Here is a 47,824-nt window from a genome sequence, read left to right on the forward strand (position 1 = left end):
CGAACAGATAAGAGTTCGACTGGAATTGCTTCATCATTTTACGCTCACCTTTCTTCGAGTTTCTCGAGGAAGTGCGGGTTACGAAACCTTCCGCGCCACGGCCTGACCGTTTAGCGGATTGCGCGAATCAAGTCTGCTTGGAAGGACCTAAAAAGCGACAGCTAATCCGAGAAGCATAGCACAGAACGAATAGTCATATGACGTATCGCCGCATGTGCCCTCGCCTCGTCGTCGCCTCGCCATCCTTTACGCAACAAGGATGTGCGGGCGTTTCTGAGATAAGCAAGGGTGCGTTGCGAGGCATCGAAGAATGACAAAAGCCGCCCGAAGGCGGCCTTTGTTCCGACGTTGCTCACAGATGCATGCGCAGCTTATTCGGCGTTGGCTTCGCGGCTTGCGCGGCGACGCTCGTGTTCCTTCAGATGACGCTTGCGCAGACGAATCGACTGCGGCGTGACTTCGACGAGCTCGTCGTCGTCGATGAACTCGACCGCGTATTCGAGCGAAAGCTGGATCGGCGGAACAAGACGCACGGCTTCGTCAGTGCCCGATGCGCGCACGTTCGTCAGCTGCTTGCCTTTGATCGGATTCACGACCAGGTCGTTGTCGCGGCTGTGAATGCCGATGATCATGCCTTCATAGAGCGCATCGCCCGGCGACACGAACATGCGGCCGCGATCCTGCAGCTTCCACAGCGCATAGGCGACAGCAGCGCCATCGTCCTGCGAGATCAGCACGCCGTTACGGCGCTCGCCGACCGAACCTTCCTTCACCGGCGCGTACGAATCGAAGGTGTGGCTCATCAGGCCCGTGCCGCGCGTGAGCGTCAGGAACTCGCTCTGGAAGCCGATCAGCCCGCGCGCCGAAATCTTGTACTCGAGACGCGTGCGGCCACGGCCATCCGAGGTCATGTCGAGCATTTCCCCCTTGCGGCGGCCGAGCTCTTCCATCACGCCGCCCTGATGCTGGTCTTCGATATCGACCGTCAGGTTTTCATACGGCTCGCACTTCACGCCGTCGATTTCCTGCAGCACCACGCGCGGACGCGACACGGCCAACTCGTAACCTTCACGGCGCATGTTCTCGACGAGAATCGTCAGATGCAGTTCGCCGCGGCCCGACACTTCGAACGTCGTTTCGTCGCCGGTGTCTTTCACGCGCAGCGCGACGTTGTGATTCAGTTCCTTCGTCAGACGATCGCGGATCTGGCGGCTCGTCACGAACTTGCCTTCCTTGCCTGCGAGCGGCGACGAGTTCACGAGGAAGTTCATCGTGAGCGTCGGCTCGTCAACGGTGATCATCGGCAGCGCTTCGGGATTGTCCGGCGAGCAGATGGTCACGCCGATGCCGATTTCCTCGATACCGTTGATGAGCACGATATCGCCGGCCTGCGCCTCTTCCACCTGCACGCGCTCGAGGCCGTGGAACGACAGCACCTGATTGATCTTGCGATTCAGGATCGCGCCGTCCGGACCCGAGCGCACGGCGACCTGCATGCCCGGGCGGATACGGCCACGCGCGACACGGCCCACGCCGATACGGCCGACGTACGAGTTGTAGTCGAGCGACGTGATCTGAAGCTGCAAAGGACCGTCCGGATCGGCCGGACGCACGGGAACGTGTTCGAGAATGGCTTCGAACAGCGGGCGCATCGTGCCTTCGCGGACATCGGGTTCGAGGCCGGCGAAGCCGTTGAGACCCGACGCGTAGACGATCGGGAAGTCGAGCTGCTCTTCGGTCGCGCCGAGCTTGTCGAACAGATCGAAGGTCTGGTTGATCACCCAGTCGATACGCGCGCCCGGGCGGTCCACCTTGTTGACGACGACGATCGGCTTCAGGCCGAGCGCGAGCGCCTTCTTCGTGACGAAGCGCGTTTGCGGCATCGGGCCTTCGACGGCGTCGACGAGCAGCAGCACGGAGTCGACCATCGACAGCACGCGCTCCACTTCACCGCCGAAGTCCGCGTGTCCCGGCGTATCGACGATGTTGATGTGCGTGCCTTCGTATTCGACGGCGCAGTTCTTCGCCAGGATCGTGATGCCACGTTCCTTTTCGATGTCGTTCGAGTCCATGACCCGCTCGGCGACCTGTTGGTTTTCCCGGAAGGTGCCCGACTGGCGGAGCAACTGGTCGACGAGCGTGGTCTTGCCGTGGTCGACGTGGGCAATGATGGCGATATTGCGGAGGGCGCGAGTCATAGAAAGTGTCTTGGTTGTGCGCCGTAAGAGCGAGTCCCTTCTGTTGCGAGACTCCGTGGCTCGGCAAGCCCCCTCTGGAAAGCGTCATGCAAGCATGACTACGCGGGCCCGGCGCGGTGAGAACCGAAGAGTATAGCACGCACGGATGTCTAAACCTGGCAATAGGACTCAACCCGTAAATCGGGCCAGCAACCGCCGCATGTCCGCGGCGTCGGGTCGCGACGAACCGCAGGCCGGGCGCGGGCGGATTGTTAAGCATATTCAGAAAAGATCCTTGCACGCCGCGAAACGCCTCCCTATAATCCTGCCTAGTCAACTATTGCAATCGCACAAATATTCTTATGAGCGACGCTCCGAAATCCGCGGCGATCGGCGACTACGTGCTCGCCGAGAGCGTCGGCTATCTGATCAGCCGGGTCCGCTCGACCATGTGGAACATGGTCACGCAACACACGACGTCCGAACTGGGCATCACGAGCACGCAGGCAAGCATCCTGTTCATGCTGGCGGTCGGCAAATGCCTGACGGCGGCGGATATTGCCCGCGAATACGGCATCGATGCGAGCGCGGTCACGCGTCTCATCGACAGACTGGAAAAGCGCGGCCTGCTTTCGCGCGTGCGCAGCGAGGAAGACCGGCGCGTCGTGCGCCTCGCGCTGACGGACGAAGGTCACGCGACGGCCGAAAAGATTCCTGCCATCTTCACGCGCGTACTGGACAACCTGCTCGCCGGTTTCACGCCGGAGGAAGTCGGCTTCCTCAAAAGCATGCTGCGGCGGATTCTCGCGAACTCGTGCGATCCATCCGTCGCGCCACTGCTGGGCGGCAACGATAAGCCTGGTACGTCATTGCGATGACAAGCAAATTCGTCATCGCAACCCTACAAAAAGATTGCAACGTCCACCTTTAATTTGCATCTCGAGAGACGAGATATGAACCAGCACTTCCTGTCCGCTATGCGCGGCGAAAGCCGTGCGAAGCGCGCCGTCGCCGCCGCGGTGGCCGCGCTTGCGCTCGCCGGCTGCGCGAACTATTCGGGCATTTCGAGCGACAAGCAGATCGCCGCGCCGGAAAACTTCGAGGCCACGCAAAGCGTGCCGGGCCAAGGCGGCCAATGGCCCACGCTCGACTGGGCGAAGCAGTTCGGCGATCCGCAACTGCCGCAACTGATCGACGAAGCGCTCGCCGACAATCCGAGCATCGCGCAGGCGCAAGCGCGCATCGCGAAGGCGTCGTCGTATATCGAGACGTCGCGCTCGGCGCTTTATCCGAAGGTCACCGGCTCGTATTCGTGGACGCGCGAACTCTATTCCGCCAACGCCCTCTTCCCGCCGCCTTATGGCGGGACGTGGTTCAGCGAGAACAACGTGCTCGCGAGCGCGTCGTGGGAACTGGATCTGTGGGGCAAGAACCGCTCGCGCCTCAACATGGCGGTATCGCAGCAGAAAGCCGCCGAAGCCGACATGCAGCAGGCGCGCGTGACGCTTGCGGCGTCGGTCGCGCGCACGTACAACCAGCTCGCGCTGCTCTACGCGCTGCGTGACGTCGCGCAACGCGAAATCGCGAACCGTCAGGACGTCGGACGCATCACGAACGGGCGCGTCGCGGCCGGGCTCGACACCAACGTCGAGCGCCGAACGGCGGAAGGCAACGTCGCGACCAGCCAGACGAACTCGACGGAACTCGACGGCCAGATCGAAACCGTCCGCTATCAGCTCGCGGCGCTGCTCGGCAAAGGCCCGGATCGCGGCCTCAAGATCGCGAAACCCGTGATCGACCCGAACGTCAACGTGACGCTGCCCGACAACGTGCCCGCCGATCTCGTCGCGCGCCGCCCGGATATCGTCGCCGCGCGCTGGCAGGTCGAAGCCGCGACCCACAACATCAAGGAAGCGAAGGCCGAGTTCTTCCCGGACATCAACCTCGCGGCGGCCTTCGGTTTCGACGCGTTCGGCTGGAGCCGCTTCCTGCAGGCGAGCAGCCGCCAGATCCAGGCCGGTCCGGCGATCCATCTGCCGATCTTCGACGCCGGCGCCTTGCGCGCGCAGTTGAAAGGCCGTTACGCGGACTTCGAAGGCGACGTCGCGAACTACAACCAGACGCTCATCAACGCGATGAACGATGTCGCGACCAACATCTCCGCAATCCGCTCGCTCGACAAGCAAATGGCCGACGCCCAGCGCGCGCTCGCGGCGGCGTCGAGCGCGTATCAGCTCGCCGTGATCCGCTACAAGGCCGGCCTGTCGCCGCAATTGCAGGTGCTCAACGCCGACGAAAACCGCCTCGCCAACGAGCAGACCGTGACGAATCTGCGCCTGAAGCGCACCGATCTGCAGATCGCGCTGATCAAGTCGCTCGGCGGCGGATTCGACGCGACGAGCAGCAATCTCGCGATCGGCGGCAGCGGACAAAGTCAGACGACGACGCAGGCGGCCAATCAGGCCACGCCGTCGAACTAAGCGCCCACAAGAACACGCATCGGACCAAAAACGGAATTTTCGGAGTCTTTCATGAGCGACCCTCAACAAAACGCAGCCGCGGCCGCCGCGCCCGCGCCGAAACAGAGCAACGGCAAACGCCGAGCGCTGATGACGCTGATCGTGCTCGTCATCATCATCGCGGCTATCGCGTACGGGCTGTACTACTTCCTCGTCGCGCGCTTCCACGAAGCCACCGACGACGCCTACGTGAATGGCAACGTCGTGCAGATCACGCCGCAGGTCGTGGGCACGGTGATCTCGGTGAACGCCGACGACACGCAGACCGTGAAGATAGGCGATCCGCTCGTCGCGCTCGATCCGGCCGACTCCAAGGTCGCGCTCGATCAGGCCGAGGCAAATCTCGCGCAGACTGTGCGCCAGGTACGCACGTTCTTCGTCAACAACAACCAGTACGAAGCGCAGATCGCGTTGCGCCGGTCCGATCTGTCGCGCGCGCAGGACGATTTGAAGCGCCGCATGCAGGTCGCGCAGACGGGTGCGGTCTCGCAGGAAGAAATCTCGCACGCCCGCGACGCGGTGCGCAGCGCGCAGGCCGCGCTCGACGCCGCCGAGCAGGAGCTCGCGTCGAACCGTTCGCTCACGGCCAACACGACGATCGCCGATCACCCGAACGTGCTCGCCGCCGCCGCGAAGGTCCGCGATTCCTACATCAACTACGCGCGCAACACGCTGCCCGCGCCGGTCACGGGCTATGTCGCCAAGCGCTCGGTGCAAGTCGGCCAGCGCGTGTCGCCGGGCAATCCGCTGATGGCGATCGTGCCGCTCAACGCCGTGTGGGTCGATGCGAACTTCAAGGAAGTGCAGCTCAAGCACATGCGGATCGGCCAGCCGGTCGAGCTGACGGCCGATCTGTACGGTTCGGGCGTCGTGTATCACGGCAAGGTGGTCGGTTTCTCGGCCGGCACGGGCTCGGCTTTCTCGCTGCTGCCCGCGCAGAACGCGACCGGCAACTGGATCAAGGTCGTGCAGCGCCTGCCGGTGCGCATCCAGCTCGATCCGAAGGAACTGGAAGCGCATCCGCTGCGTATCGGCCTGTCGATGAACGTCGACGTCACCATCAAGGACGAGCAAGGCGGCCAGCTCGGCAACGCGCAGAACACGGTCTACCAGACGAATGTGTTCGACAACTACGGCGCGCAGGCCGATCAGGAAATCGCGCGCATCATCCAGCAGAACGCGGGTACGGGTGCGGGCGCAGGGTCGTCGGCGCAGAGCGCGTCGCCGGCGCACGGGCGCGCGACGAAGTCCGCGTCGGCCGCCAAGCTGATGTAAGCGGACTCGCCACATGTCTTCGCAAAACGTCGTACATCCGCCGCTGTCGGGCGGAAAGCTCGTCATCGGGACGATCGCCGTATCGCTCGCGGTGTTCATGAACGTGCTCGACACGTCGATCGCGAACGTCTCGATTCCGTCGATCTCCGGCGATCTCGGCGTGTCGTCGGATCAGGGCACGTGGGTCATTACGTCGTTCGCGGTCGCCAACGCGATCTCGGTGCCGTTGACCGGCTGGCTCACGCAGCGTCTCGGGCAGGTGCGGCTCTTTCTCGGCTCGATCATCCTGTTCGTGATCGCGTCGTGGCTCTGCGGTCTCGCGCCGACGCTCCCCTTCCTGCTCGCCGCGCGCGTATTCCAGGGCGCCGTCGCCGGCCCGATGATCCCGCTGTCGCAAACGCTGCTGCTCGCGAGCTATCCGCGCGAAAAAGCGCCGATGGCGCTATCGATGTGGTCGATGACCACGCTGATCGCGCCGGTCGCGGGGCCGGTCCTCGGCGGATGGATCTCGGACAACATCTCGTGGCCGTGGATCTTCTACGTGAACATTCCGGTCGGCATCGCGGCGGCGCTCGCTACGTTCGCGATCTTCCGCGACCGCGATTCCGCGATCCGCAAGGCGCCGATCGACACGGTCGGGCTCGGGCTGCTCGTCGTCTGGGTCGGCTCGCTGCAGATCATGCTCGACAAAGGCAAGGATCTCGACTGGTTCAACTCGACGACGATCGTCGTGCTCGCGCTCATCGCCGTGATCGCGTTCGCGTTCTTCATCGTGTGGGAGCTGACGGCGGAGCATCCGGTCGTGGATTTGTCGCTCTTCGAGCTGCGCAACTTCACCGGCGGAACGATCGCGCTGTCGATCGGATACGGGCTCTACTTCGGCAATCTCGTTCTGCTCCCGCTGTGGCTGCAGACGGATATCGGCTACACGGCGACGAACGCCGGTCTCGTGATGGCGCCCGTCGGCGTGTTCGCGATCCTGCTTTCTCCGATCACCGGCAAATTCCTGCCGCGCACCGATCCGCGTTACATCGCGACCGCCGCGTTCCTCGTCTTCGCGCTGTGTTTCTGGATGCGTTCACGCTACACGACCGGCGTCGACACTTGGGCGCTCACGATACCGACGCTGATTCAGGGCATCGGCATGGCGGGCTTCTTCATTCCGCTCGTGTCGATCACGCTGTCGGGCTTGCCGGGACATCGAATTCCGGCGGCGTCGGGGCTGTCGAACTTCGTGCGGATCATGTGCGGCGGCATCGGCACGTCGATCTTCTCGACGGCGTGGGAGCATCGTTCGATCGTGCATCACGCGCAACTCGTCGAAAGCGCCAATTCGTACAACCCGGTGTTCGCGAATTCGATGCAGCAGATGGGCGCGCTCGGCCTGACGCACGAGCAGACCGTCGGCCTCTATAACAGCATGGCGACGCAGCAGGCCGCGCAGCTCGGCGTGAACGACATGTTCTATATTTCGGCGGGGATTTTCGTCGCGCTGATCGTGCTGATCTGGATCACGCGGCCCGAGCGTTCGGGCGGTGGAGATTCGGCGGCGGCGGCATCGGCGGCGCACTGATCGCCTGACTGCTTCCAAAAGAACAGAGCCCGGTCGACATCGACCGGGCTCTTTTTCATTGCGCCGTGACGATGAGCCGTTCCGGCGCGAGCACACCCTCGCCCGCGCGCGCCACGCCCAGCAGACGGCCGCCTTCTTGCGCATAAACGCGCACGCGGCCTGCTTCGAGACGCGTTTTCACGACGTCCGCGAGCTTCAGACGTTGACCGTGCAGGAAGCGCTGCGTCGCTTCGTCGTTCAACTGAACCGCGGGAAACGTGGATAGCAGTGCATCGACGGGCTGAAGCCGCTCGTCGCGCTCCGCTTCGCTCAGGCTCGCGAGGTGATCGAGCGTGACCGCGTGTTCGAGCGTCAGCGCGCCAACACCGGTGCGCCGCAACGCCGTCAGATGCGCGCCGCAGCCGAGCGCTTCGCCGATGTCCTCGGCCAGCGTCCGTACGTAAGTGCCCTTGCTGCACGTCACGCGAAACGTCACGAGAGGCAGCGCGCACGCGATCAACTGCAGCGCGTGAATCGTCACTTGCCTGCCCTCACGCTCGACCGTCTGACCGGCGCGCGCGTATTCGTAGAGCGGCTTGCCGTCGCGCTTGAGCGCCGAGTACATCGGCGGGACTTGCACGATTTCGCCGATGAACCGCGTCATCGCTTCGACGACGGCAGCTTCGTCGCACGTCACGTCGCGGGTATCCACCGCCTCGCCTTCGGCATCGCCGGTCGTCGTGCGGATACCGAGGCGCATCGTCGCTTCGTAGGTCTTGTCGGCATCGAGCAGGTCTTGCGAGAACTTCGTCGCTTCGCCGAAGCACAACGGCAGCAGACCGGTTGCGAGCGGATCGAGCGTACCCGTGTGGCCCGCCTTCTTCGCCAGATAAATCCGCTTTGCCTTGATGAGCGCATCGTTGCTCGACAGCCCGAGCGGCTTGTCCAGCAAGAGCACGCCATCGAGCGCGCGACGGGGAATCTTCGGACCGCCCTTCACTCACGCACCTTCTTCGTCATCTTTTGCGCGCGTCGCGTTTGCCTCGTCGATCAGGCGCGACATCTCGACGGCCTTCTCGATCGTCTGGTCATAGTGGAAATGCAGCGTCGGCACCGTGTGGATGTGCAGGCGCTTGAACAGCATATTGTGCAGATGTCCCGCCGCATGATTGAGCCCTTCCTGCGTCTGCTTCGGATCGCCCGTCAGCGTCGTGAAGTAGACCTTCGCGTGCGCGTAGTCAGGCGTGAGCTCGACGCTCTGAATCGTCACGAGTCCGACGCGCGGGTCTTTCACCTCGCGCATCAGTTCCGAAAGATCGCGCTGGATCTGATCCGCAATCTGCACGTTGCGGTTCGCGGATGTCCGTTTTTTAGCCATGATTTCGTTTCCGTATTCTTGTCGCGCCGCCTGAAGCAAAAAGGGCGGAGCGAGCCGCAAGGCTCACCCCGCCCTTTTTTCAGCGGCTAGCGCATTACAGCGTGCGAGCCACTTCCGTCACTTCGAAGACTTCGAACTGATCGCCTTCGACGATATCGCTGAAGTTCTTGATCGACATACCGCACTCGAAGCCCTGACGCACTTCCTTGACGTCGTCCTTGAAGCGCTTGAGCGAATCGAGCTCGCCGGTGTGAATCACGACGTTGTTGCGGATCACGCGCACCGACGAGGAACGCTTGACCACGCCGTCCGTGACCATACAACCCGCGATCAGGCCGACCTTCGGCACGCGGATGACCTGGCGCACCTCGACCATGCCCGTCACCGTTTCGCGCTTCTCCGGCGCGAGCATGCCGGACATCGCCGCCTTCACCTCATCCACTGCGTCATAGATGATGTTGTAGTAGCGGATGTCGATGCCGTTCGCCTCGGCCACCTTGCGCGCCTGAGCATCCGCACGCGTGTTGAAGCCGATGATGACCGCCTTCGATGCCGTCGCCAGGTTGACGTCCGATTCGCTGATCGCGCCGACCGCGCTGTGCACGATCTGCACGCGCACCTCGTTGGTCGACAGCTTCTGCAGCGACTGGACCAGCGCTTCCTGTGAGCCCTGCACGTCGGCCTTGACGATGAGCGGCAGGTTCTGCACTTCGCCTTCGCCCATCTGCTCGAGCATGTTCTCGAGCTTGGCGGCCTGTTGCTTCGCAAGCTTGACGTCGCGGAACTTGCCCTGACGGAACAGCGCGATTTCGCGCGCCTTGCGCTCGTCCGGCAGCACGATGACTTCCTCGCCCGCCGCCGGCACTTCCGACAGACCCTGGATTTCCACCGGGATCGACGGACCCGCCGTCTTCGTCGGCTTGCCGGTTTCGTCGAGCATGGCTCGCACGCGACCGTAGGCGCTGCCCGCGAGAACCACGTCGCCGCGGTTCAGCGTGCCCGACTGCACCAGAATGGTCGCGACCGGGCCCTTGCCCTTGTCCAGCTTCGCTTCGATGACGAGACCCTTCGCAGCGGCTTCCACCGGCGCGGTGAGTTCCAGCACTTCGGCTTGCAGCGACACGTTTTCGAGCAGATCGTCGATGCCCCGGCCGGTCTTCGCCGACACTTCGATGAACGGCGAATCGCCGCCGTACTCTTCCGGCACCACGCCTTCCGCGACGAGTTCCTGCTTCACGCGGTCGGGGTTCGCTTCCGGCTTGTCGATCTTGTTGATCGCAACGACGATCGGCACGCCGCCCGCCTTCGCGTGAGCGATCGCTTCCTTCGTCTGCGGCATCACGCCGTCGTCGGCTGCGACCACCAGAATGACGATGTCGGTCGCTTTCGCGCCGCGCGCACGCATGGCCGTGAAGGCCTCGTGACCCGGCGTGTCGAGGAAGGTGATGACGCCGCGCGGCGTATCGACGTGATATGCGCCGATATGCTGCGTGATGCCGCCCGCTTCGCCCGCCGCCACTTTCGCGCGACGGATGTAGTCCAGCAGCGAGGTCTTGCCGTGGTCGACGTGACCCATGACGGTGACAACCGGCGGACGCGGCAGCTTCTCTGCCGTTTCCTCGGTGGTTTCGCCTTCGATCAACAACGCTTCCGGGTCGTCCAGCTTCGCCGCGACCGCGCGATGGCCCAGTTCCTCGACGACGATCATCGCCGTTTCCTGGTCCAGCACCTGGTTGATCGTGACCATCTGGCCGAGCTTCATCATCACCTTGATGACTTCCGAAGCCTTCACCGACATCTTGTGCGCGAGGTCCGCGACGGAAATGGTTTCCGGCACGTGCACTTCACGGACGATCGGCTCGGTCGGCGCCTGGAATGACGTCTGTTCCTGATGCTTGCCGCGACCCTTCGGACCGCCGCGCCAGCCGCGATCGACACCACCGCTCGAATCGCCACGCGTCTTCATGCCGCGACGCTTCGATGCGTCGTCTTGCTGCCAGCCGCCCTTGCCAGCCTTCTTCTTGTCGCCGGCGCCTGCGGGAGCCGTCGATGCGGGTGCCGGCGCGCCTGCAGCCGGCTTCTTCGCCGCTGCGGGACGTGCCGCCTGCGCGCCTTCCGGCTTCGCGGGCTTGTGCAGCGTGCCCTTCGCTTCGGCGGCCTTCGCCGCTTCGGCGGGCTTCGGTGCAGGCGCGGGTTCCGGCGCCTTTACTTGCGCCTTGCGCGGGGTGTTCATCATTTCGCGGATCGCGCGGGCTTCGGCTTCCGCCGCCGCACGGCGCTTCGCGATGGCTTCCTGCTCGAGGCGAGCCTTTTCGGCCTTCGCCTTCGCGTCTTCTTCCGCCTTCTTCGCGGCTTCACGCTGCGCGGCACGCTCGCTCGCAGCCTTCTCTTCCGCTGCCTTTTCGGCGGCTTCGCGCTGCGCGGTGTCGTCCTGCTTCGGTTCCGGCTTCGCTTCGACGGCCGGTTGCGTGCGCGCTTCCTGACGCGCAGCCTGCGCCGCACGCGAGATTTCGGCAGCCTGAGCCGCAGCCGCCGCGCGGCGCGCCGCTTCCTCTTCCTGCTTCTTGCGCTCGGCTTCCGCCGCTTCCTCGCGAGCGCGGCGCTCGGCTTCTTCGCGCTCCAGCTTCGCCTGCTGTTCCTTCAGCTCGCGCTCTTCGCGCTCGAGCTGCTCGGCGGCACGGCGCGCTTCTTCCTCGCGACGCTGCAGTTCGGCTTCGTCGACTTCCGGCTCTTCGACGTGATTCGGCGCGGCCTCGGCCTGCTCCACACCGGTTTCGTCGCGTTTCACGAAAACACGCTTCTTGCGCACCTCGACCTGAATGGTGCGAGCTTTACCCGTTGCGTCGGATTGCTTGATTTCCGACGTATGCCGGCGGGTCAAAGTGATCTTGCGCTTGTCGGCGTCGGCGGAACCGTGCGACTTGCGCAAATGATCGAGCAGACGCGCCTTGTCCGTCTCGGACAGATCGTCGTTCGCGCTCGCTTTCTGGACGCCAGCCGCCTGCAACTGCTCGAGCAGGACGCCCGCAGGCATTTTGAGTTCCGCGGCAAATTGGGCTACGTTGTTACTCGCCATTCATTCCTCTTGATGCAAGGACCAATCCTTGCGGTTAGATCGGGGTCACGCGGCCAGACAGGCCGCCAAATATCAGTGCGCCATGGTCATTTCTCACTGGAACCAGTGTTCACGTGCTTTCATGATCAACGCCTTAGCGGCATCCTCTTGCATTCCGGTCATTTCGACCAGTTCATCTACTGCCAGCTCCGCGAGATCGTCGCGGGTCTGAATCTGGTGCTCGGCGAGCTTTGCGAGAAGCTCGTTGTCCATGCCGTCGAGGCTCTTCAAATCGAGGGCGACACCTTCCACCTTCTCTTCGTTGGCGATCGCCATCGTGAGGAGCGCGTCGCGCGAGCGATTGCGCAGCTCGTGCACGGTGTCTTCGTCGAACGCTTCGATTTCGAGCATTTCGTTGAGCGGCACGTAGGCGATTTCTTCGAGACTCGTGAAGCCTTCGTCGATCAGGATGTCGGCGACTTCCTCGTCCACATCCAGACGCGCCATGAAGAGGTCGCGCAACTTGCCACGCTCTTCGTTCTGCTTCAGCGCGGACTCGTCCGGCGTCATGATATTGATTTGCCAGCCGGTGAGTTCGCTTGCGAGCCTCACGTTCTGGCCGGCGCGGCCGATGGCGACGGCGAGCTCGTTTTCGTCCACGACGACGTCCATCGAATGCTTTTCTTCATCGACGACGATCGACTGGACGGCTGCCGGCGCGAGAGCGCCGATCACGAACTGCGCGGGATCTTCCGACCATAGCACGATGTCGACGTTCTCGCCACCGAGCTCGTTACGCACGGCCTGCACGCGAGAACCGCGGATGCCGACGCAAGTGCCGATAGGATCGATCCGCTTGTCGTAGGCGATCACGCCGATTTTCGCACGCACGCCGGGATCGCGCGCGGCGGCCTTGATTTCCAGCAGACCTTGCTCGATTTCCGGCACTTCGAGTTCGAACAGCTTCATCAGGAACTCGGGCGCGGTGCGCGAGAGTTCGATCTGCGGGCCGCGCGCGGTGCGATCGACCTTCGCGATGTACGCGCGCACGCGGTCGCCCACGCGCAGGTTTTCCTTCGGAATCAGCTGGTCGCGGCGCAGCAGCGCTTCGACACGGCCCGACTCGACAATGAAATTACCCTTGTCCAGGCGCTTCACCGAGCCGGTCATGATCTTTTCGCCGCGCTCGAGGAAGTCGTTCAGAATCTGTTCGCGCTCGGCGTCGCGCACCTTCTGCAGGATCACCTGCTTGGCGGCCTGCGCGCCGATACGGCCGAATTCGATCGACGGAATCGGCTCCTCGATGAATTCGTCAACCTGCGCGTCGGGCTTTTGCTCCTTCGCTTCGAACAGCAGGATTTCCTGATCCGGCTCTTGCAGGCCGGCCTCGTCCGGCACGACGCGCCAGCGGCGGAAAGTCTCGTGTTCGCCGCTCTCACGGTCGATGGCGACACGAATATCCACGTCTTCCTCGAAGAGCTTCTTCGTTGCCGAAGCAAGCGCAGCTTCCAGCGCTGCGTACACGACGTCCTTGTTGACGTTCTTTTCGCGTGCCAGCGCATCCGCCAGCATCAATACTTCGCGACTCATTGTTTGCGGCTCCTAAAGTCAACCTTGGGGACGAGACGTGCCTTATCGAGGTCCGCGAGCGTGAAACCGAGCATCGCAGCGCCGTCCTTCCCTTCAAATTCCAATCCGATCGTTTCGCCGTCAGGGGCGTGCAGGATGCCGCGGAACGACTTGCGCCCGTCCAGCGGCTTCTTCAATGTAATGGCGACTTCGCTCCCCGCGAAGCGCTCGAAATCCGCCAGTTTCTTGAGCGGGCGGTCGAGCCCCGGCGACGATACTTCGAGCCGGTCGTAGTCGATGTTCTCGACTTCAAACAAATATTGGAGCTGACGGGTGACCTTCTCGCAGTCTTCGATCGCGATACCAGCCGGCTGGTCGATGTAGACACGCAGCATGCCGCCTCCCGAACGCTCGAGATCGACAAGCTCGTAGCCAAGGCTCGAGACCGTGGTTTCAATCAATTCCGTCAGTTGCACAGTAACTCCAAGGTGTTCGCGCGCTCCACGCCGAAACACCTGCGGGCGAGCGCCTTCATGCGGGCGCGCACCCCTGCTCCCGAGATGCCGAACCGAATAGCCAAAAAAAAATGGGCGCAACGCCCACATTTTTCAACCGAGGTCGCACTCAGGGCAGCGAAAGAAAACTACGTGCCCAGCGACTTCATGATTTTAGCCATTTTTCAGGATAAACGCAAACGTAACGCGCACTTTCGCCCCTGTTGGACCCGGTTTCACGCCGGTTTGTCCTAACGATCAGAAAGAGCGAAACGCGAGATTTTCATCGCCGGGGGCGGACCGATGCTTCGCATCCCGCTTTTGGACTTCCCCCGGCGACGTCTTTGCGATTTTTTACGTATCGCGCTCAGCGGCCGCGCGAGCGATTACGCGCGCCCCGGCCCGCGCCGCCGGCTTTGTTCTGGCCAGCGCCCTGCTGTCCGCCGCCCTGGCGATTGCCCCGCGGTGCGTTGCCACCGGCGGCACGCTTGCCGGCGCCGCCCGCGCCCTGCGGACCGCCGCCTTGCGGACGCGCGCCGCGCGGACCCGGCCGTGCGCCGTTAGCGCGATTGCCGTTGGGCTCGTTGCCGATGCGGTTGCCGTTCGGCTCCCGGCCGCCGCGACGGCCCATGCCGCCCCCGTTGCCTGCATTGCCCGTGTTGCCGCCGAATCCGCCCATGCCGCCGAGCCCGAAGCTGCCCGGCACACCGCCCGGCTGGCCGCGCCGGCCGCCGCGTCCCGGCGTCTGCTGCTGCGTCATGCGCGAGTGCGAGCTCAGCACCGGCTCGCGCGTGATGAAGCCCATCGACGTCTGCATCGGATCGGGTTGCACACGCGGCGCGGCGCTGCGTCCGCCCTTCTCGGCCGTCGGCAATTTCAGCCCGACCGACGCCATCAGGCTGCGCACCTGATTGTCCTCGAGCTCTTCCCAGCGGCCGCGCTTCAGGCCGCGCGGCAGCGCGATCGGACCATGACGCGTGCGGATCAGGCGGCTCACCATCAGGCCGGCCGCCTCGAACATACGGCGCACTTCGCGATTCCGGCCTTCCGCCAGCGCGACGTGATACCAGTGATTCGTGCCTTCGCCGCCGCCGTCCTGGATGCGCAAGAAGTTGGCGGGACCGTCGTCGAGCTCGACGCCTTTCAGCAGCTTCTGCTTCATCGCCTCGGACAGTTGTCCGACCACGCGCACCGCGTACTCACGCTCGACGCTGTAGCGCGGATGCATGAAGCGGTTCGCCAGATCGCCGGACGTCGTGAGCAACAGCAGGCCTTCCGTATTGAAGTCGAGACGCCCGACCGCGAGCCATTTGGCGGTTTTCATCGACGGCAGCTTGTCGAACACGGACGGACGCCCTTCCGGGTCGGCATGGCTGACGATCTCGCCCGTCGGCTTGTGATACAGCAGGATGCGCGGCGGCTTGCTCGCGAGCTTGCGCTTGAGCGGCTTGCCGTTGATGCGCACCTGATCGGTCGGCATGATGCGCTGGCCGATATGCGCCGGCTCGCCGTTCACCGATACGCGCCCGGCGATGATCAACTCTTCCATGTCGCGCCGCGAACCCATGCCCGCATCCGCGAGCACCTTGTGCAGCTTCGGCGCGTCTTCGTCCGGTTCCAGCACGCGCTTTTGCGGTGCATTGCGGCCGCGTCGCAGCATCGGGGCGCGCACGCCGGCCGAACCGTTGTCGGCGTCGAAGGCCGGCGAGGTCACGTAGGCGAACACGTCGTCGACGGCTGCAGCAGCCGCGCTCTCGACGGTCGCCGGTCCCGCGTCGCTGCGCTTGCCGCGCTTTTGCTGCGGCGGATTCTTGCGCCGGCCGCCTTCGCGCGGCGCGGGCGCGGCGGCCTGTACGCCGGCCTCGTCCGCTGCTTCGACGCCGGTTTCGCCCGCTTCCGCGCGCGCGCTCTTGCGGCCGCGCGGACTCGCCCCTTCGCCCTTGCGCGGCTTCGCGCCCGGATCCTTGCGCGGGGTACGCACTTGTGCCGCCACGACGCCGTCGGGCGGCGTCTCGTTGACGGCGCCCGGCGCGCCTGGCGCAGCGTCCGCGCCCTTGGTCTTCGCGACAGCGCGACGCCGTGCGATCAGGCTACGCGGCCCGCGGCGCAATCCGCGGCGCGGACGGTCATCGCCCTCGCCGCCTTCATCGGCGCGGTCGGTGCGCGTGCTGTCGCCGGCATCGGCCGACTCAGGTGCGTCCGCGGCGTGCACGGGGCGCGCGGATTCAGGCGAATCGCTGTCGTGGGAGTGTGTCAAAACAACCTCAAATGTCGAATCGCGCGCCCGTCGCGGGCGCGTCAAAAAATCCGCTGACCGGTCCGGCTGGTCGTCTCGAAATAATCTTTATGGAGAGCCGGATTGCCAGATCAGGGGCCATGCAAATTGCGTCAGGCGCGGCGCGCCTTCGGTTCTTCGGAGTCGTCGTCCAGTTCGGCTTCGTTCGATGGACTCGCATCTCTTTCGTCTTCACGCGGCATCGGAACGGGCGCATCGTGCGCGGTGCCCAAAGGCTGTGCGTGAATCCCGGCTGTCGACGCGGCGCGCTCGTCCAGCGCATCCGCACGTTCCGTTCCGAGTCTTTCCTGCTGTTCTTCGGTCTGTTCTTGCTCCGCCGGCCCGGCGGCCGCGCGCTCATCGGCGGAGGCGTCGGGTTCGGCGGATTCCGCCGATTCCAGCGCTTCAACGGCGAAGACCTGCGCCGGGGCGTCAGGTTCCCCGTCATTCGACGCTTGTGGCGTGGCCGGCGGCTCGATGCCCGCCGGCGGCGCATTCCCGGCGATGCTGTCGGGAAATTCGATCGAATGCTGCGCGAGCAGCGATGCTTCGAGCTGCGCCGACGGATTGTCCAGCGCGGGCAACTCGTCGAGCGCGGTCAGTCCGAGATCGTCGAGAAACTGCTTGGTCGTCGCGTACAGCGCCGGGCGGCCCGGCACGTCGCGATGACCGATCACCTCGATCCAGCCACGGTCCTCCAGTTGCTTCACGACCTGCGTGTTCACCGTCACGCCGCGGATCTCTTCGATATCGCCCCGCGTCACTGGTTGCCGATAGGCAATGATCGCCAGCGTTTCGAGCACGGCCCGCGAATACTTGGGCGGCTTTTCCGGGTGCAGCCTGTCGAGATAGGCCCGCATCGCGGGCTTGCTCTGAAAACGCCAGCCCGAGGCAAGCGCGACCAGTTCCACGCCGCGTCCCGACCAGTCGGCCTTGAGCGCTTCGAGCAACGTGCGAACGGTATCCGCCGAAATGTCGTCGGCGAACAGCTTGCGCAATTCATTCAGCCTCAGCGGTTCCTGCGCGCAAATCAAAGCAGTCTCGAGGACGATCTTCGCCTCTTGGGTATTCATGCAGCTTGGGTCAACCCTATATGGTCAATGATTCAATTCAAATCGAGCTTGCGCAGGACCGAACGCCACCAAAATGGTGCGAACGATAAAGCTGGACGCGGAGTTTCAAGACGCGCTCGCCCGATTGTAATCGGTCATATTGATTGGGAGCACGCACCGGGGAGAGGCGTAAAGGGCGATCGGTGAGCGAACGCCGGGCCATCCAGCCGGACGAGGTGGCGCTTTCCTAGGCGAAAGCGCGTGACTGAGCGCCATATTACGCAAAAACAACCGGGGCGTAAAGGTGATCGATTGATCGGCGCCCGGACTCACTCGACGCCGGTCGTGCGCGGCCGACGTCGATCGGCACGGCTCAGGCGACGCCGCGCGCCGTCAGGAATCGCTGCAGGCGTTCGACGCCCGTGTCCAGCCGTGCGGGATCGCACGCGTAGCACCAGCGCACGAAGCCTTCGCCTTCCGGGCCGAACGCGCTGCCCGGCGCAAGTCCGAGACGGGCTTCGCGCACCAGCGATTTGCACAGTTCGAGGCTGTTTTGCGCGCCCGGTAGCGAGAAAAACAGGTACATCGCGCCGTCGGGCGTGCGCACGTCGACGCCGTCGATCGCCTGAAGCGCCCGCACGAGATGATCGCGGCTTGCACGCAGATCCGCGACGAGCGCCTGAGTAAAGCGCTCGCCCTCTTCCACCGCGACGACGCCCGCCTGCTGCACGAACGACGGCGCGCACGACGTGTTGTACTCGACCAGCTTGCCGAGATCGTCCATCAGTTGCGTCGGGGCGACGAGCCAGCCGAGGCGCCAGCCGGTCATCAGCCACGCCTTCGAAAACGAATTCACCGCGATCACGCGCTCGTCGCGCGCGGCGAGATCGAGAAAGGACGGCGCGACGCGAGCGTCATCGCCGTAGTACAGGCGTTCGTAGACTTCGTCCGCGACGATCCAGATTCCGTGACGGCGGCAATGCGCGAGCACGGCGCGCTGCTGATCGCGCGTCATCGTCCAGCCGGTCGGGTTGTTCGGCGAGTTGATCATCAGCATGCGCGTGCTGGGCGTGAGCGCCGCGAGCAGGCGGTCGAGATCGAGCGTCCAGCCACGCGGGCCGTAAGTCAGCGAAACGGTATCGACGCTCGCGCCGAGGATTTTCGGAATCTCGACGAGATTCGGCCATAGCGGCGTCACGGCGACGACGCGATCGCCCGCACCGACCACGAGTTGCGCCGCGAGCATCAGCGCGTTCACGCCGGCGCTCGTCACGGCGATGTGCGCCGGCGTCGTCGCGCCGTGCAGCGCGCTCACGTAGCGGCTCAGCGATTCGCGCAGCGGGGCGATGCCGAGATTGTGCGTGTAGAACGTGGCGCCATCGGCAAGCGCGCGGCTTGCGGCATCGCGGATGAATTGCGGCGTCACGCGATCCGATTCGCCGAACCAGAACGGCAGCACATCGGCGACGCCGAAACCCGCGTTTGCGACCTCGCGGATCTGCGACGGCCTCAACGCCCGCACGGCGTCGCGCGCATTCGGCCCACCCGATGCGTGCGCGCCCGCCAATTGACTCAGTTCGCTGACCACCGCGCCTTCCGATTCACTCATCGCTCGCCCCGTCGTCTTGTCTTAAAAAAGAAGTCTAACGCGCGCGCCGTGATTTTCGCGATGAAGGGAGGCTTATCCGAGGTCTTCCGCACGCGGCGGCAGCGAGGCGATCAGCGACCACACCGATTCCGCCGCGGGCGACAGCGAGCGATCGCGCCGCCGCACGAGCTCCACGGTCCGTTCGGCGCGCGGTTCGAGCGGCAACGCGACCAGCGACGAATCCGCCGGCAGCGGCAGCGCGAGCCACGGCAGCACGCTCACGCCGACGCCCGCTTCCACGAGCCCGAACACCGTCGCCGAGTGTCCGAGTTCCTGCACCACTTGCGCCTCGACGCCGTGCTCCTGCATGACGGCATCGATGATCGGCCGGCTGCCCGACGCGTAGTCGAGCATCACGAGCCGCTCGCCCGCGAGCGCTTCCCACGGCACCGCCGTCTCGCGCCCGAGCGGATGATCGCGCCGCGCGACGAGACAGAACGAATCGGTCATCACGGGTTCGCCGTGGAGTTCGTCGGAGGAAAACGGGCCGATCACGACGCCGAAATCGACCTCGCCCGACTTCACCTTGCGCAGGACATCTGACTGGACGTCGTCGCGCAGACTCAGCGTGATGAGCGGAAACTGCCGCAAGCACGACGCGATCACGCGCGGCATCAGCCGGCAGGCGACCGTCGGACTCGCCGCGACGATCACGCGTCCGCGGCGCTGCTGGCCGAGATCGCGCACCTCGCGCAGCGCTTCGTCCAGGTCGGCCAGCAGGCGCGACACCGTGCCGACGAGATTCACGCCGACATCGGTCAGCTGAACTTCGCGCGTCGTCCGGTCGATCAGCTTGAGACCAATTTCTCCTTCCAGCTCGCGCACGCACCGGCTGACCGCCGACTGCGTGAGGCCGATTTCATCGCCTGCGCGGCTGAAGCTGCGCAGCCTCGATACTTCGATGAAGACGCGCAGTTGCCGCAACGTCACGTTCAATGGCGCGTTCATTCAGAATGCTCATCAATATCCACAATTCATGCACGGATTATAGCGAGCATTGGTCTGAACTCATGCCCGAACGCGCGTTTCGCTGCGGTGCAGCAAATCCTCACGACGCACGCTGGATGGGCCTATTGCACTTGATTGGTGATTGTCCCGATTTCTTAATCAGTGTGTTTCGGGTCTGATACGGGCCATGCTGGCATCGCGTCAGCCTACTGCCATGCGGGTTTCCCGGATTTAGCAACAAGCATGGCACGGTTCTCGCATTTCATTGCGCACAGAGGTTGGAGCCATTCGCGGTTACATCGAACATCGTCCGCCGCAATCGCTCTGGCCTTCCCAGGTATTCGTTCATCGGATTCCGACCAGAGTGCGCGGCGCGGGGCAGCGCACCGGGGTTAGCTTCGCTGAGGTGAGATATGGTGCTGTTCGACGATTTGAGAGATAACGAGTGGGCGCTGGTTGAGGCGTTGTTCTGTTCGGAGCCGGCGCGCAGCGAACGGCGCGGCCGTCCGCGCGTCGAAGCGCGGGCCGTGGTCAACGCGGTTTTGTGGGTGCTGTCGACGGGCGAAGGCTGGTCGAAGCTGCCCGGACGCTACCCGTCCCCGCCGACCTGCCGCCGCCGCTTCGACGAGTGGCAGGCAGACGGCACGCTGGCCGAGATCGTGAAGCGCCTGTCCAGCAACGGCCGTGAAGTGTCGCTGCGCGGACGCATCGGTTCCAGCGCCGCCAAACCGCCCGCGCCGCCGAGCCGCGATCGCCTGCGTGGCGCGTTCTGGACGAACCCGGAATCGTGGCGCGCTCCGGCCAAGATGGCCTGAACGGTTCTTTGCATCGACCGAAGCCGGCGCTCGCTGGCTTCACCCAGACATTTCACCTCTCGCGCGGGCCGCGGCCTGCGCGAATCTTTCTCTCCTTTGCGTTGCCGCATTCGGATGTCGTAGCACAGTCGCGCGCACTGCGTCGTCGACGAAACAACTCTTTACGATTCCTTACAGCGCCCCGGCGGATCGCAGCATAGCTTGGTGATTAATCGAACAAGCCCCACGAAGGCTTCGAGGATTTCACCATGAAGGCATCGACTCTGCTCGCTCATGGCGCCTTCGTCGCGCTGACGAGCACTGCGGCGATGAGCCAGGCGCAGCCGCCACCTCCCGCATCCGACTTTCACGTCAGCACGAAGGCTTCGATGGCCGCGCCGCAGAATGCCGGCCGCAATCGCGATGCGACGCCGCCCGCGCCACGCGGCGACCTGCGCGGCGATATCGCGAGCAACGTGCGCGCGCGTCCCGATACCGAACGCGATGCGCGTTCACAACATCATTGAGTTCGTCTGAACGATGCGCGTTTGACGGAACCACTCCGGCGCGCGGCAGTCACACCTCGTGCCATGAGCACAGCATGGCGACAGTGAGATCCGGTATGCCCGTGTCGTTCGCGATACGGGCACTTTTTTGGGGTATTGCCGTTGGCTGCAGGCAGATTGTCGGCTCTTTCATCCGACGACAACGCTCCCTCGACCCATGCGTCGACTGTCGACCGCTGCCGGCCTCGCTGCCGACGTGTCCGGCAGTGCTAGACTCGCGCCTCCAGGACCGCTTCCTGACCACCGAACGTATAAGGTTCCATGCGGCGCAAGTCCCAGTCGCTGCCACGTTCGTCGCGCGAAAGACGCGTGAATTCGTGCTTGCCGCGTTCGGTCACGACCGCGATATCGACCGGTGCGTGAAATCCGGGCGCGGGCGCCACGGTGCGCTGCCGGGCGAGTTCGAGCAAACCGAGCGCGCGCAAGAGATCGAAAACGTTGGGGCGTTTCGCCCAAGGAACCTGACGATACTGCGCTCGGCGAAGTGCTTCGAGTACAACTTCGTTGGAATACGTGGTCATCTCGTTGTTTCTTCCTGTGCAGCCATGACGACGCTCGTGACGGTCGCAAGACGGTCCGCGACGTCGACTAAACGCGGCGCGCCGAATTCCGATTGCGACGAACGACTCGCAGCCGAATGTTTGGCCACCGCTTGCGTTAGGTGCTGCTTTCTATTACAAGCCCCCGTTGACAGCGCGCTAATCACGCGCTCTGCTGCGACATCCGCCGATGCGTTCCGAAGCACGCGATGACGGAACGAATTGCCCTTAAACCAATACGTTACCCCAATCAAATTGGTTCTATTCACTTTATTGCTGCTTTTTTTTGCGTTATTCGCACTATGGCGACGCCGCCGCATCCAGATTGCGATCATCGTGGCGGCGCTCGCATGGGCGATCGGCGCGGGATGGTTCGCAACGCCTTTGCTCGATCTCGCCCAGCACGGCTATCGTCACACGGACGTGCCTTCGTTCGCACCGAAGACGACGATCGTGCTGATGGGCGGCGGCACGCATCGCAGCGAAGCGGGGCTCGTTCCGAAGTCCAACGCGGTGCGGCGCATCGACGCCGTGGCAACGCTGTATCGCGAATGCCGCGAAACCGGCGCGTCGTGCAAGGTGATTCTGAGCGGCGGCGATCCGGAACATCACGGGCAGGCCGAAGCCGACAATTACGCGCCATACGTGCTTGCGCAAGGCGTCGCTGCGGACGACCTCGTGCGCGAGAATCAAAGCCTCAATACTTACCAGAACGCGCGAAACGTGGCCGGTATTCTCGGCCACGCACATGACAACCGTTTGATCGTCGTCACATCCGCGTATCACATGCGCCGCGCGTTGCGTGCTTTCGAGGCTTTCGGCTATGCGCCGGTGCCGTATGTGTCGGATGTATGGCCCACTCGCCCGACGTTCTTTCCCCGTGTGCGGGGCTTCACGAACAGCGAGCTCGCGATGCACGAACTCGTCGGGCTCGCACGCTTCGACGTGTATCGCTGGCTGCATCTCTATTAGCGCCTCGTGATTCGGGAGCGAAGCGCATTGATAAGCACTGGAAAATAATTCGACGCTTGTGCTCGATCATGCGCGTCCGCTTTTCGGACAGACGCACGACACACCCTTGCCCGATTCAAGGCTTATGATTCAGGTTGTCTGATGGTCAGACGCGCGAGGTTAGCGGCTGACTTCCCGCACAGCGGGAGCGATTTTTGCTCAGACACAAGTGTCGTTCCAACGGATCGGACAGACGATTCCCAGGTTCCAACTGCCACTCGGAGGTAACAATGAAGAAAGTGTCCCTGGCTGTTCTGTTGTCCCTCAGCGCGGTCGCATCGGCCGCGTATGCCCAGAGCGATCAAGGCGTGACCATGAGCACCGATCCCGCCAAAATTGCTGATGTCGAGTCGCGCGCGCAGGCTCTGCAGTCGCGTCAGGAAAGCCAAAAGATGACCGAGCAGACGCCTTCTTCGCACAAGTCGATGCATCACAAGAAATCGCACAGCAAGCCGGCGGCCCCGAGCCAGTAAGCCGGTTCCCGCTGCAAGGCGCGGGGCCATTCACGCCGCGGTGAGTCGACGCATCGGCTCACCGCGGCGCGAGCAAAATCAGTTTCCCTGCTTCGCGCATTCAGGCGCGTTCGGCGCGATGCGTCACCCAGTCGCCGCCTTCGATGCACGGCAGCCCAGCAGCGGACGCAGCCCCGACGGGATAGATCAGGCAATCGACCCGATCCTTTCTCCCCTCGATTTCCACCTCCACATGCAGGCGATGCGAGCGGAATAAGCCTTCCACGCCCGGATACACATGTTCGATCTCGTCGAGCACGGGCACGAGCGCGTCCTCGATCCGGTAGACATCGCCGCGAATCGGCGCGCCCTTCTCATCGATCACGAGGCCCGGATAGTTGCCGAAGTCGAAAAGCTGACCCCGAACGTGGGCGGCACCGATCCATTCGGGCGTAGCGATGCCGTTTCGCGCGGCTGCGTGGTTGATATCGTTGGCCTCGCCCGCGCGCAGCGTGCCGTAGACAAAAACGTATTGCATTGGGAAAAACGCTCCTGTTGTCGCAAAAGGTGACGACGGGCATTATGCGCCGGGCAATATTCGCGGTGCGCCGGGGCGAGCGCTTTCGGCTACCATCGGCGCGTGGCGGTCGATGAATCCGGCCGCCTGCCACCATCAACTCGAGCGAACATGGCCACGTTTGTCGAATCGAACTCGTCGGGCGAAGAAGTCGAGCATCTCGACATTCCCGTCGAGCATTCGCCGACGCTCGATCATCCGATTCGCGTGCGCTCGCGGCCCGTTCCCTACGGCGTGCGGATCGCGCTGCATACGCATCCGTGGGCGCAGGTCGCCTATACGTCGCGCGGGGTCTTGCGTGTCGCGACAGCGGATTCGACTTGGATGGTGCCGCCTTCGCGCGCGATCTGGGTGCCGCCCAATGTCACGCACGAGGTCGTGATCGTCGAGGACGCTTATCTGCGGACGCTTTACGTCGACGCGAGCGTCGTGCCGGCGGGTCTCGGCGCGTGTCGCGTCGTCGAGGTGTCGCCGCTTTTGCGCGAAGTCATCGCGGCGCTCGATGAAGAACCGATTTCGCGTCAGCGCGAGCGACTGCTGGGCACGCTCGCGCTCGATGAAATCATCCGCTCGCAGCCGCTGCCGCTCTCCGTGCCGATGCCGAACGAGAAGCGCCTGCGCGCCCTGTGCAACGCCGTGCTCGCCGATCCGTCGCATTCCGATCTGGAGCGGTGGTCATCGGAGGCCGGCGCGAGTTCGCGCACCATCGCGCGGCTTTTCAGACGCGAACTCGGCGTGAGTTTTTCCCAGTGGCGTCAGCAGGCCGTTCTTGCGCGCGCCATTCCGCTGCTCAGCCAGGGCCGTCCGCTCGCGCAAGTTGCGCGTGAACTGGGCTATCAGAGCCAGAGCGCATTCTCCGCGATGTTTCGCCGTGCGTTCGGCGAAAGCCCGCGCGCATTTTTCGCCCGCGATGGCCGCGACGAGCGCGACATCGACGGCTCTTAGCGCGTGTGCGCGCTTTCTTCAGACGCGCCGCACCATGTGCCGGATTGCGCCGAGCTGCGCGAGCCGCGGTCCGGCCGGCCGGTATCCGAGCCGAATGTAAAGACGCGCCGCGGGGTTATCGACGAACACGCGCAACTGACATTCGGCGAGCCCGCGCGCCCTCGCCCATCGATGCGCCGTGTTGAGCAGAAAGGTCCCGGCGCCGTGTCCACGATAGCCCTTCGCGATCTGCACGTCGCGAATATGCAGCGAATTGTCTTCCTCGGTGACACGCATGACGCCAATGGGAACGCCATCTGCCTGCAGGATGAAATTTTCGGACTCGCGCCAGCTGGAAAGGAAAAGATCGCCGCGCCACACGAGATTGTGACGCCGATAGTAGCCCACCATGTTGTCGTGCGTGAGCGCTTCGGCGAAGGCGAAGTCCGCCATGTTCGCCTGGCGCAGTTGATAGAGCGAGAGGTCTTCGGTCGGGTCGAGCATCGCACGGGCACGAGAAACAGGTGCCTAAACACTAAGACAGTGTGCGCGGGCTGGCAATGGCCATTATCACGGTCGAATGCGCAGGGAACGCGTACGAAAGGGAATCGGATATGGCGAGCGGCGGAAAGCGGGCAAAAAAAATCCAGCCCGAAGGCTGGATTTCCTTAAAACAACTTGGCGGAGCGGACGGGGCTCGAACCCGCGACCCCCGGCGTGACAGGCCGGTATTCTAACCAACTGAACTACCGCTCCACTTCTTTTCATCCGTTCACAGTGTCACCTGTGAACTTGCAGCGCTTTTGACTAGCAGCCGCCGATGTTCTGGCGTCCCCTAGGGGATTCGAACCCCTGTACTCACCGTGAAAGGGTGATGTCCTAGGCCTCTAGACGAAGGGGACTTCAACTTCTGCACACCCTGCGGCGAAAAAAAACCGGCTCTCATTAGCCGGAGTGTTTCTGCTCGCAAGTGTTGGCGGAGCGGACGGGGCTCGAACCCGCGACCCCCGGCGTGACAGGCCGGTATTCTAACCAACTGAACTACCGCTCCACTTCTTTTCATCCGTTCACAGTGTCACCTGCGAACTTGCAGCGCTTTCTACTAGCAGCCGCCGATGTTTTGGCGTCCCCTAGGGGATTCGAACCCCTGTACTCACCGTGAAAGGGTGATGTCCTAGGCCTCTAGACGAAGGGGACAGAAACTTGTGATTCTGTCTTTACTACTGCTCCGCTGATCTACTTGCCGCCGATCAGCGAAGACCGAAATTCTATACAACTTCGTGTTGCTTGTGAAGTATTTTTTGCGACTTCCGTTTCCGGAGAACAAGCTTCGCACTACTTCAACTGCTTTCTGCTGTTCTTGGTGGAGGTAAGCGGGATCGAACCGCTGACCTCTTGCATGCCATGCAAGCGCTCTCCCAGCTGAGCTATACCCCCTTGCAGAACAGAAACGAGATTGTATAGGGCGTTTTCGAAGTTGTAAATACCCTCTGACGACTTCAGTGAAACTTTTTTGCCTCGACAGACGCCGATGCGCGCAATGGATCACGCCCCGCGATCCATTGCGCGGACCTCAACCCGCCGCCTTTTCCAGACGCGCCAACACGACATCGCGTCCGAAGAGCATCAGGACGGCATCGATCGACGGCGTGTGGGTCGTGCCCGCGACCAGCAGGCGCACCGGCATCGCGAGTTGCGGCATTTTCAGCTTGTGCGCGGCGAGCGTCGCCTTGAGCGCGGCCGCGATCGCTTCCTTGGTCCACTCGATGTTCGCGAGCGCCGCACGCAGGTCCGCGATAGCCGGACGCACCGCATCGGTGACGTGCTGCGCGAAGGCGTCCGCATCGATCACCGGCTCGCGATAGAACATGGCGGCGTTATCGGCGATTTCCTTCACCGTCGATGCGCGGTCCTTCAAGAGCCCGATCACCTGATCGAGCGGCGCGCCGCCGTCGATCGCCGCGGCATCGATACCGGCCTGCAGCAGGAACGGCTTCGTCAGCTCGGCGAGACGCGCGTTGTCCGCTTCCTTGATGTAGTGCGCGTTGAGCCAGTTCAGCTTGTCGTGGTCGTACTGCGCGGGCGACTTGCCGAGATGCTCGAGATCGAACCATTCGACGAACTGCTCGCGCGAGAAAATCTCCGCATCGCCATGCGACCAGCCGAGGCGCGCCAGATAGTTGACCACCGCTTCCGGCAGATAGCCGTCGTCGCGATAGCCCGTCACGCTCATCGCGCCGTGGCGCTTGCTCATCTTCTCGCCCTGCTCGTTCAGCACGGTCGGCAGATGCGCGTACACCGGCACCTCGCCGCCGAGCGCGCGCAGAATATTGATCTGGCGCGGCGTGTTGTTGACGTGATCGTCGCCGCGAATCACATGCGTGATCTTCATGTCGAGATCGTCGACGACCACGCAGAAGTTATACGTCGGCGTGCCGTCGGGGCGCGCGATCACGAGGTCGTCGAGTTCCTCGTTCGAAATTTCGATGTGGCCTTTCACCGCGTCGTCCCATGCGACCGTGCCCGAGAGCGGATTGCGAAAGCGCACGACAGGCTTCACGCCTTCCGGAACCGGCGGCAGCACCTTGCCCGGCTCGGGGCGCCACGTACCGTCGTAGCGCGGCTTCTCGCCCGCGGCGCGCTGACGCTCGCGCAGCGCGTCGAGCTCTTCCGTCGACATGTAGCAGTGATACGCGAGCCCCTTTTCCATCATCTGCGCGATGACCTCGCGATAACGGTCCATGCGCTGCATCTGATAGAACGGGCCTTCGTCGAAATCGAGCCCGAGCCACGCCATGCCTTCGAGAATCGCATCGACCGACGCATCGGTGGAGCGCTCGAGATCGGTGTCCTCGATGCGCAGCACGAAAGTGCCCTTCATCTTGCGCGCGAACGCCCACGGATAAAGCGCGGAGCGGATGTTGCCGAGATGGATGAAGCCGGTCGGACTCGGAGCGAAGCGTGTGCGGACTTGGGTGGTCATTGCTGTTTACTCGATGAATGGCAGTGCGCCAGGCGCTGAAATGCCGCGCAAAATGAGACGAAATTATACTCGCCGCCCGCTTCGCGCCGGTCCGCGCGCCTTTTGTTTTATGATGTGCGCGCTTTTCAAGATCTCCCCGAACGCCCGCATCGACGGGCCTGCCGGAACCCGCCGCACCGCTGGAGCACACTTTGAGTTCATCGTCACCCCGTCTTTCGCGCCGCGCGTTTTCGCTCGCGGCCGCGTCGTCCGTTCTCGCCGCCTGCACTACCACGAGCGGCGGCAATTCAGGCGAAACGGCAATCGTCACGCCGCCGGCGCCGCCGAAGGCAGAACCGCAACAACCGATGCGTATCGGGCTCGCGCTCGGCGGCGGCGCCGCGCGCGGCTTCGCGCATATCGGCGTGATCAAGGCGCTCGAGGCGCGCAACGTGCGCGTGGATCTCGTCGCGGGCACGAGCGCCGGCTCGGTCATCGCGGCGCTGTACGCATCGGGGATGAGCGGCATCGCGATCAACAAGCTCGCCCTCACGATGGACGAAGCCTCGATCAGCGACTGGGCGATGCCCTTTCGCGCGCGCGGCATCCTGCAAGGCGTCGCGCTGCAGAACTACCTGAACAGGACGCTCGACAACCGTCCGATCGAAAAGATGGCGAAGCCGCTCGGCATCGTCGCCACGGATCTGAAGAGCGGCCAGCCGATTCTCTTTCAGCGCGGCAACACGGGCGTCGCTGTGCGGGCGTCGTGCAGCGTGCCGTCGATTTTCGAGCCGGTGAAGATCGGCGATCGCGAGTATGTCGACGGCGGGCTCGTGAGTCCGGTGCCAGCGGCGTTCGCGCACAAGATGGGCGCGGATTTCGTGATCGCCGTCGATATTTCGGCGCGGCCGGAAAGCGGGCTGACATCGAGCTCGTTCGACGTGCTGATGCAGACCTTCACGATCATGGGCCAGACCATCAAGGCCTACGAGCTCGACAAATACGCGAACGCGGTCGTTCGCCCCAACCTCAACGCGATGAGCAGCAGCGATTTCAGCCAGCGCAATGCATCGATTCTCGCGGGCGAGGAAGCCGTCGCCAAGATGTGGCCGACGTTGCAGCGACAGCTCGCGGAGCGCGGCGCGAAGGTCTGAACTTCTGCAATGCGAAGCATCGGCGCAAAAGAATGCCCGCAAAACAAAACGGCGGCTTCTCACGAAGCCGCCGTCATGGCGAATTAGAACCGGTCAGTAGTCCGCGTCCTCGATCCAGGCCGCCTGGATTGCCTCGAGAATCTTCTCGTTGGACTTTTCGGGATCGTCGTCGAAACCGTCGAGTTCGGTGATCCAGCGATGCAGGTCAGTGAAACGCACATATTGGGGATCGACATCCTGATGCGCGTCGGTGAGTGCCATCGCGATCTCCTGGGTATCTGTCCACTTCATGGGCGAGCCTCCTGTCAGTGATTTTCTTTGGCGTGATTGATGGAGTACCGCGGGATCTCGACCACCAGATCCTCGTCGGCAGGCACCATTGCCTGACATGATAACCGCGATGTCGGTTCGAGACCCCACGCTTTATCGAGCAGATCGTCCTCGTCTTCCTCGGACGGCTCGAGCGCGTTGAAGCCCTCGCGAATGATGACGTGGCACGTCGTGCACGCGCACGATTTCTCGCAGGCGTGCTCGATCTCGATGCCGTGATCCAGAAGATTGTCGCAGATGCTCTTGCCGATGTCGGCGTCGATCACCGCGCCGTCCGGGCAAAGCTCCACGTGAGGCAGCACAACGATTTGAGGCATGTTTCGTAATTTCTCGAATAGGATGATTTAGACGTCGTCGAGCTTGCGGCCCGCGAGCGCGCGGCGGATGCTCTTGTTCATGCGGCGCGCGGCGAATTCATCGGTGCCGGTGGCGAGCGTCTTCGTCGCATCTTCGATCTTCTCGACCGAATCGCCGTTCGCGAGCGCCGCCAGTTCGGTCACGAGCGCGACGATTTGCGCGCGTTCATCGTCGTCGAGCAGTTCGCCGTCGGTTTCGAGCGCAACGTGCGTCGCTTCGATGAGACGCTCCGCTTCCACCTGCGCCTCGCGCAACGCACGCGCGCGCATGTCCGTCTCGGCGGTCTTGAAGCTCTCTTCGAGCATGCGGGCGACTTCGTCGTCGGCGAGTCCGTACGACGGCTTCACGACCACCGACGCCTCCACGCCCGACATCTGCTCGCGCGCGAACACGGACAAGAGACCGTCCGCGTCGACCTGATAGGTCACACGAATGCGCGCCGCGCCCGCCGCCATCGGCGGAATGCCGCGCAACTCGAAGCGCGCGAGCGACCGGCAATCGGACACGAGTTCGCGCTCGCCCTGAACGACGTGGATCGCCATCGCGGTCTGGCCGTCCTTGAAGGTCGTGAAATCCTGCGCGCGCGCGGTCGGGATCGTCGAATTGCGCGGGATGATTTTCTCGGTGAGGCCGCCCATCGTTTCGACGCCGAGCGACAGCGGAATCACGTCGAGCAGCAGCCAGTCGTCGCCTTCGCCGCGACGGTTGCCCGCGAGCAGATCGGCCTGAATCGCAGCGCCCAGCGCGACGACCTGATCTGGATCGAGATTGATGAGCGGCGGCTGGCCGAAAAACGTTTCGACCGCGCGGCGGATCACCGGCATGCGCGTGGCGCCGCCAACCAGTACGACGCCCTTGATGTCCTTCGCGGCGACCTTCGCATCGCGCAGCGCCTTTTTCGTCGGCGTGAGCGTGCGCGCGACGAGCGCCTCGGTCAGCGCGGCGAACTCGGCTTCGGTCACGGCGACATCGATCTGCTGGCCGGTCGAGAGTGTCGCCTGGACGCGCGTTTCGTTCGTCGACGACAGCGCTTCCTTCGCGTTGCGAACGAGATCGAGCAGCAGGCGCACGTCTTCCGGCGCATCGACCGACACGCCCGCCGCCGTCAAGACGTGCCGATACAGCGCGTGATCGAAATCGTCGCCGCCGAGCGCGGAATCGCCGCCCGCCGCGAGCACTTCGAAGACGCCTTTCGTGAGCTTGAGAATCGACAGATCGAATGTGCCGCCGCCGAGGTCGTAGACGGCGTAGAGGCCTTCCGCGCCGTTATCGAGACCGTAAGCGATCGCGGCTGCGGTCGGCTCGTTGAGCAGGCGCAGCACGTTCAGGCCGGCGAGCTTCGCCGCGTCCTTCGTCGCCTGACGCTGGGCTTCGTCGAAATAGGCGGGCACCGTGATCACCGCGCCGACGAGATCCTCGCCGAGCGTGTCTTCCGCGCGATAACGCAGCGTCGCGAGAATTTCCGCCGATACTTCGACCGGGCTTTTCACGCCGTCGACGGTGCGAATCTGCACCATGCCCGGCGCGTCGATGAAATCGTACGGCGCGTTCTCCGCGCCCTCGACCTCGCTCTTGCCGCGGCCCATGAAACGCTTGACCGAGACGATCGTATTGCGCGGATCGATGACCGCTTCTTCCTTCGCGGCGCGGCCGATGCGCCGTCCGCCCTTCTCCAGATAGCGCACGACCGACGGCAGCAGCACGTGGCCGTCCTCGTCGGGCAGCGCTTCGGGCACGCTGCTGCGCACGGCCGCGACGAGCGAGTTCGTCGTGCCGAGATCGATGCCGACCGCCACGCGCCTTTGATGCGGCGCCGGCGCCATGCCGGGTTCTGAGATTTGCAGTAAAGCCATCGTTGGTCTTATGAGGTTGTATGCGGCGCGTTTGCCTTTAGTGTTCGAGCCGTTCGATCTGCGCGCCGATTTCATGCGCCACGCGTTCGATGAACATCAACTGACGCACGGCCTCGCCCGCCGCCTGATCCGACTTGCTGTCGATCAGCGCCTCGAGCTTGGTGAAGCGAATGCGCTCTTCGTCGCGCAGTTCGTCGAGCAGCGCTTCGAGCGCACCGATGTTCTTCGCGTTCGCCGCATCCTCGATATTTTCGCGCCATTCCATCTGCTGCATCAGGAACGCCGGCTCCATCGCGGTGTTGTTCTCCGCGCCGACGTCGATGCCGCGCTGCGCGAGCATATAGCGCGCGCGCTTCAGCGGATCGCGCAGCGTCTGATACGCCTCGTTCGCGTGCGTGGCCCACTGCATCGCGAGACGCTTCTGCGCATCGCCGGCCGCGGCGAAACGGTCCGGATGCACTTGCGCCTGCACGGTGCGATAAGCGTCGTCGAGCTTCTGCTGGTCGACGGCGAAGGTCTGCGGCAGATCGAAGAGATCGAAGTGACTGTCGGTGAGCGTGGCCATGCTATGTCTGTGAATTCAGTGTGCGCGAATGAAAAAGGCGGCACGCGCCGCCTCTTTTGCCGATACCGCCGGCGTCATTCCCGTCAGACGCGGAACGATTCGCCGCAGCCGCATTCGTCCTTCGCGTTCGGATTGTTGAACTTGAAGCCTTCGTTCAGGCCTTCGCGGGCGAAGTCCAGCTCGGTGCCGTCGAGATACGGAAGACTCTTCGGATCGATCACGATCTTCACGCCCGACGACTCGAACACGGTGTCTTCCGGTGCGAGCTCGTCGACATACTCGAGCTTGTACGCGAGGCCCGAACAGCCCGTCGTCCGCACGCCCAGCCGCAAGCCGACGCCCTTGCCGCGCCGCGTCAGATACTTCTGCACGTGTTGTGCCGCTTTATCCGTCAACGTGATTGCCATAGTCTTCGCTTCTCTCTTCGGGGCGCCGCCCCGGACGCCCGTCGTCACAATTACGCCGCTGCCTGCTTCGATTCAGCCGCTGCCGCTTCCGGCGCCGCGACGCCATGACGCTGCTTGTAGTCCGCAACCGCCGCCTTGATCGCGTCTTCCGCGAGGATCGAGCAGTGGATCTTCACCGGCGGCAGCGCCAGTTCTTCGGCGATCTGCGTGTTCTTGATGGTGAGCGCCTGATCCAGCGTCTTGCCCTTCACCCATTCGGTGACGAGCGAGCTCGATGCGATCGCCGAGCCGCAGCCGTAGGTCTTGAACTTCGCGTCCTCGATCACGCCATCCGCGCCCACGCGGATCTGCAGCTTCATCACGTCGCCGCACGCCGGCGCGCCGACCATGCCGGTGCCGACGGTGTCGTCGTCCTTCGAGAACGAGCCGACGTTACGCGGGTTTTCGTAGTGGTCCAGAACCTTGTCGCTATAAGCCATGATTCAAACTCTCCTAATATTCGGTGTCGCGTGGCGCTCAGTGGTCGCTTAGTGCGCAGCCCACTGGATGGTCGAGATGTCGATGCCGTCCTTGTGCATTTCCCAGAGCGGCGACAGATCGCGCAGTTTCGCGATCTTGTTCTTCAGCAGGTTGATCACATAGTCGACGTCCTGCTCGGTGGTGAAGCGGCCGACCGTGAAGCGGATCGAGCTGTGCGCGAGTTCGTCGTTACGGCCGAGCGCGCGCAGCACATAAGAGGGCTCGAGCGACGCCGACGTGCACGCCGAACCCGACGACACCGCGACGTCCTTCACCGCCATGATCAGCGATTCGCCTTCGACGAAGTTGAAGCTGATGTTGAGGTTGTGCGGCACGCGGCGTTCCATGTCGCCGTTGACGTACACCTCTTCGATGTCCTGCAGCCCCTTCAGCAGACGGTCGCGCAGCATGCGGATGCGCTCGTTCTCCGTCGCCATTTCCTCACGCGCGATGCGGAACGCTTCGCCCATGCCGACGATCTGATGCGTCGCGAGCGTGCCCGAACGCATGCCGCGCTCGTGACCGCCGCCGTGCATCTGCGCTTCGATGCGCACGCGCGGCTTGCGACGCACGTACAGCGCGCCGATGCCCTTCGGACCGTACGTCTTGTGAGCCGAAAACGACATCAGATCGACCTTCAGCTTTTGCAGATCGATTTCGATCTTGCCGGTGGCTTGCGCCGCATCGACGTGGAAAATGATGCCCTTCTCGCGCGTGATCTCGCCGATCGCCTCGATGTCCTGAATCACGCCGATTTCGTTGTTCACGCTCATCACGGAGACGAGGATCGTGTCCGGACGGATCGCCGCCTTGAACTTTTCCAGATCGATGAGACCGTCGTCCTTCACGTCGAGATACGTGACTTCGTAGCCTTCGCGCTCCAGCTCACGCGTGGTGTCGAGCACGGCCTTGTGCTCGGTCTTCACGGTGATGATGTGCTTGCCCTTGCTCTTGTAGAAGTGCGCCGCGCCCTTGATGGCGAGGTTGTCCGATTCCGTCGCACCCGACGTCCAGATGATCTCGCGCGGATCGCAATTCACGAGCGCCGCGACGTTCTCGCGCGCTTCCTCGACCGCACGCTCCGCATCCCAGCCGTACTGGTGGCTGCGCGAGGCCGGATTGCCGAACTGCTCGCGAAGATACGGAATCATCTTGTCCACCACGCGCGGATCGACGGGGGTCGTCGCGCTGTAGTCCATGTAAATGGGCAGGTGGGGAATATCGTTGTTCATCAGTCGCTCCGGGAAAATCGGTCAAAGCTCTTGGCTGGGACGCTTTCGTCTGCGCGCGCGGCTCGCGCCGGCGCGGTTTATGTCATCCGGCCAGATTGAAAATGGAATTCGGCCCCTTGGGCACGACACGCGCGGCCTCGACGCCAGCCGATTCCGCGCGCCGGTCGCGCAGCACCGCCGACGAACCTTCGCGCGCACGCTGCTGGTCGACCAGATCCTTCAACGAGACGGAATCGAGATACTCGACCATCTTCTGGTTCAGTGTCGCCCAGAGCTCGTGCGTCATGCAGTGGCCGTCGTGCTGCTTCGTGCCTTCGCACGTGCCCTTGCCGCCGCACTGCGTGGCGTCGATCGGCTCGTCGACCGCGATGATGATGTCGGCAACCGTGACGTTCTCCGCGCGGCGCGCGAGGTTGTAGCCGCCGCCCGGTCCGCGAACCGATTCGACGATCTCATGCCGCCGCAGCTTGCCGAAGAGCTGTTCGAGGTAGGAAAGCGAGATGCGCTGGCGCTGACTGATGCCTGCCAGCGTCACCGGGCCCTGCTCCTGGCGCAGCGCCAGGTCGATCATCGCCGTGACGGCGAAACGGCCTTTCGTGGTGAGTCTCATAATTGGGGGCTAACGCTAATACTCGATGGTTTTCGTCAAGTATAAATAGCCCACGTTTTTAGTCAAGTATCCGGGGCGAGATAAGTAGTCTTTTAACGCGTTTTTTCGGATCGCGCGGCCGCGCCGCCGCTCAGGCAGTCAACTGAGCGCGCAAGGCTTTCAGCAAGCCTTCACATGCGTCCTCGCATTGGTCGAGCACTTTTTCGAAGCCCTCTTCGCCACCGAAATAGGGATCGACCACCACGCGGCTGTCGTCGCGCGTCGCGAACTCCATCAGCAGGCGAATCTTGTCGCGGTGCTCGGACGGGCAGACTTCCGCCAAGGCGGCGGCGTTGGCGTCGTCCATGACGATGAACAGATCGAAGCGCGCGAAATCGGCCGCGGCGACCTGACGGCCGCGCAAGTTCGACAGATCGTAGCCGCGCTTCTTCGCTGCCTTTTGCGCGCGTTCGTCCGGCGGCTCGCCGATGTGCCAGTCGCCGGTGCCCGCCGAATCGATCACGATGCGCTCGGCCAGTTTCGCGCGCTCGACGAGATCGCGCATCACCGCTTCCGCGCTGGGCGAGCGGCAGATATTGCCGAGACAGACGAAGCAGACCGCGATCGAGTTCATCTAAAGCCGGGAAAAGTCGTGATGTCCGGCGTCGATAGAAACAGCACCGGAATGCGTCCCGAATTATACAAAGGGGCACAAATTCTCGCCCACACGGCTCATTCCATCTTGCGCAACGCTTTCATCTCTCGTCCCGATGGATGTCGTGCGTGATGAAGCGCGACTCGCCGTTGGGCATGTCGAGCCAGTCACGATGCGCAAGCGTGCGGCGCATATCGGAGAGACCGCTTTCCCAGTGTTCGCGCATCGTCGAAAAGCCGAACTGGTAGTCCTTGAAATGCCCCTCGTACTCTTTTTGCCGGTATATCAGGTGGATGATGTTGTAACGCTTCGAACATGCCAGTTCGGCGGCGAGCCTGCACCATTCGTCGCTCTCGCGGACGTCTTCGGGCACGAGATCGAGAACGTGCTGCAACACGTTACGGTAGCGCTGCGCGCGCTGCATCTGATCCGTGACGAGACGCGTGCGGCTCGAATACTGCACGTCCTTCACGCGCCCCATCACGTCGACGATGCTGTCGGGCACCGGCCCGCGCGCGCTCCACAGATCGACCTGGAAGGCGAGCGTGTCGCGGCGCGGCGTCGCCTGCGCGATTTCGTAGAGCGGCGTGTTCGACATGAGACCGCCGTCCCAATAGAACTGGCCGTCGATCTCGACTGCGGCGAAGCCCGGCGGCAAGGCGCCCGAGGCAATGAAATGCTCGGCGCGCAAGCGGATCTGCGTGTTATCGAAATACGCGAAGTTGCCGGTCGCGACGTTCACCGCGCCTACCGACACGCGCGTTTCGCCGGAATTGATGCGGTCGAAATCGCAAAGCCGCTCGAGCGTGGCCTTGAGCGGCGTGGTGTCGTAATAGCTCGCGGTCTGCGGCGAGCTCGACGCGATCGGCGACGGCGGCGGAAAGCGCGGGATGAAAAATCCCTTCTGCCCTTCGACGATCGCACCGAAAGCCTGCATCGCGGTGAACGCCTTGCGAATTTCGTCGGCGGAATCGAATAGCGCGCGCTCGAGGAACGCGGGCAACGGGAAACCGAACGCGGGCCGGCAGATCGTCTCCCAGAATTCAAGCAGACGCGTCACGCGATGCTCGGGCGCGTTGCCCGCGATGATCGCCGTGTTGAGCGCGCCGATCGAGATGCCGGCGATCCAGTTCGGATGGATGTCCGCCTCGTGCAACCCTTGATAGACGCCCGCCTGATAGGCGCCGAGCGCGCCCCCGCCCTGGAGCATGAGCGCGATCGTCTCGTAGGGCGGCAGGTGCACGCGGGTTTGCTGCCCGGCGGACGCCCGAGTCCGCGCGCTTTCCCGTCCTATGACTTCTTCGTTCTCGATTTCCGACATCCCGCGCGTTCTCCTTATTGCATGAACCAGCCGTGACTCACGACGAACGATTGCCCCGTCAGCGCCGCCGTTTCGAACGCGGAAAGGAAGAGCACGGTCTGAGCGACGTCCTCGACGGTCGTGAATACGCCATCGACCGTGCCACCGAGCATCACGCGCCTGACGACTTCTTCCTCGCTGATTCTCAACTCCTTCGCCTGCTCGGGAATTTGCTTGTCGACGAGCGGCGTACGCACGAAGCCCGGACAGACGACGTGCGAGCGCACGTTGTGCTTCGCGCCTTCCTTCGCCAGCACGCGCGCGAGGCCGAGCAGGCCGTGTTTCGCTGTCACATAGGCGGACTTCAGCGGCGACGCCTCGTGCGAATGCACCGAACCCATATAGATCACTACCCCGCCGCGATCGTCCTTGTACATATGCTTGAGCGCGGCTTTGGTGGTGAGAAACGCGCCGTCGACGTGGATCGCCATCATCTTCTTCCAGTCGGCGTACGCGTAGTTTTCGATGGGATTGACGATCTGAATGCCCGCGTTCGACACGAGGATGTCCACAAAGCCCAGTTCCGCAGCGACGCGATCGATGCCCTGATTGACGGCGTCTTCGTTCGTCACGTCCATCGCGATGCCGATAGCCTTGCCGCCCTTGCCGCGGATCTCTTCGGCGACCGCGTCCGCGCCCGCCTGATTCAGATCGGCGATGGCGACCGCCGCGCCCGCGCCGGCGAGCGTGGACGCGATAGCCTTGCCGATACCGCTCGCCGCGCCCGTCACGATCGCGGTCTTGCCGTCGAGCTTACCGTTTGATGACATGCGAACCTCCTATCCAGTGGGAAGACATCGGGTGTATGACAACATCCGTCGGCACGGCTATCAAGCTGGCCGTTCGGCATAGGAAAAGTCGGGCGAAACTCAGAACGCTTAGGCCATTCGGCCGACTGTTCATGAAAGTCCGGGAGCGGTTATTGTGCATGAAGGACGCAATGCGCCGCAGCACGCGCTGGGCGTCGTGAGTCATGCAGCGCACGGGGTCGGCTAGAATAGGCGCCCTTCCGCCGCACCTTTTCATTTTGCTTCTCGCGCCCGACGCGGGCCTCCTGTCATGCTCAGTTACCGTCACGCCTTTCATGCGGGCAACCACGCCGATGTGCTGAAACACGCGATCGTCATTCAGATGCTTCGCTATCTCGGCCAGAAGGACAAATCGTATTGGTATGTCGACACGCACGCCGGCGCCGGAGTGTATTCGCTCACCGAAGGCTTCGCGACGAAGAACGCCGAGTTCGAGACGGGCATCGGCAAGCTTTGGGATCGCGGCGACCTGCCTGCGCTGCTCGCCGACTATGTCGACGAAGTGAAGGCGTTGAATCCCGATGGCGGTCTGCGTTTCTATCCCGGCTCGCCCTATCTGGCCTGGCGCACGATGCGCGAGCAGGATCGCATGCGGCTTTTCGAGTTGCACAGCACGGAAATCGACGTGCTGCGCCACAATTTCCGCGATGCCGGCCGGCGCGCGATGATCTACGAAGGCGACGGCTTCGACGGCATCAAGGCGATTCTTCCGCCGCCGCCGAGGCGTGCGCTCGTGTTGATCGATCCGTCGTACGAGGACAAGCGCGACTACGCCCGCACGATTACGTGCCTCGAAGAAAGTATCAAGCGCTTCTCGACCGGAACGTATGCGGTCTGGTACCCGATCGTCACGCGCCAGGAGTCGCAGCGTTTCGCCGATCAGCTGAAGGCCATCCAGCCGAACGGCTGGCTGCATGCGGCCCTCACGGTGAGGAAACCGCCGACGGACGGCTTCGGGTTGTTCGGCAGCGGCATGTTCGTAATCAACCCGCCCTACACGCTGGCGAAGGAACTGAAGGAATCACTGCCCTACCTCGTCGACGCGCTCGGCGAGGACGGCAACGCTTCGTTCAAGCTTGAACATCGCGCCGACTGAGCACGGTTTCGCGGTCAGGGATGAGGCGCGCGCGGAGTTCTGGGGCGCACGCCGCCGCCAGGCTGAACGGGCACCGTGTTCTGTCCGCTTGAATATTCGACGTATGGTGAAACGACGATGGGCGGTTGAGCCTCCTGCGGGATGCCGGGCAATGTCGCCATCGGCACCATGCCCGGGCCGCCGAGCGGGCCGCTCTGGAGCACCGTGCCGCTCACGCCGCTGTGGATACCGGTTTGCGTATCGAGTACGAGCGGTTCGCCGCCCGGCTTGGCGAGCGCCGGTTGCGAGCCGGGCAAGACTGCGGCGAGCGCGATGCAAACCTGCGTGACTTTCGTGATTCGATGGCGGAACCCGATATTCGTCGTGTCATTGATATGGCCTGGCATCGCGCGCCCTTTTGTGTAGACGAAACCGCTTTACCTTACCCCGGTGGCAAGCTTTAGGCTAGGTGGTTCGACACATAAGCAGCCTTGCAACCGCCCCTTCCACAGGAGATACGATGAAATCAACAAGAATCGCACTTGCCATCTTCACCATCCTCTGCAGCGCAAGCGTGAATGCCCAGACCGCCGCGCCGGCGAGCGATGCAATGCCAGGCATGAATATGGAACAGCACGAGCCGAAGCCGACGGACGTCTCGTCCACCGCCGCGTTCCAGGCCGCCGATCAGAAAATGATGTCGGGCATGTCGAGCATCGAGTACACGGGGGACGCCGACCGGGATTTCGTCGCGCACATGATTCCGCATCATCAGGGCGCGGTGGAAATGGCGAAGGTCCAACTGAAGTACGGCAAGGACGCCAAGCTGCGCAAGCTGGCGAAGGACATCATCGCCGCGCAGAACAAGGAAATCGCATTCATGAAACAGTGGCTGGAGCAGCATCCGCACAAGCAGTAAAACGCTCCGCCCACGTGACGAGCAAAAAGCAAAAGCCCCGCAATCGCGGGGCTTTTGCTTTCACATCGGGCGTGTTCGACGCCAGGAACGAAACGCTTAAGCGTTGTAGCCGTTCGTTTCCAGCGAGCGGATGCGCTGTTCAAGCTGGACGATGTCCGTCGATTGCGCAAGATAGGCTTCGCGGCGGCGCTGCTCGGCGGCTTCAAACCAGATGCTCAGTTTTTCGATGAGGAATGCAAACATGGTGTTCTCCAAGGTCTTCGAAAGATCCCTGGCGGTTCGGGTCAGGGATTACCCGCGTTAGGGAATACCCGGATTATAGGGGAGAACGTCCGTGCCGGGGTAGTGAAATGCTTGAATAGTGTGCATTCGGATTCGGAATGGTGCAGGCCGCATTCTTGCTTAAACCACTGATTTCTCGTATCAATTCGCTCATTGTCAACAATCTGGTCGTTGCACATGCACCATTTTCGTGCATTACTGCGCCAGCTTGTCCAATATCGGGCAATCCGGCCGCGCGTCGCCGTGACAATGGTTAGCCAGATGCGACAGCGTGTCGCGCATCTCGGTTAATTCGGCGATCCGCCGGTCCAGTTCCGCAACATGTTCCAGCGCAATCGACTTCACCTCCGCGCTCGCCCGCGACCGGTCCTGCCACAAGGCGAGCAGCTTGCGGATATCGTCGACGAGAAAGCCGAGCCGGCGTGCCTGCCGCACGAAACGCAGCGCGTGGACCTCGTGATCGCCATACACGCGATATCCCGATGACGTCCGTCCGACCGGATTGAGCAATCCGACGCTCTCGTAGTAGCGGATCATTTTCGCGGTCACGCCCGAGGCGCGGGCCGCTTCGCCGATATTCATCGTCTGCTCCTGAAAAATGTCATTCCGACTCTACACCTTCCCATGATGGCAAGGTATACGATGTCGTTGATCCGGACTTTTTCAAGGGGAAACAGCAATGACCGAATTCGAAGTTCAGGGCATGAGTTGCCAGCACTGCGTCGCCGCTGTGACGCGCTCGATTCAGGAAATCGATCCGCAAGCGCAAGTTCGCGTCGATCTGGAGCGAGGCAAGGTCGCCGTCGAATCCGCAAAATCGAACGATGCGCTCAAGGAAGCCATCGACGAGGCCGGCTATACGGTCGTCGGCGTCGCTTCGGCATGAGGCAAAACGAGCGCTTTACCGTCGCGCTGATCGGGGCGTCGGGGTTGCTGGGCCGGGCGGTTGCCACGGAACTGGCGAGCGCGCCCAGCACGCAGACGTGGCGCGTCGTGCATACGGCTCACCGGCGCGCCGACGCCGCGAGCGTGAAGCTCGACCTGCTCGACCATGACGCGGTACGCGCGTTCGTGCGCGATCTCGCGCCGGATGCGATCGTGGTCGCGGCAGCGGAGCGGCGTCCGGACATCTGCGAAAACGATCCGGCGCTCGCGCGCGCGTTGAATGTCGAGGCGTTGAGCGTGGTCGCCACCGAAGCGCGCGCGCTCGGCACATGGGTATTGTCGATTTCGACCGACTACGTCTTCGACGGCGCGTCGCCGCCCTATTTGCCCGACGACGCGCCCGCGCCGCTCAACGCCTACGGCCAGAGCAAGCTCGACGGCGAACGCGCGCTGCTCGCGAGCGATCCGATGTCCTGCGTGCTGCGTCTGCCGCTGCTTTACGGGCCGTTCACCGACTGGAGCGAATCTGCGGTGACGAGCCTCACGCCCGCGATCGTGAAATCGTCCGAGGCTGCCGGCGCGCCCGCCTCGATGGACGCCTGGGCGACGCGTTATCCGACATACACGCCCGATGTCGCCGTGGTGATTCGCGGCATGCTCGAACATCACGCGAAAGGCGCGACGATCTCCGGGATCACGCAATGGTCCGGCGACGAGCCGATGACGAAGTTCGATATCGCCGAACGCATCGCGCGAGCACTGAAAGTGGACGCGAAGCTCGTTGCGCAGCGCACGCCCGCGGACGCGACGCCGCGCCCGCGCGACTGTCATCTCGATTCCGGCCGGCTGGAAGCGCTGGGCATCGGCCGGCGCACGCCGTTCGACATCGCGATCGGCAGACTGCTCGCGAAGTATCCGGACGTCTCATCTCAGTGAAAATCGCGGCTCGGCGCGGCCAGGCGGCCGAGCAAAGCACTATGGTCTTCGAGCCGCTGCGCCACCAGATGGCGCACCTCGCCTTCCATTTGCCAGACGCCGTGCACGCCGAGCAGCGACGCGCCTAGCAGCACCTTGCGCTGTTTCTCGACGAGCCCCGGCCAGACGATCACGTTGATTGCGCCCGTTTCGTCCTCGATCGATACGAAAATCGTGCCGTTGGCCGTGCCCGGCCGCTGCCGCACCGTCACGATGCCGCACGCCCGCACGAAGCGCCCGTTTCTGATATCCGCGAGTTCGGCCGCGGTCTTGAAGCGCATACGCGCGAGCTTCGCGCGCAAAAGCGCGAGCGGATGCCGATTGAGCGTGAGCCCGAGACTCGCGTAATCGTCGACGATTTCGCGACCTTCCGATGCTTCCGGCAACAGCAGCGGCGCCTCGCTCATCGGCGCGTCGCGCAGCAATTCCGGCGCGCGCTGCTGTGCGGTGACCGCCCACCACGCCTGACGCCGGTGTCCTGCAATGCTCGCGAGCGCATTGCCCGCCGCGAGCGCTTCGAGTTCGCGGCGCGACAACGCGGCACGGCGCGTGAGATCGTCGACATCGATGAACGGCGCTTCTGCGCGCGCGGCCATGATCCGCTCGGCCGCCGCTTGCGGCAGACCTTTGATCAGTTGCAGGCCGATCCGCACGCCTGGCCCTTTCGCGCCGTATTGCCGTCCATCCAGCTCGACGCGCTTTCTGAGCCTGCGCGCCGCTCGCTGCACGGTCTTCCGGAACACGCGATCCGACTCTGCCGCGCCGTAAAACTGTTGACGCCGCCGCTCCTTGCCGGCATCGAACCCGATGCGCTCGCCATCGCCGGCGCGCGCTTCCAGCACCGACTCCCAATCACTCAGCGAAACATCGGGCGCGAACACCGGCACGCCGTGACGCCGCGCGTCCTGCACGAGTTGCGACGGCGAATAAAAGCCGAGCGGCTGGCTGTTCAGCAGGCCGGCCAGAAACGCCGCGGGCTCGTAACGCTTGATCCACGCGCTGAAATAGACGAGCAGCGCGAAGCTCGCCGAGTGACTCTCAGGAAAGCCGTATTCGCCGAAACCCTCGATCTGCTTGCACACGCGCGCGGCGAAATCGTGCTCGTAGCCGCGCGCGAGCATCTTCTGCATGAGATCGGCTTGATACTTTTCCAGATGACTGCCGCGGCGCCACGCGGCCATCGCGCGGCGCAACTGATCGGCCTGTTCCGCCGTGTAGCCCGCCGCGACCATCGCGAGCTTCATCACCTGCTCCTGAAAGATCGGCACGCCGAGCGTGCGGCCGAGCACCGGCCGCAGTTCCTCTTTCGGATAATCCTCCTCTTCTAGGCCCTGCTTGCGGCGCAAATACGGATGCACCATGCCGCCCTGGATCGGGCCGGGCCGCACGATCGCCACTTCGATGACGAGGTCGTAATACTTCTGAGGCCGCAAGCGCGGCAGCATGCTCTGCTGCGCACGCGATTCGATCTGAAACACGCCGATGGTGTCCGCGCGGCAGCACATTTCGTAGACGGCCTTGTCCTCGCGACGAATATGCGACAGCCCGAAGCCCGGCACGCCGCGCCGCAGCGCGACGAATTCGAGCGCGCGCCGGATCGCCGAAAGCATGCCGAGCGCGAGCACGTCGACTTTCAGGAGCTTCAGCTGATCGATGTCGTCCTTGTCCCATTGAATCACGCAGCGGTCCTTCATCGCGGCGTTTTCGATCGGCACGAGCCGCGACAGACGTTCCCGCGCGATCACGAAGCCACCGACATGCTGCGACAAATGCCGCGGAAAGCCGCGCAACTCGCGCGTGAGCCGGATCAGATGCTTCGTGACGTGCGAATCGTCGCTGAAGCCGGCTTCCCGGAGATAACCCGCCACCGCCGACGGCCCGTCCCACCATTGCTGCGATTTGCCGATGCGCTCGATCAGCGATGCATCGAGCCCGAGCGCCTTGCCGACATCCTTCAGCGCGCTGCGCGTGTGATACGTGATGAGCGACGCCGCCAGCGACGCGCGATGCCGCCCGTACTTCTGATAGATGTACTGGATGACTTCCTCGCGCCGCTGATGCTCGAAATCGACATCGATGTCGGGGGGCTCGTTGCGCGCTTGCGAGATGAAGCGCTCGATCAGGAGACCCATCCGCACCGGATCGAGCTCGGTGATGAAGAGGCAATAACAAATGATCGAATTCGCCGCCGAGCCGCGTCCCTGACACAAAATCCCTTTGCTGCGCGCGAACGCGACGATGTCGTAGACCGTCAGGAAGTACTTCTCGTATTCCAGCTTCGCGACGAGCGCCAGTTCCTTGTCGATGAGACCGATCGTCTCGGCGTCCATGCCGTTCGGCCAGCGCTGCAGCGCGCCCGCCATCACCCGCTTGCGCAGATAGCTCGCGGGCGTCTCGCCGGGCGGCACCAGTTCCTCGGGATATTCGTACTTGAGTTCGTCGAGCGAGAAGGTGCAGCGCGCGGCCACCTTCAACGTTTCCCGGATCGCCTCTTTCGGATAAAGCGCGCCGATGCGCAACCGCGTGCGCAGATGCCGCTCCGCGTTCGCTTCGAGCGCATAGCCGCATTCGGCGAGCGGCCGGTTCAGGCGAATCGCGGTGAGCGTGTCCTGCAAGGGCTTGCGCGAGCGCGCGTGCATCAGCGCACCGCTTGCCGCGATGAGCGGCAATCCGCTCGCCTGCGCGATCACGCGGCACGAAGCGAGACGCTCGTCGTCGCTGCCGTCCTGCCAGAGCTCCAGCGCGAGCCACGCGCGGCCCGCGGCGAAACCGGCCAGCCAGTGCGCGCGATCGAGCGTATCGGCGAGCGTCGCTGCGCGCTGCGGCACGAGAATCAGCAGGCAATCGGGCAAGTGCTTCAGATGCGCGATATCGCCGCGCAAGTCCGATGTATCGGATGAAGCGGCGGGATCGGTGAAGTCTTCCGGACCGATCCGATAGCTGCCCTTCGGCGAACGCGCGCGCGCGTGCGAAATCAGCTCGGACAGGTTGCCGTAGCCCGCCCGATTTGTCGCGAGCGCGATGAGCGTGCAGAACGGCTCGCCATCGGCGTCCGTGAGATGCAGTTCGCTGCCGATGATCAGCTTCAGATCCTGGCTCTTGGGCGGCGGCTCGCCGGCAAGCCGCGCGGCTTCGGCGTCGGCTTGCGCCTTCGCCTCGATGTCCTTGATCGCGGCATGCGCGCGCACGACGCCCGCGAGCGAGCATTCATCCGTAATCGCGAGCGCGGTGTAGCCGTGTTCGAGCGCGGCCGCCGCCAGTTCCTGCGGATGCGATGCGCCGCGCAGAAACGAAAAGTTACTCAGGCAATGCAGTTCGGCATAACCGGGCAACAACGCCGACGCCGACATCGAGCCGGGAAACGCGTTGTCTCCATCCAGACCGATGATGTCGTTCAGATCATCCATCGCGCATCATCCGAAAAAACCGTGCAGGAACCAGTCGCCCGTAAGACGTTCGCGATAGAGCCAGAACATGCGCCCGCGATCGTCGGCGGCGACGTAGTAATCGCGCTGGACGCCGTTGCCGTCCCACCATCCCGCCTCGATACGCTCGGTCCGGCTGATCAGCTTCAACGGACGCCGATAGAACGGCCGCTCGTTGCGCAGCATCAGCTTTTGCGGCGTTTCGAGTATCCACGACGGACGCGGCTGCTGAGGCACGGCGAGATCGGGAAGTTCGAGCGGTTCGTCTGACTCCGTTTGCACTTCGGGTTCTGCTTCTGCCCTTGCCGTTTGCGTCTTCGGCGACTTTTTTCCACGCTTGGGTTTCGTTTCGCTTGCGGGCTTATAAGGTTCGACGGTCATCGCCGCCTCGGGCCGATGATCGTCGCGCGCGACCAGTTGCACCACGTTCTCCGCGCCCAGCCGCGCGCTCAGGCGTTCGAGCAGTTGCGCCATCGATTCGCTGTCGGAACCAGGCATCGGAAACAAGGTGTCGGGCGGCGGCGCATACTCGCTGACCTTGTCGGCCAGGAGTTTCATCTCGATGACGGGCGCGGCGAGCGTCGTCTGATTCAGCTTCTCGCGCAAGAGCCACAGGATGTGGTCGGCGTCGCGCGTCGGCACGGCCCACGCCACCTTGAATGTCGACGTTTTCGGCGCGTGACGGGCGGCCAGTTCGTGTTCGAGCAAGAGCGAAAATTCGCTGACCGCCGCATGATGCGCAGAGAGCCAGCCGGCGAGTTGCAGCACGAGCCGGCGCGCGGCGAACAGCAGCGCCTCGGCGCTTTCCACGCGCGCCTGCAATTCGAGCCGCGCTTCGAACGACGCCGGCGCACAAAATGCCTCGCGCGGGTCGGGCGCCTGTCCGTACGCTTGCGCGAGCCATTGCAGAACGCCTTGCCCGAAGCGGCGCGCGACGCCCTTGCGCGGCAGACGACGCAAATCGGCGAGCGTCGCGCAACCGATCTGCTCGAACACGTTGCCGTGCGAATGCGCCGATGGGATGAGCGATACGGGCAACTCATCGAGTACGTGCACGAGCGTCGTCTCTTTCACGATGCGTACGCGCCGCGCGACCCGGCGCGTGCGCGCGTGCGCCAGCAGCCACGCGCCCCACGCTGTCGGCGCGCAGCCCATGCGGGACGTGAAGCCACATCCTTTAACCGTCGATGTCACGCTGGACAGCAACGCGCGCAATCCGCCGAAGAGCCGCATGCTGGCGCCGACTTCGAGCAGTACCGTATTCGCATGCGCGAGCACGACTTTGGGCGTGAACGCGAGCAGCGCCAGCGCAACGGCTTCGAGCGCGTTCTGCTCCTCGCGAATGTCGACGGCAAGCAACGTCAGTTGGGGCGCGAGCGCGAACGCATGCGAGCGCGTGCTGCCGGGCCGCACGCCGAGCCGAAACGCGACGAGATCGGGCATCAGGACGCGCGCGTGATCGGCTAGCGCGAAGCATGACTGATCGATATTGTCATTCGCCGTCGAGCTCGCTCCAGGCGATGTCGAGTTCGCCGGCGCTGAGGGCATCGAAGGCGGCCTGACGGCTTCGAGCGATAAAAGCGGCAATGTCACCGCTATCCACAACATGTTTGACCTCTCGTGCTTTCCTTGCCTGATGCGCCCGACGAATATGTTCGGGCAGCGCAGGCATCTGCAGCGGCAAGTTCAACTGCAAGGGCTTGCCGAGCAATGGGCCGCGCCGCTTGATGATGTCGATTTCGAGCATGACGGCCTGCATCCATTCGCGACGGTTCATCGTCTGCGCGTTGGCGGGAAGTATCGGCTTGCAGACCATGCGCAGCGGCGCAGCGGAGGATTGCTTCGCCGCTTTGAGCGGGCGGAACAGAAATGCCAGCGACTGCGCTTCCTGAGCCGCCACCTGCAGTCTTCGCAAGGCTTTGGCATCGACTTGTGGTAGCCAGATCAGCACTGCGCCGATGCCTTCCTGCTTCAACGACTGCTCCGCGGCCCAGAGCACCTGATCCTCGGCCGCTTTGACCCAGACCAGCTTGTTCACCGCGATGTTCATCGTCCGAAGCGCGGCCAGATTGGGCTTCCACGGTGGCGCGACGAAGATGACGGAGCGGCCTTTGCTTGCTGTCAGTTCGCGGATCGAGTGCGCGAGCAGTCTGATTTCGCCTACGCCACTCTCTTCGATCAGCAACTCGGTGACTGAGCCGGGCATCCAGCCTGCGCCGGGCAAGGCGAAGTCGAGCGCTCGAAAGCCGCTCGAGATGATGTTCGAATCGGGATCGTTGACCGGACTGCCCTGCCAGACCTGACGCTGCAGATGCGATGTCAGCCCGATGTCGAGCAATGAAAGTGCTGCACCCATGAGTTTTCCCCGTCCGACGCGAATACAGGGGCCTGCTCATGGCGCAAGCGCTCGGTGGGCCTCCGGTTTACTGTATATTTATACAGTATTTTTGCGGGCGAGGGTAAACAGCTGGCAGATAGAAGGATGCGCCGATGGGGCGCGAGGCGAGTCGCAGCGCGGGTTATCCGGATTCACGGATACCGCGCTTAAACGCAAAAACCCCACCTTTTTGGGGTGGAGTTTTTGTTTGTAGCATGAGGAGCCTGACGATTACCTACTTTCACACGGGTATCCGCACTATCATCGGCGTGGAGTCGTTTCACGGTCC

General features: G+C 63.5%; 46 protein-coding genes and 5 tRNA genes (1 of these 51 running past the window's edge). 14 read left to right on the plus strand and 37 right to left on the minus strand.

All coding sequences use genetic code 11. The features are described from left to right. Together NCR93_RS08245 and typA are read right to left on the minus strand one after the other, a co-directional pair. A protein-coding gene (locus NCR93_RS08245) for a 2-oxoglutarate dehydrogenase E1 component (protein ID WP_008349241.1) crosses the window boundary here: on the minus strand, positions 1-37 show its 5' portion. The gene continues 2,822 nt to the left of window position 1, outside the view; only the first 37 of its 2,859 coding nucleotides appear in the window; its start codon is at positions 35-37; its stop codon lies off the left edge, out of view. 334 nt (positions 38-371) lie between these two features. Beyond that, entirely contained in the window at positions 372-2,198 is a 1,827-nt protein-coding gene (typA, locus tag NCR93_RS08250) for a translational GTPase TypA (RefSeq protein WP_008349240.1), read from the minus strand. 341 nt (positions 2,199-2,539) lie between these two features. On the opposite strand from typA, the gene NCR93_RS08255 reads away from it, so the two are divergent. From NCR93_RS08255 to NCR93_RS08270, 4 genes are all read left to right on the plus strand, one after another. Then, on the plus strand, positions 2,540-3,055 hold the full coding sequence (locus tag NCR93_RS08255; RefSeq protein ID WP_008349239.1) for a MarR family winged helix-turn-helix transcriptional regulator: 516 nt from the start codon (positions 2,540-2,542) through the stop codon (positions 3,053-3,055). A gap of 75 nt (positions 3,056-3,130) precedes the next feature. Continuing rightward, positions 3,131-4,657, plus strand: a complete 1,527-nt coding sequence (locus NCR93_RS08260) for an efflux transporter outer membrane subunit (protein WP_175982296.1) — start codon at positions 3,131-3,133, stop codon at positions 4,655-4,657. Between the two features lie 51 nt (positions 4,658-4,708). Then, a complete protein-coding gene (locus NCR93_RS08265; protein ID WP_008349236.1) occupies positions 4,709-5,971 on the plus strand; it encodes an HlyD family secretion protein in 1,263 nt (420 codons plus the stop codon). Positions 5,972-5,984: 13 nt separating this feature from the next. Beyond that, positions 5,985-7,544: a DHA2 family efflux MFS transporter permease subunit gene (locus NCR93_RS08270; protein WP_034473204.1), complete on the plus strand. Its 1,560-nt coding sequence runs from the start codon at positions 5,985-5,987 to the stop codon at positions 7,542-7,544. A 55-nt stretch (positions 7,545-7,599) separates the two neighbouring features. Here the strand turns inward: NCR93_RS08270 and truB are convergent, their stop codons facing one another. The 9 genes from truB to NCR93_RS08315 form a co-directional block, all read right to left on the minus strand. Further along, positions 7,600-8,523: a tRNA pseudouridine(55) synthase TruB gene (truB, locus tag NCR93_RS08275; protein WP_175982297.1), complete on the minus strand. Its 924-nt coding sequence runs from the start codon at positions 8,521-8,523 to the stop codon at positions 7,600-7,602. Further along, positions 8,524-8,901 (minus strand): 30S ribosome-binding factor RbfA, encoded by a 378-nt coding sequence (gene rbfA, locus NCR93_RS08280; RefSeq protein WP_008349233.1) that lies wholly within the window; start codon positions 8,899-8,901, stop codon positions 8,524-8,526. A gap of 94 nt (positions 8,902-8,995) precedes the next feature. Beyond that, a complete protein-coding gene (gene infB / locus NCR93_RS08285) occupies positions 8,996-11,977 on the minus strand; it encodes a translation initiation factor IF-2 (RefSeq protein ID WP_033536385.1) in 2,982 nt (993 codons plus the stop codon). A 93-nt stretch (positions 11,978-12,070) separates the two neighbouring features. Further along, positions 12,071-13,546 (minus strand): transcription termination factor NusA, encoded by a 1,476-nt coding sequence (nusA, locus tag NCR93_RS08290; RefSeq protein WP_008349231.1) that lies wholly within the window; start codon positions 13,544-13,546, stop codon positions 12,071-12,073. Then, positions 13,543-14,001 (minus strand): ribosome maturation factor RimP, encoded by a 459-nt coding sequence (gene rimP, locus NCR93_RS08295; RefSeq protein WP_175982298.1) that lies wholly within the window; start codon positions 13,999-14,001, stop codon positions 13,543-13,545. The genes nusA and rimP overlap by 4 nt, the downstream gene beginning before the upstream one ends. A 385-nt stretch (positions 14,002-14,386) precedes the next feature. Further along, positions 14,387-16,276 (minus strand): 23S rRNA pseudouridine(2605) synthase RluB, encoded by a 1,890-nt coding sequence (rluB, locus tag NCR93_RS08300; protein WP_034473207.1) that lies wholly within the window; start codon positions 16,274-16,276, stop codon positions 14,387-14,389. A 131-nt stretch (positions 16,277-16,407) separates the two neighbouring features. Then, positions 16,408-17,367 (minus strand): SMC-Scp complex subunit ScpB, encoded by a 960-nt coding sequence (gene scpB / locus NCR93_RS08305; protein ID WP_008349227.1) that lies wholly within the window; start codon positions 17,365-17,367, stop codon positions 16,408-16,410. Positions 17,368-17,719: 352 nt separating this feature from the next. Beyond that, complete coding sequence (locus tag NCR93_RS08310; protein WP_175982299.1) at positions 17,720-18,955, minus strand: pyridoxal phosphate-dependent aminotransferase; 1,236 nt, start codon at positions 18,953-18,955, stop codon at positions 17,720-17,722. 72 nt (positions 18,956-19,027) lie between these two features. Further along, positions 19,028-19,930 carry a LysR family transcriptional regulator gene (locus NCR93_RS08315; RefSeq protein WP_008349225.1) on the minus strand — a complete coding sequence of 301 codons (903 nt, stop codon included), beginning with the start codon at positions 19,928-19,930 and terminating at the stop codon, positions 19,028-19,030. 425 nt (positions 19,931-20,355) lie between these two features. Here NCR93_RS08315 and NCR93_RS08320 point away from each other — a divergent pair, with 425 nt between their 5' ends. Both NCR93_RS08320 and NCR93_RS08325 read left to right on the plus strand, forming a co-directional pair. Continuing rightward, positions 20,356-20,757, plus strand: a complete 402-nt coding sequence (locus tag NCR93_RS08320; RefSeq protein WP_008349224.1) for a transposase — start codon at positions 20,356-20,358, stop codon at positions 20,755-20,757. Between the two features lie 248 nt (positions 20,758-21,005). Next, positions 21,006-21,263 (plus strand): hypothetical protein, encoded by a 258-nt coding sequence (locus NCR93_RS08325; protein ID WP_008349223.1) that lies wholly within the window; start codon positions 21,006-21,008, stop codon positions 21,261-21,263. Positions 21,264-21,511: 248 nt separating this feature from the next. Here the strand turns inward: NCR93_RS08325 and NCR93_RS08330 are convergent, their stop codons facing one another. Beyond that, positions 21,512-21,823, minus strand: coding sequence for a hypothetical protein (locus NCR93_RS08330; protein ID WP_008349222.1), 312 nt, complete (start codon positions 21,821-21,823; stop codon positions 21,512-21,514). 354 nt (positions 21,824-22,177) lie between these two features. On the opposite strand from NCR93_RS08330, the gene NCR93_RS08335 reads away from it, so the two are divergent. Next, the gene (locus NCR93_RS08335; protein WP_235366243.1) at positions 22,178-22,813 is read left to right on the plus strand and encodes a YdcF family protein; all 636 of its coding nucleotides are present in this window, start codon (positions 22,178-22,180) and stop codon (positions 22,811-22,813) included. A 269-nt stretch (positions 22,814-23,082) separates the two neighbouring features. After that, complete coding sequence (locus tag NCR93_RS08340; RefSeq protein WP_008349220.1) at positions 23,083-23,325, plus strand: hypothetical protein; 243 nt, start codon at positions 23,083-23,085, stop codon at positions 23,323-23,325. 100 nt (positions 23,326-23,425) lie between these two features. Here NCR93_RS08340 and NCR93_RS08345 read toward each other — a convergent pair whose 3' ends face one another. Then, positions 23,426-23,842, minus strand: a complete 417-nt coding sequence (locus tag NCR93_RS08345) for a gamma-glutamylcyclotransferase family protein (RefSeq protein WP_034473211.1) — start codon at positions 23,840-23,842, stop codon at positions 23,426-23,428. A 150-nt stretch (positions 23,843-23,992) separates the two neighbouring features. On the opposite strand from NCR93_RS08345, the gene NCR93_RS08350 reads away from it, so the two are divergent. Next, positions 23,993-24,826 carry an AraC family transcriptional regulator gene (locus NCR93_RS08350; RefSeq protein WP_008349217.1) on the plus strand — a complete coding sequence of 278 codons (834 nt, stop codon included), beginning with the start codon at positions 23,993-23,995 and terminating at the stop codon, positions 24,824-24,826. Between the two features lie 18 nt (positions 24,827-24,844). Here NCR93_RS08350 and NCR93_RS08355 read toward each other — a convergent pair whose 3' ends face one another. The 7 genes from NCR93_RS08355 to gltX form a co-directional block, all read right to left on the minus strand. Further along, a complete protein-coding gene (locus NCR93_RS08355; RefSeq protein WP_008349215.1) occupies positions 24,845-25,309 on the minus strand; it encodes a GNAT family N-acetyltransferase in 465 nt (154 codons plus the stop codon). Between the two features lie 175 nt (positions 25,310-25,484). Then, positions 25,485-25,561, minus strand: a tRNA-Asp gene (locus NCR93_RS08360). A gap of 70 nt (positions 25,562-25,631) precedes the next feature. Then, a tRNA-Glu gene (locus NCR93_RS08365) sits at positions 25,632-25,707 on the minus strand. A 72-nt stretch (positions 25,708-25,779) separates the two neighbouring features. Beyond that, positions 25,780-25,856, minus strand: a tRNA-Asp gene (locus NCR93_RS08370). Positions 25,857-25,926: 70 nt separating this feature from the next. Then, positions 25,927-26,002: transfer RNA gene (locus tag NCR93_RS08375), tRNA-Glu, on the minus strand. Positions 26,003-26,166: 164 nt separating this feature from the next. Beyond that, a tRNA-Ala gene (locus NCR93_RS08380) sits at positions 26,167-26,242 on the minus strand. 136 nt (positions 26,243-26,378) lie between these two features. After that, positions 26,379-27,788 carry a glutamate--tRNA ligase gene (gltX, locus tag NCR93_RS08385; RefSeq protein ID WP_175982301.1) on the minus strand — a complete coding sequence of 470 codons (1,410 nt, stop codon included), beginning with the start codon at positions 27,786-27,788 and terminating at the stop codon, positions 26,379-26,381. A 158-nt stretch (positions 27,789-27,946) separates the two neighbouring features. Here gltX and NCR93_RS08390 point away from each other — a divergent pair, with 158 nt between their 5' ends. Next, positions 27,947-28,921, plus strand: coding sequence for a patatin-like phospholipase family protein (locus NCR93_RS08390; RefSeq protein WP_250439922.1), 975 nt, complete (start codon positions 27,947-27,949; stop codon positions 28,919-28,921). Positions 28,922-29,014: 93 nt separating this feature from the next. On the opposite strand, the gene iscX is transcribed toward NCR93_RS08390, so the two are convergent. From iscX to NCR93_RS08445, 11 genes are all read right to left on the minus strand, one after another. Next, positions 29,015-29,212, minus strand: a complete 198-nt coding sequence (iscX, locus tag NCR93_RS08395) for a Fe-S cluster assembly protein IscX (RefSeq protein ID WP_008349212.1) — start codon at positions 29,210-29,212, stop codon at positions 29,015-29,017. A gap of 14 nt (positions 29,213-29,226) precedes the next feature. Continuing rightward, positions 29,227-29,568: an ISC system 2Fe-2S type ferredoxin gene (gene fdx, locus NCR93_RS08400; protein WP_008349211.1), complete on the minus strand. Its 342-nt coding sequence runs from the start codon at positions 29,566-29,568 to the stop codon at positions 29,227-29,229. A 27-nt stretch (positions 29,569-29,595) separates the two neighbouring features. After that, positions 29,596-31,461: a Fe-S protein assembly chaperone HscA gene (gene hscA, locus NCR93_RS08405; protein ID WP_034473214.1), complete on the minus strand. Its 1,866-nt coding sequence runs from the start codon at positions 31,459-31,461 to the stop codon at positions 29,596-29,598. 37 nt (positions 31,462-31,498) lie between these two features. After that, positions 31,499-32,026 (minus strand): Fe-S protein assembly co-chaperone HscB, encoded by a 528-nt coding sequence (gene hscB / locus NCR93_RS08410; RefSeq protein WP_175982302.1) that lies wholly within the window; start codon positions 32,024-32,026, stop codon positions 31,499-31,501. A gap of 83 nt (positions 32,027-32,109) precedes the next feature. Beyond that, a complete protein-coding gene (gene iscA, locus NCR93_RS08415; protein WP_008349207.1) occupies positions 32,110-32,433 on the minus strand; it encodes an iron-sulfur cluster assembly protein IscA in 324 nt (107 codons plus the stop codon). 50 nt (positions 32,434-32,483) lie between these two features. Then, positions 32,484-32,912: a Fe-S cluster assembly scaffold IscU gene (gene iscU / locus NCR93_RS08420; RefSeq protein WP_008349206.1), complete on the minus strand. Its 429-nt coding sequence runs from the start codon at positions 32,910-32,912 to the stop codon at positions 32,484-32,486. A gap of 48 nt (positions 32,913-32,960) precedes the next feature. Beyond that, the gene (locus tag NCR93_RS08425; protein ID WP_008349205.1) at positions 32,961-34,184 is read right to left on the minus strand and encodes an IscS subfamily cysteine desulfurase; all 1,224 of its coding nucleotides are present in this window, start codon (positions 34,182-34,184) and stop codon (positions 32,961-32,963) included. 82 nt (positions 34,185-34,266) lie between these two features. Next, on the minus strand, positions 34,267-34,794 hold the full coding sequence (gene iscR / locus NCR93_RS08430; protein WP_008349204.1) for a Fe-S cluster assembly transcriptional regulator IscR: 528 nt from the start codon (positions 34,792-34,794) through the stop codon (positions 34,267-34,269). Positions 34,795-34,924: 130 nt separating this feature from the next. Further along, positions 34,925-35,407 carry a low molecular weight protein-tyrosine-phosphatase gene (locus NCR93_RS08435; protein WP_175982303.1) on the minus strand — a complete coding sequence of 161 codons (483 nt, stop codon included), beginning with the start codon at positions 35,405-35,407 and terminating at the stop codon, positions 34,925-34,927. A 121-nt stretch (positions 35,408-35,528) separates the two neighbouring features. Next, positions 35,529-36,749: a DUF3734 domain-containing protein gene (locus NCR93_RS08440; protein WP_008349202.1), complete on the minus strand. Its 1,221-nt coding sequence runs from the start codon at positions 36,747-36,749 to the stop codon at positions 35,529-35,531. Between the two features lie 14 nt (positions 36,750-36,763). Then, positions 36,764-37,558 carry a 3-hydroxybutyrate dehydrogenase gene (locus NCR93_RS08445; protein WP_175982304.1) on the minus strand — a complete coding sequence of 265 codons (795 nt, stop codon included), beginning with the start codon at positions 37,556-37,558 and terminating at the stop codon, positions 36,764-36,766. Between the two features lie 289 nt (positions 37,559-37,847). Here NCR93_RS08445 and NCR93_RS08450 point away from each other — a divergent pair, with 289 nt between their 5' ends. Beyond that, positions 37,848-38,693 carry a 23S rRNA (adenine(2030)-N(6))-methyltransferase RlmJ gene (locus NCR93_RS08450; RefSeq protein WP_008349200.1) on the plus strand — a complete coding sequence of 282 codons (846 nt, stop codon included), beginning with the start codon at positions 37,848-37,850 and terminating at the stop codon, positions 38,691-38,693. Positions 38,694-38,707: 14 nt separating this feature from the next. Here NCR93_RS08450 and NCR93_RS08455 read toward each other — a convergent pair whose 3' ends face one another. Beyond that, on the minus strand, positions 38,708-39,079 hold the full coding sequence (locus NCR93_RS08455) for a hypothetical protein (protein ID WP_008349199.1): 372 nt from the start codon (positions 39,077-39,079) through the stop codon (positions 38,708-38,710). Between the two features lie 113 nt (positions 39,080-39,192). On the opposite strand from NCR93_RS08455, the gene copM reads away from it, so the two are divergent. Next, a complete protein-coding gene (gene copM, locus NCR93_RS08460; protein WP_175982305.1) occupies positions 39,193-39,591 on the plus strand; it encodes a CopM family metallochaperone in 399 nt (132 codons plus the stop codon). A gap of 96 nt (positions 39,592-39,687) precedes the next feature. Here the strand turns inward: copM and NCR93_RS08465 are convergent, their stop codons facing one another. Beyond that, the gene (locus tag NCR93_RS08465; RefSeq protein WP_008349196.1) at positions 39,688-39,834 is read right to left on the minus strand and encodes a DUF3563 family protein; all 147 of its coding nucleotides are present in this window, start codon (positions 39,832-39,834) and stop codon (positions 39,688-39,690) included. A gap of 234 nt (positions 39,835-40,068) precedes the next feature. After that, positions 40,069-40,455: a Cu(I)-responsive transcriptional regulator gene (gene cueR, locus NCR93_RS08470; RefSeq protein WP_008349194.1), complete on the minus strand. Its 387-nt coding sequence runs from the start codon at positions 40,453-40,455 to the stop codon at positions 40,069-40,071. Positions 40,456-40,552: 97 nt separating this feature from the next. Here cueR and NCR93_RS08475 point away from each other — a divergent pair, with 97 nt between their 5' ends. Beyond that, entirely contained in the window at positions 40,553-40,759 is a 207-nt protein-coding gene (locus NCR93_RS08475) for a heavy-metal-associated domain-containing protein (protein WP_008349193.1), read from the plus strand. Further along, the gene (locus NCR93_RS08480) at positions 40,756-41,694 is read left to right on the plus strand and encodes a dTDP-4-dehydrorhamnose reductase family protein (protein ID WP_175982306.1); all 939 of its coding nucleotides are present in this window, start codon (positions 40,756-40,758) and stop codon (positions 41,692-41,694) included. Before NCR93_RS08475 ends, NCR93_RS08480 begins: the two co-directional genes overlap by 4 nt. On the opposite strand, the gene NCR93_RS08485 is transcribed toward NCR93_RS08480, so the two are convergent. Genes NCR93_RS08485 through imuA form a run of 3 tightly spaced genes read right to left on the minus strand, consistent with a single transcriptional unit; the run spans position 41,688 to position 47,514 of the window. After that, on the minus strand, positions 41,688-45,140 hold the full coding sequence (locus NCR93_RS08485) for an error-prone DNA polymerase (protein WP_008349191.1): 3,453 nt from the start codon (positions 45,138-45,140) through the stop codon (positions 41,688-41,690). The two genes, NCR93_RS08480 and NCR93_RS08485, sit on opposite strands and share 7 nt — an antisense overlap. A 6-nt stretch (positions 45,141-45,146) precedes the next feature. Then, positions 45,147-46,706, minus strand: a complete 1,560-nt coding sequence (locus NCR93_RS08490; RefSeq protein ID WP_372492604.1) for a Y-family DNA polymerase — start codon at positions 46,704-46,706, stop codon at positions 45,147-45,149. Next, positions 46,651-47,514, minus strand: coding sequence for a translesion DNA synthesis-associated protein ImuA (imuA, locus tag NCR93_RS08495; RefSeq protein WP_175982308.1), 864 nt, complete (start codon positions 47,512-47,514; stop codon positions 46,651-46,653). The genes NCR93_RS08490 and imuA overlap by 56 nt, the downstream gene beginning before the upstream one ends. Positions 47,515-47,824 lie beyond the last annotated feature (310 nt).

The organism is Caballeronia sp. ATUFL_F1_KS39 (assembly GCF_023630985.1).
GTDB lineage: Bacteria > Pseudomonadota > Gammaproteobacteria > Burkholderiales > Burkholderiaceae > Caballeronia > Caballeronia zhejiangensis.

Bases quoted from the DNA above. Each gene is read 5' to 3' on its own strand.
- typA (WP_008349240.1), bottom strand. From the start codon at position 2,198: ATGACTCGCGCCCTCCGCAATATCGCCATCATTGCCCACGTCGACCAC.
- NCR93_RS08255 (WP_008349239.1), top strand. From the start codon at position 2,540: ATGAGCGACGCTCCGAAATCCGCGGCGATCGGCGACTACGTGCTCGCC.
- NCR93_RS08260 (WP_175982296.1), top strand. From the start codon at position 3,131: ATGAACCAGCACTTCCTGTCCGCTATGCGCGGCGAAAGCCGTGCGAAG.
- NCR93_RS08265 (WP_008349236.1), top strand. From the start codon at position 4,709: ATGAGCGACCCTCAACAAAACGCAGCCGCGGCCGCCGCGCCCGCGCCG.
- NCR93_RS08270 (WP_034473204.1), top strand. From the start codon at position 5,985: ATGTCTTCGCAAAACGTCGTACATCCGCCGCTGTCGGGCGGAAAGCTC.
- rbfA (WP_008349233.1), bottom strand. From the start codon at position 8,901: ATGGCTAAAAAACGGACATCCGCGAACCGCAACGTGCAGATTGCGGAT.
- infB (WP_033536385.1), bottom strand. From the start codon at position 11,977: ATGGCGAGTAACAACGTAGCCCAATTTGCCGCGGAACTCAAAATGCCT.
- nusA (WP_008349231.1), bottom strand. From the start codon at position 13,546: ATGAGTCGCGAAGTATTGATGCTGGCGGATGCGCTGGCACGCGAAAAG.
- scpB (WP_008349227.1), bottom strand. From the start codon at position 17,367: ATGAATACCCAAGAGGCGAAGATCGTCCTCGAGACTGCTTTGATTTGC.
- NCR93_RS08310 (WP_175982299.1), bottom strand. From the start codon at position 18,955: ATGAGTGAATCGGAAGGCGCGGTGGTCAGCGAACTGAGTCAATTGGCG.
- NCR93_RS08320 (WP_008349224.1), top strand. From the start codon at position 20,356: ATGGTGCTGTTCGACGATTTGAGAGATAACGAGTGGGCGCTGGTTGAG.
- NCR93_RS08325 (WP_008349223.1), top strand. From the start codon at position 21,006: ATGAAGGCATCGACTCTGCTCGCTCATGGCGCCTTCGTCGCGCTGACG.
- NCR93_RS08330 (WP_008349222.1), bottom strand. From the start codon at position 21,823: ATGACCACGTATTCCAACGAAGTTGTACTCGAAGCACTTCGCCGAGCG.
- NCR93_RS08340 (WP_008349220.1), top strand. From the start codon at position 23,083: ATGAAGAAAGTGTCCCTGGCTGTTCTGTTGTCCCTCAGCGCGGTCGCA.
- NCR93_RS08345 (WP_034473211.1), bottom strand. From the start codon at position 23,842: ATGCAATACGTTTTTGTCTACGGCACGCTGCGCGCGGGCGAGGCCAAC.
- NCR93_RS08350 (WP_008349217.1), top strand. From the start codon at position 23,993: ATGGCCACGTTTGTCGAATCGAACTCGTCGGGCGAAGAAGTCGAGCAT.
- NCR93_RS08355 (WP_008349215.1), bottom strand. From the start codon at position 25,309: ATGCTCGACCCGACCGAAGACCTCTCGCTCTATCAACTGCGCCAGGCG.
- gltX (WP_175982301.1), bottom strand. From the start codon at position 27,788: ATGACCACCCAAGTCCGCACACGCTTCGCTCCGAGTCCGACCGGCTTC.
- iscX (WP_008349212.1), bottom strand. From the start codon at position 29,212: ATGAAGTGGACAGATACCCAGGAGATCGCGATGGCACTCACCGACGCG.
- fdx (WP_008349211.1), bottom strand. From the start codon at position 29,568: ATGCCTCAAATCGTTGTGCTGCCTCACGTGGAGCTTTGCCCGGACGGC.
- hscA (WP_034473214.1), bottom strand. From the start codon at position 31,461: ATGGCTTTACTGCAAATCTCAGAACCCGGCATGGCGCCGGCGCCGCAT.
- hscB (WP_175982302.1), bottom strand. From the start codon at position 32,026: ATGGCCACGCTCACCGACAGTCACTTCGATCTCTTCGATCTGCCGCAG.
- iscA (WP_008349207.1), bottom strand. From the start codon at position 32,433: ATGGCAATCACGTTGACGGATAAAGCGGCACAACACGTGCAGAAGTAT.
- iscU (WP_008349206.1), bottom strand. From the start codon at position 32,912: ATGGCTTATAGCGACAAGGTTCTGGACCACTACGAAAACCCGCGTAAC.
- NCR93_RS08425 (WP_008349205.1), bottom strand. From the start codon at position 34,184: ATGAACAACGATATTCCCCACCTGCCCATTTACATGGACTACAGCGCG.
- iscR (WP_008349204.1), bottom strand. From the start codon at position 34,794: ATGAGACTCACCACGAAAGGCCGTTTCGCCGTCACGGCGATGATCGAC.
- NCR93_RS08435 (WP_175982303.1), bottom strand. From the start codon at position 35,407: ATGAACTCGATCGCGGTCTGCTTCGTCTGTCTCGGCAATATCTGCCGC.
- NCR93_RS08440 (WP_008349202.1), bottom strand. From the start codon at position 36,749: ATGTCGGAAATCGAGAACGAAGAAGTCATAGGACGGGAAAGCGCGCGG.
- NCR93_RS08445 (WP_175982304.1), bottom strand. From the start codon at position 37,558: ATGTCATCAAACGGTAAGCTCGACGGCAAGACCGCGATCGTGACGGGC.
- NCR93_RS08450 (WP_008349200.1), top strand. From the start codon at position 37,848: ATGCTCAGTTACCGTCACGCCTTTCATGCGGGCAACCACGCCGATGTG.
- NCR93_RS08455 (WP_008349199.1), bottom strand. From the start codon at position 39,079: ATGCCAGGCCATATCAATGACACGACGAATATCGGGTTCCGCCATCGA.
- copM (WP_175982305.1), top strand. From the start codon at position 39,193: ATGAAATCAACAAGAATCGCACTTGCCATCTTCACCATCCTCTGCAGC.
- NCR93_RS08465 (WP_008349196.1), bottom strand. From the start codon at position 39,834: ATGTTTGCATTCCTCATCGAAAAACTGAGCATCTGGTTTGAAGCCGCC.
- cueR (WP_008349194.1), bottom strand. From the start codon at position 40,455: ATGAATATCGGCGAAGCGGCCCGCGCCTCGGGCGTGACCGCGAAAATG.
- NCR93_RS08475 (WP_008349193.1), top strand. From the start codon at position 40,553: ATGACCGAATTCGAAGTTCAGGGCATGAGTTGCCAGCACTGCGTCGCC.
- NCR93_RS08480 (WP_175982306.1), top strand. From the start codon at position 40,756: ATGAGGCAAAACGAGCGCTTTACCGTCGCGCTGATCGGGGCGTCGGGG.
- NCR93_RS08485 (WP_008349191.1), bottom strand. From the start codon at position 45,140: ATGGATGATCTGAACGACATCATCGGTCTGGATGGAGACAACGCGTTT.
- NCR93_RS08490 (WP_372492604.1), bottom strand. From the start codon at position 46,706: ATGCCCTCAGCGCCGGCGAACTCGACATCGCCTGGAGCGAGCTCGACG.
- imuA (WP_175982308.1), bottom strand. From the start codon at position 47,514: ATGGGTGCAGCACTTTCATTGCTCGACATCGGGCTGACATCGCATCTG.